Annotated in this window: 54 protein-coding genes (1 of these 54 only partly in view); 24 read left to right on the top strand and 30 right to left on the bottom strand. The window is 70.4% G+C overall.

The window, feature by feature from the left end:
• A protein-coding gene (locus tag ACWPOB_RS08430) for an oxygenase MpaB family protein (RefSeq protein WP_006947466.1) crosses the window boundary here: on the top strand, positions 1–397 show its 3' end. The gene continues 614 nt to the left of window position 1, outside the view; the window shows 397 of its 1011 coding nt (coding positions 615–1011); the start codon falls outside the window, past its left edge; the stop codon is at positions 395–397.
• Between the two features lie 61 nt (positions 398–458).
• On the opposite strand, the gene ACWPOB_RS08425 is transcribed toward ACWPOB_RS08430, so the two are convergent.
• The 4 genes from ACWPOB_RS08425 to ACWPOB_RS08410 all read right to left on the bottom strand — a co-directional run bounded on the left by ACWPOB_RS08425 (position 459) and on the right by ACWPOB_RS08410 (position 3550).
• Positions 459–1955, bottom strand: a complete 1497-nt coding sequence (locus tag ACWPOB_RS08425; RefSeq protein WP_455400531.1) for an MFS transporter — start codon at positions 1953–1955, stop codon at positions 459–461.
• 99 nt (positions 1956–2054) lie between these two features.
• Positions 2055–2612, bottom strand: coding sequence for a TetR/AcrR family transcriptional regulator (locus ACWPOB_RS08420; RefSeq protein ID WP_006947463.1), 558 nt, complete (start codon positions 2610–2612; stop codon positions 2055–2057).
• Positions 2609–3217 carry a recombination mediator RecR gene (recR, locus tag ACWPOB_RS08415; RefSeq protein WP_100056836.1) on the bottom strand — a complete coding sequence of 203 codons (609 nt, stop codon included), beginning with the start codon at positions 3215–3217 and terminating at the stop codon, positions 2609–2611. Before recR ends, ACWPOB_RS08420 begins: the two co-directional genes overlap by 4 nt.
• A gap of 9 nt (positions 3218–3226) precedes the next feature.
• Positions 3227–3550: a YbaB/EbfC family nucleoid-associated protein gene (locus tag ACWPOB_RS08410; protein ID WP_050034469.1), complete on the bottom strand. Its 324-nt coding sequence runs from the start codon at positions 3548–3550 to the stop codon at positions 3227–3229.
• A gap of 89 nt (positions 3551–3639) precedes the next feature.
• Between ACWPOB_RS08410 and ACWPOB_RS08405 the strand changes: the two genes are divergently transcribed.
• On the top strand, positions 3640–4398 hold the full coding sequence (locus ACWPOB_RS08405; RefSeq protein WP_100056837.1) for an Rv3717 family N-acetylmuramoyl-L-alanine amidase: 759 nt from the start codon (positions 3640–3642) through the stop codon (positions 4396–4398).
• Here ACWPOB_RS08405 and ACWPOB_RS08400 read toward each other — a convergent pair.
• Positions 4395–4829 (bottom strand): SRPBCC family protein, encoded by a 435-nt coding sequence (locus ACWPOB_RS08400; protein WP_029547133.1) that lies wholly within the window; start codon positions 4827–4829, stop codon positions 4395–4397. The genes ACWPOB_RS08405 and ACWPOB_RS08400 overlap by 4 nt on opposite strands.
• 137 nt (positions 4830–4966) lie before the next feature.
• On the opposite strand from ACWPOB_RS08400, the gene ACWPOB_RS08395 reads away from it, so the two are divergent.
• Positions 4967–6400: an FAD-binding oxidoreductase gene (locus tag ACWPOB_RS08395; protein WP_100056838.1), complete on the top strand. Its 1434-nt coding sequence runs from the start codon at positions 4967–4969 to the stop codon at positions 6398–6400.
• Positions 6397–7698, top strand: coding sequence for a class I SAM-dependent methyltransferase (locus ACWPOB_RS08390; RefSeq protein ID WP_100056839.1), 1302 nt, complete (start codon positions 6397–6399; stop codon positions 7696–7698). The genes ACWPOB_RS08395 and ACWPOB_RS08390 overlap by 4 nt, the downstream gene beginning before the upstream one ends.
• A gap of 32 nt (positions 7699–7730) precedes the next feature.
• Here ACWPOB_RS08390 and ACWPOB_RS08385 read toward each other — a convergent pair whose 3' ends face one another.
• The 7 genes from ACWPOB_RS08385 to ACWPOB_RS08355 form a co-directional block, all read right to left on the bottom strand.
• On the bottom strand, positions 7731–8768 hold the full coding sequence (locus ACWPOB_RS08385; protein WP_455400530.1) for a type IV toxin-antitoxin system AbiEi family antitoxin domain-containing protein: 1038 nt from the start codon (positions 8766–8768) through the stop codon (positions 7731–7733).
• Between the two features lie 145 nt (positions 8769–8913).
• Positions 8914–11064, bottom strand: coding sequence for a 3-hydroxyacyl-CoA dehydrogenase NAD-binding domain-containing protein (locus ACWPOB_RS08380; protein ID WP_455400529.1), 2151 nt, complete (start codon positions 11062–11064; stop codon positions 8914–8916).
• Between the two features lie 28 nt (positions 11065–11092).
• A complete protein-coding gene (locus tag ACWPOB_RS08375) occupies positions 11093–12307 on the bottom strand; it encodes an acetyl-CoA C-acetyltransferase (protein WP_100056842.1) in 1215 nt (404 codons plus the stop codon).
• Between the two features lie 148 nt (positions 12308–12455).
• Positions 12456–13118: a response regulator transcription factor gene (locus ACWPOB_RS08370; RefSeq protein WP_065923126.1), complete on the bottom strand. Its 663-nt coding sequence runs from the start codon at positions 13116–13118 to the stop codon at positions 12456–12458.
• Entirely contained in the window at positions 13103–15037 is a 1935-nt protein-coding gene (locus ACWPOB_RS08365; protein WP_455400528.1) for a sensor histidine kinase, read from the bottom strand. The genes ACWPOB_RS08370 and ACWPOB_RS08365 overlap by 16 nt, the downstream gene beginning before the upstream one ends.
• Before the next feature lie 44 nt (positions 15038–15081).
• Entirely contained in the window at positions 15082–15768 is a 687-nt protein-coding gene (locus ACWPOB_RS08360; RefSeq protein ID WP_455400527.1) for a hypothetical protein, read from the bottom strand.
• Between the two features lie 218 nt (positions 15769–15986).
• Positions 15987–17546 carry a hypothetical protein gene (locus tag ACWPOB_RS08355; RefSeq protein WP_455400526.1) on the bottom strand — a complete coding sequence of 520 codons (1560 nt, stop codon included), beginning with the start codon at positions 17544–17546 and terminating at the stop codon, positions 15987–15989.
• 352 nt (positions 17547–17898) lie between these two features.
• On the opposite strand from ACWPOB_RS08355, the gene ACWPOB_RS08350 reads away from it, so the two are divergent.
• Positions 17899–19275 (top strand): MFS transporter, encoded by a 1377-nt coding sequence (locus tag ACWPOB_RS08350; RefSeq protein ID WP_455400525.1) that lies wholly within the window; start codon positions 17899–17901, stop codon positions 19273–19275.
• Positions 19276–19282: 7 nt separating this feature from the next.
• Here the strand turns inward: ACWPOB_RS08350 and ACWPOB_RS08345 are convergent, their stop codons facing one another.
• On the bottom strand, positions 19283–20956 hold the full coding sequence (locus tag ACWPOB_RS08345; protein ID WP_455400524.1) for a PucR family transcriptional regulator: 1674 nt from the start codon (positions 20954–20956) through the stop codon (positions 19283–19285).
• Between the two features lie 257 nt (positions 20957–21213).
• Between ACWPOB_RS08345 and ACWPOB_RS08340 the strand changes: the two genes are divergently transcribed.
• The 8 genes from ACWPOB_RS08340 to ACWPOB_RS08305 all read left to right on the top strand — a co-directional run bounded on the left by ACWPOB_RS08340 (position 21214) and on the right by ACWPOB_RS08305 (position 28168).
• On the top strand, positions 21214–21663 hold the full coding sequence (locus tag ACWPOB_RS08340; protein ID WP_006943161.1) for a GlcG/HbpS family heme-binding protein: 450 nt from the start codon (positions 21214–21216) through the stop codon (positions 21661–21663).
• A gap of 185 nt (positions 21664–21848) precedes the next feature.
• Entirely contained in the window at positions 21849–22568 is a 720-nt protein-coding gene (locus ACWPOB_RS08335; RefSeq protein ID WP_100057568.1) for a TenA family transcriptional regulator, read from the top strand.
• Positions 22569–22651: 83 nt separating this feature from the next.
• Positions 22652–23035 carry a Rieske (2Fe-2S) protein gene (locus tag ACWPOB_RS08330; RefSeq protein ID WP_006943159.1) on the top strand — a complete coding sequence of 128 codons (384 nt, stop codon included), beginning with the start codon at positions 22652–22654 and terminating at the stop codon, positions 23033–23035.
• A complete protein-coding gene (locus ACWPOB_RS08325) occupies positions 23032–24255 on the top strand; it encodes an NAD(P)/FAD-dependent oxidoreductase (RefSeq protein ID WP_455400523.1) in 1224 nt (407 codons plus the stop codon). Before ACWPOB_RS08330 ends, ACWPOB_RS08325 begins: the two co-directional genes overlap by 4 nt.
• Position 24256: 1 nt before the next feature.
• A complete protein-coding gene (locus ACWPOB_RS08320; protein WP_455400522.1) occupies positions 24257–25711 on the top strand; it encodes an aldehyde dehydrogenase family protein in 1455 nt (484 codons plus the stop codon).
• Positions 25712–25753: 42 nt separating this feature from the next.
• On the top strand, positions 25754–26110 hold the full coding sequence (locus ACWPOB_RS08315) for a Rieske (2Fe-2S) protein (protein ID WP_072634041.1): 357 nt from the start codon (positions 25754–25756) through the stop codon (positions 26108–26110).
• Positions 26107–27705, top strand: a complete 1599-nt coding sequence (locus tag ACWPOB_RS08310) for a gamma-glutamyltransferase family protein (RefSeq protein ID WP_072634040.1) — start codon at positions 26107–26109, stop codon at positions 27703–27705. Before ACWPOB_RS08315 ends, ACWPOB_RS08310 begins: the two co-directional genes overlap by 4 nt.
• A 7-nt stretch (positions 27706–27712) precedes the next feature.
• Positions 27713–28168, top strand: a complete 456-nt coding sequence (locus ACWPOB_RS08305; protein WP_455400521.1) for a RidA family protein — start codon at positions 27713–27715, stop codon at positions 28166–28168.
• 10 nt (positions 28169–28178) lie between these two features.
• Here ACWPOB_RS08305 and ACWPOB_RS08300 read toward each other — a convergent pair whose 3' ends face one another.
• The 8 genes from ACWPOB_RS08300 to ACWPOB_RS08265 form a co-directional block, all read right to left on the bottom strand.
• Positions 28179–28316 carry a hypothetical protein gene (locus tag ACWPOB_RS08300; RefSeq protein WP_006943148.1) on the bottom strand — a complete coding sequence of 46 codons (138 nt, stop codon included), beginning with the start codon at positions 28314–28316 and terminating at the stop codon, positions 28179–28181.
• A 136-nt stretch (positions 28317–28452) separates the two neighbouring features.
• Entirely contained in the window at positions 28453–29670 is a 1218-nt protein-coding gene (locus tag ACWPOB_RS08295; RefSeq protein ID WP_455400520.1) for a M50 family metallopeptidase, read from the bottom strand.
• The gene (locus ACWPOB_RS08290) at positions 29667–30353 is read right to left on the bottom strand and encodes a cutinase family protein (protein WP_455400519.1); all 687 of its coding nucleotides are present in this window, start codon (positions 30351–30353) and stop codon (positions 29667–29669) included. The genes ACWPOB_RS08295 and ACWPOB_RS08290 overlap by 4 nt, the downstream gene beginning before the upstream one ends.
• Positions 30354–30470: 117 nt before the next feature.
• Complete coding sequence (locus ACWPOB_RS08285) at positions 30471–31343, bottom strand: polysaccharide deacetylase family protein (RefSeq protein WP_455400518.1); 873 nt, start codon at positions 31341–31343, stop codon at positions 30471–30473.
• Positions 31340–31825, bottom strand: coding sequence for a hypothetical protein (locus ACWPOB_RS08280; protein ID WP_100056601.1), 486 nt, complete (start codon positions 31823–31825; stop codon positions 31340–31342). Before ACWPOB_RS08280 ends, ACWPOB_RS08285 begins: the two co-directional genes overlap by 4 nt.
• Positions 31826–31830: 5 nt before the next feature.
• Positions 31831–33777 (bottom strand): primary-amine oxidase, encoded by a 1947-nt coding sequence (locus ACWPOB_RS08275; protein WP_455400517.1) that lies wholly within the window; start codon positions 33775–33777, stop codon positions 31831–31833.
• Positions 33774–35255 (bottom strand): APC family permease, encoded by a 1482-nt coding sequence (locus ACWPOB_RS08270; RefSeq protein WP_455400516.1) that lies wholly within the window; start codon positions 35253–35255, stop codon positions 33774–33776. The genes ACWPOB_RS08275 and ACWPOB_RS08270 overlap by 4 nt, the downstream gene beginning before the upstream one ends.
• Before the next feature lie 209 nt (positions 35256–35464).
• Entirely contained in the window at positions 35465–36970 is a 1506-nt protein-coding gene (locus ACWPOB_RS08265; protein WP_455400515.1) for an aldehyde dehydrogenase family protein, read from the bottom strand.
• Between the two features lie 446 nt (positions 36971–37416).
• Between ACWPOB_RS08265 and ACWPOB_RS08260 the strand changes: the two genes are divergently transcribed.
• Positions 37417–38838 (top strand): APC family permease, encoded by a 1422-nt coding sequence (locus ACWPOB_RS08260; protein ID WP_455400514.1) that lies wholly within the window; start codon positions 37417–37419, stop codon positions 38836–38838.
• On the top strand, positions 38835–39590 hold the full coding sequence (locus ACWPOB_RS08255; protein WP_455400513.1) for an IclR family transcriptional regulator: 756 nt from the start codon (positions 38835–38837) through the stop codon (positions 39588–39590). The genes ACWPOB_RS08260 and ACWPOB_RS08255 overlap by 4 nt, the downstream gene beginning before the upstream one ends.
• 46 nt (positions 39591–39636) lie before the next feature.
• On the opposite strand, the gene ACWPOB_RS08250 is transcribed toward ACWPOB_RS08255, so the two are convergent.
• The 3 genes from ACWPOB_RS08250 to ACWPOB_RS08240 all read right to left on the bottom strand — a co-directional run bounded on the left by ACWPOB_RS08250 (position 39637) and on the right by ACWPOB_RS08240 (position 44167).
• Positions 39637–40350, bottom strand: a complete 714-nt coding sequence (locus ACWPOB_RS08250; RefSeq protein WP_455400512.1) for a helix-turn-helix domain-containing protein — start codon at positions 40348–40350, stop codon at positions 39637–39639.
• 92 nt (positions 40351–40442) lie between these two features.
• The gene (locus ACWPOB_RS08245) at positions 40443–41858 is read right to left on the bottom strand and encodes an amidase (RefSeq protein WP_455400511.1); all 1416 of its coding nucleotides are present in this window, start codon (positions 41856–41858) and stop codon (positions 40443–40445) included.
• 98 nt (positions 41859–41956) lie between these two features.
• Positions 41957–44167 (bottom strand): DNA polymerase III subunit gamma and tau, encoded by a 2211-nt coding sequence (locus ACWPOB_RS08240; RefSeq protein ID WP_455400510.1) that lies wholly within the window; start codon positions 44165–44167, stop codon positions 41957–41959.
• Between the two features lie 73 nt (positions 44168–44240).
• On the opposite strand from ACWPOB_RS08240, the gene ACWPOB_RS08235 reads away from it, so the two are divergent.
• Entirely contained in the window at positions 44241–45035 is a 795-nt protein-coding gene (locus tag ACWPOB_RS08235) for an SDR family NAD(P)-dependent oxidoreductase (protein ID WP_455400509.1), read from the top strand.
• A 14-nt stretch (positions 45036–45049) separates the two neighbouring features.
• Here ACWPOB_RS08235 and ACWPOB_RS08230 read toward each other — a convergent pair whose 3' ends face one another.
• Positions 45050–45379 carry a hypothetical protein gene (locus ACWPOB_RS08230; RefSeq protein WP_455400508.1) on the bottom strand — a complete coding sequence of 110 codons (330 nt, stop codon included), beginning with the start codon at positions 45377–45379 and terminating at the stop codon, positions 45050–45052.
• Positions 45380–45673: 294 nt separating this feature from the next.
• Between ACWPOB_RS08230 and ACWPOB_RS08225 the strand changes: the two genes are divergently transcribed.
• The 5 genes from ACWPOB_RS08225 (at position 45674) to ACWPOB_RS08205 (ending at position 49696) form a co-directional block, all read left to right on the top strand.
• Positions 45674–46819, top strand: a complete 1146-nt coding sequence (locus ACWPOB_RS08225) for a beta-mannosidase (RefSeq protein ID WP_455400507.1) — start codon at positions 45674–45676, stop codon at positions 46817–46819.
• 222 nt (positions 46820–47041) lie between these two features.
• The gene (locus ACWPOB_RS08220; RefSeq protein WP_455400506.1) at positions 47042–47317 is read left to right on the top strand and encodes a DUF4193 family protein; all 276 of its coding nucleotides are present in this window, start codon (positions 47042–47044) and stop codon (positions 47315–47317) included.
• 151 nt (positions 47318–47468) lie between these two features.
• Complete coding sequence (locus ACWPOB_RS08215) at positions 47469–47747, top strand: GlsB/YeaQ/YmgE family stress response membrane protein (RefSeq protein WP_006943117.1); 279 nt, start codon at positions 47469–47471, stop codon at positions 47745–47747.
• 218 nt (positions 47748–47965) lie between these two features.
• Positions 47966–48148, top strand: coding sequence for a hypothetical protein (locus ACWPOB_RS08210; protein WP_455400505.1), 183 nt, complete (start codon positions 47966–47968; stop codon positions 48146–48148).
• Between the two features lie 222 nt (positions 48149–48370).
• Positions 48371–49696: an ammonium transporter gene (locus ACWPOB_RS08205; RefSeq protein ID WP_455400504.1), complete on the top strand. Its 1326-nt coding sequence runs from the start codon at positions 48371–48373 to the stop codon at positions 49694–49696.
• A 6-nt stretch (positions 49697–49702) separates the two neighbouring features.
• On the opposite strand, the gene ACWPOB_RS08200 is transcribed toward ACWPOB_RS08205, so the two are convergent.
• On the bottom strand, positions 49703–50278 hold the full coding sequence (locus tag ACWPOB_RS08200; protein ID WP_455400503.1) for an HhH-GPD-type base excision DNA repair protein: 576 nt from the start codon (positions 50276–50278) through the stop codon (positions 49703–49705).
• Between the two features lie 193 nt (positions 50279–50471).
• Here ACWPOB_RS08200 and ACWPOB_RS08195 point away from each other — a divergent pair, with 193 nt between their 5' ends.
• The gene (locus tag ACWPOB_RS08195) at positions 50472–51698 is read left to right on the top strand and encodes a hypothetical protein (protein WP_455400502.1); all 1227 of its coding nucleotides are present in this window, start codon (positions 50472–50474) and stop codon (positions 51696–51698) included.
• Positions 51699–51866: 168 nt separating this feature from the next.
• Here the strand turns inward: ACWPOB_RS08195 and ACWPOB_RS08190 are convergent, their stop codons facing one another.
• The 3 genes from ACWPOB_RS08190 to ACWPOB_RS08180 form a co-directional block, all read right to left on the bottom strand.
• On the bottom strand, positions 51867–52556 hold the full coding sequence (locus tag ACWPOB_RS08190; RefSeq protein WP_006943098.1) for a ZIP family metal transporter: 690 nt from the start codon (positions 52554–52556) through the stop codon (positions 51867–51869).
• Positions 52557–52764: 208 nt separating this feature from the next.
• Positions 52765–53514 carry a hypothetical protein gene (locus tag ACWPOB_RS08185; protein WP_100057223.1) on the bottom strand — a complete coding sequence of 250 codons (750 nt, stop codon included), beginning with the start codon at positions 53512–53514 and terminating at the stop codon, positions 52765–52767.
• Positions 53515–53731: 217 nt separating this feature from the next.
• The gene (locus tag ACWPOB_RS08180; RefSeq protein WP_455400501.1) at positions 53732–54223 is read right to left on the bottom strand and encodes a hypothetical protein; all 492 of its coding nucleotides are present in this window, start codon (positions 54221–54223) and stop codon (positions 53732–53734) included.
• An 81-nt stretch (positions 54224–54304) separates the two neighbouring features.
• On the opposite strand from ACWPOB_RS08180, the gene ACWPOB_RS08175 reads away from it, so the two are divergent.
• Both ACWPOB_RS08175 and ACWPOB_RS08170 read left to right on the top strand, forming a co-directional pair.
• On the top strand, positions 54305–54697 hold the full coding sequence (locus tag ACWPOB_RS08175) for a BlaI/MecI/CopY family transcriptional regulator (protein ID WP_100057224.1): 393 nt from the start codon (positions 54305–54307) through the stop codon (positions 54695–54697).
• A gap of 2 nt (positions 54698–54699) precedes the next feature.
• Positions 54700–55578 (top strand): M56 family metallopeptidase, encoded by an 879-nt coding sequence (locus ACWPOB_RS08170; RefSeq protein ID WP_455400623.1) that lies wholly within the window; start codon positions 54700–54702, stop codon positions 55576–55578.
• Positions 55579–55623: 45 nt separating this feature from the next.
• Here ACWPOB_RS08170 and ACWPOB_RS08165 read toward each other — a convergent pair whose 3' ends face one another.
• On the bottom strand, positions 55624–56079 hold the full coding sequence (locus tag ACWPOB_RS08165; RefSeq protein WP_455400500.1) for a DUF6098 family protein: 456 nt from the start codon (positions 56077–56079) through the stop codon (positions 55624–55626).
• Positions 56080–56448 lie beyond the last annotated feature (369 nt).

The raw sequence follows: 56448 nt of genomic DNA, 5'->3' as shown, positions 1-56448 counted from the left end.
CCGGATGGGCATCAAGGACATTCCGGAGTCCTACCAGGAGTTCCAGCGGTTCAAGCTGGACTACGAGGACGAGCACTTCACGTACAGCGACGACAACCACCGCATCGGCACCTACACCCTGCGGCTGTTCCAGTCGTGGTATCCGAAAGCGCTCGCACCCGCCGTCGCCACCGCGGTGTACGCGCTGATCGACGAGCGGATGGCCGCGGCGTTCGGGTTCCCGCAGGGCTCTGCGCGGGTCCGGGCGGTCGCGGAGGCCGCGCTGCGCGCCCGGTCCGCGGTGGTGCGCCGGCTGCCCAAGCGACGGCTCTCGCGGGCGGCGAGCAACCCCAACAACCGCACCTATCCGGGGTATCCGGAGGGCTACCGCCCCCGGGATCTCGGCGTGGGGTACTGATCCGGGGGGGAGGGGAGGGCGCCGGCCCGCCCGCCCGGGAGGGGCGGCGGGCCGGCGTGCGTCACCCGGCGGGCACCTCGGCGACGTGCTCGACAGGACGCCGGTTCGCCGCCGGCAGGGCGAGCGCGGCGACGAACACCACCACCGCGCACGCGGCGCACACCAGGTAGGCGATCGAGAATCCCGCCGTGGTGATGCCCCCGTTCGACAGATGCGCCGCGAGAACGGTCGCGACCACCGCGCTGCACACGGTGCTGCCCGTGGTGCGCAGCAGCACGTTGACACCGTTCGCCGCGGCGGTCTGCTCCAGCGGGACCGCACCCATGATGAGCACCGGCAGCGTGCAGTACACGAGGGTGGTGCCGATGGCGGCGACGCCGAGCGCCACCACCACCGACCACAGCGGCTTGTCCGGCACCGCATGCAGCGAGTATCCGCACAGCAGGAACAGTGCGCCGGCCAGCATGGGGACCTTCGTTCCCCACCGGTCGGACAGCCGCGCCGCGACGAGGGAGAACGACATCATCGCGAAGCTCGCCGGCAGCTGGCACAGGGCCGCGAGCAGGATCGGCAGCCCGTAACCGGCGCCGCGGTCCGGGTCGGCCTGCAGCAGCTGCGTGGTGATGAGGGTGTTGCCGTAGAACGCGAACCCGACCAGCAGGGCGGCCAGGTGCGGCATCAGGACGGTGCGCCGCGCCGAGACCCGCAGATCCACGAGCGGGTTGCGGTTGCGCAACTGCTGCAAGCCCCACAGTCCGAACAGGACCACGGCGGCGGCGAACATCGACAGCACGGCCGGGCTGGTCCAGCCCCAGGTGCTGCCCTGTGTGATCGGGACGAGCAGGCTCACCAGCGCGGCGGTCAGGCCGACCGCGCCGACGCCGTCGAACCGGCCGCCGGTGCGGGTGCGGGACTCCCTGATGAACACCGCGGCCGCGGTCATCACCGCCGCTCCGATCGCGGTGGTGACCCAGAACAGCACGTGCCAGTCCGCGAACTGGACGATGGCCGCGGCGAACGGGATGCCCAGGGCGGTGCCCAGCCCGAGCGTGGAGCTGAGCAGGGCGATTGCCCGTCCGATCCGTTCCCTGGGCAGTTCCTCGCGCAGGATCGACATGCCGATCGGGATGATCGCGGCGCCCGCGCCCTGCAGGCCGCGGGCGGTGATGAGCACCGCGATGTTCGAACTGATCGCGCACAGCAGCGACCCGACGGTCATCAGGACCAGGGCGACGAGCAGCATGCGCTTCTTGCCGATCATGTCGGCGAGCCGCCCGAAGATCGGGGTCATCACGGCCCCGACGAGCAGCGTGGTCGTCACCAGCCACGACACGGCCGTGGTGTCGGCACCCGTCAGGGCCGGCATGCTCGGCAGCAGCGGCACCATGACCGTCTGCATGATGGCCTGGAAGATCGCCCCGACCGCGAGGATCGGGAAGACGAAACGCGACGGCCGGGGCGCGACGGCCGTTCCCGACCCGCCGGCGGACGCCGCGGCGAGGGGCCGGGCCGGGCGGGACCCGCGCAGCCGGAGGGGGTGGGTGGACACGTACGCCATCGGTCCTCCTCCGCGTGGGGTGAATAATTGTTTACTAGGCTAAGTGAATAGCCGTTTACCCCGCAACAGAGGTGACCCGCGTCTCACCCCGACCGTCTGTCACTCCGCCCCGTCGAGCAGCTCCTGCACCAGCGGCGCGTACCGCGCCACCACGTCCGGCACCGAACCGGTGGCCCGCTCCCCCAGCATCCGGCGCCGCATGATCGCCAGCCCCATCACCATCGACATCGCCAGCTCCGCGCGCAGCCGCGCGTCCGGACCGGGCAACCGCGCGGCGAGCGCGTCGATCATCTGCTTGGAGTAGTTCTCCCGGAGCGTGCGGTTGCTCTCCTCGCTCGCCCCGCTCATGAACAGGATGTTCATCGAGAGCGGCTTGTACGGCTCGAGCGGCCGGGCCAGCATCGAGACCATCCGCTCCCCCAGCTCCCCGAGCGGGCCGTCGAACAGCACCCGCGCCGCCTCCTGGAAGTCGACCAGGGCGTCGAACAGCTGCTCCTTGGAGCCGAAGTACTTGATGATCAGCGGCGCGCTGACCCCGGCGTCCTCGGCGATGTCCTTGAGGGTGATCTCGCGGTACGGGCGCGTCGCGAACGCCATGCCCGCCGCGTCGAGGATCCGGCGGCGCGTCTGCTCCCCGGTGCGCCTCGGCGCCGTCACAGTGTGCGTCGACCCGAGAGCGCCCGGCCGAGGGTCAGCTCGTCGGCGAACTCGAGGTCGCCGCCCATGGGCAGACCGGACGCCAGCCGCGTCACCGTCAGGCCGGGGAAGTCCCGCAGCATCCGCACGAGGTACGTCGCGGTGGCCTCGCCCTCCGTGTTGGGGTCCGTCGCGATGATCACCTCGGTGACGTCGACGCCGTCCTCCTGGTTGCCGATGCGGGTGAGCAGCTCGCGGATCCGCAGCTGGTCCGGCCCGATGCCGCTGAGCGGATCGAGCGCGCCGCCGAGCACGTGGTAGCGGCCCCGGAACTCGCGGGTGCGCTCGATGGCCTGCACGTCCTTCGGCTCCTCGACCACACAGATCTGGGTGCGGTCCCGGCGCGGATCGGAACAGATCCGGCAACGCTCCTGATCCGACACCGTGCCGCACATCTCGCAGAACCGGACGCCGTCGCGCACCTGCTGCAGGGCCGCCTGCAGCCGGTCGATCTCCGGCGGCTCGAGCGACAACAGGTGGAACGCGATGCGCTGGGCGCTCTTCGGACCGATGCCCGGCAGCTTGCCGAGCTCGTCGATCAGGTCCTGGACCGGTCCCTCGTACACGTGACTCCTCTAGAAGCCGGGCAGGCCGGGGATGCCGCCGCCCAGCCCGCCGGCCAGTGGGCCGAGCTTCTCGGAGGCGATCTCCTGCGCCTTCGCCGACGCGTCGGCGATCGCGCCGATCACCAGGTCCTGCAGCGTCTCCACGTCCTCGGGATCCACGACCTTCGGGTCGATGTGCAGGCCGACGACCTCGCCGGTCCCCTTCACCGTCGCCGTCACCAGGCCGCCACCGGCCTGGCCGGTCACCTCCGCCTGCGCCATCTCCGCCTGGGCGGCCATCAGCTGCTGCTGCATCTGCTGCGCCTGTGCCAGGAGCTGCTGCATGTCGGGCATTCCACCGGGTTCCAAGGCATGTCCTTTCGCGGGATTTCGCAACCGGGATTTCGCAACTCAGGGTAGTCCGTCCCCGGTACCGTGACGGCATGCGCGTGCGTGGACTGTCCCGCCGGATCACCGTCGCCGCCACCTGCGTGCTGGCCCTGTCCCTGCCGGGACTGCCCGCGACCGCGAACCAGGACCTGCCGCTGGCCGGGCGCACCGTCTTCCTCGATCCCGGCCACAACGGCGCCAACGACGCGAGCATCGCCACCCAGGTGCCCACCGGCCGCGGCGGCACCAAGACCTGCCAGACCACCGGCACCAGCACCGACTCCGGCTACGCGGAGCACACCTTCAACTGGGACGTGGCCACGCTCGTGCGCGCCGAACTCGAGCGGCTCGGCGCGCACGTGCTGCTCAGCCGGCCCGACGACACGTCCGTCGCCGCCTGCGTGGACCGTCGCGCCGAGGAGGCCAACGCCTCCGGCGCGGACGTCGTGGTCAGCCTGCACGCCGACGGCGGGCCGGCCGACGGCCACGGCTTCCACGTCAACTACTCGGCGCCCCCGCTCAACGAGGTGCAGGCCGGCCCGTCCGTCGCCCTCGCCACCGCCGTGCGCGACGCCCTCGTCGACGCGGGCCTGACCCCGTCCACCTACCTCGGCACCGACGGCCTGCTCGGCCGCGACGATCTGACCGGGCTCAACCTGGCCCGACGGCCGTCCGTGCTGGTCGAGTTCGGCAACATGCGCAACGCGGCGGACGCCGCGACGATGACCGGCCCCGAAGGGCGGCAGCGCTACGCCACCGCCGTCGTCGCCGGGATCGTCGCGTTCGCCGGCGAACCGGCCGAGGCTCTCTAGTCCAGCTCGCGCTTCAGGTTCGCCAGCACCTGCTCCTGGATCTTGCGCAGCCCGAGCGGCGCGAAGGTCTTCTCGAAGAAGCCGCCGATGCCACCCGCGCCCTTCCACTCCGTCAACGTCACCACGGTCGAACCGGTGCCGTTGGGCACCACGCTCCACGTGGTCACCAGGGACGAGTTCGCGTCCCGCTCGGTGATCGTGCTACCCGACACCGCCACTCGCGCCTCGACGTCGCGGGCCCGCTTCTTCGTCGCCTGCAGGATCCAGTGCACGACCGTGCCGTCGCCGCGGCCACCCGAGAGCACCCGGTAGTCGCGGTACTGCTCGGTGAGGATGCGCGGACGCACCGACTCGTAGTCCGCGAGGGCCTCGAGCACCCGCTCCGGCGCTGCGGCGAGCTGAATCGAACTGCTGGCGCTTACCTGTCCCACTGTTCCTCCTGCGTCTCGTGGGCCGCTCACGTCGCGGCCGTCACCGAGTCCCATCCTGCCTGCTGCATCGTCGCGCCCGGCCGGGCCCGCGGGGCTATTGTGAAGATCGCCACCGGCGCGTCGCCCCAGGGAGTCGTATGCAGAAGCCGAAGTCAGTCGTAGCCCCGAGCGGAGAATCCGCCCACCGGGCCGGTGTCGAGCGCCTGTTGCGCTCCTACCGCGCCATCCCAGCCGACGCCCCTGTGCGCCTGGCGAAGAAGACCTCCAACCTGTTCCGGGCCCGGGCCCGGGTGAACGCGCCGGGCCTAGACGTGTCCGGCCTCGGCGGGGTCGTCTCCGTCGACCCCGCCGCGCGCACCGCCGACGTCGCCGGCATGTGCACCTACGAGGATCTGGTCGACGCGACGCTGCCCCACGGCCTCGCGCCCCTCGTGGTGCCGCAGCTGAAGACGATCACCCTCGGCGGGGCGGTCACCGGGCTCGGCATCGAGTCGACCTCCTTCCGCAACGGCCTGCCGCACGAGTCGGTCCTCGAGATGGACATTCTCACCGGGGCCGGCGAGATCGTCACCGCCACTCCCGACGGCGAGCACGCGGACCTGTTCCACGGCTTCCCCAACTCCTACGGCACCCTCGGATACGCGACGCGCCTGCGCATCGAGCTCGAGCCGGTGAAACCATACGTGGCGCTTCGGCACCTGCGGTTCGACTCGCTCGACGAGATGCAGTCCGCCCTCGACCGCATCGCCACCGAACGGGTGCACGCCGGGGTGCCGGTCGACTATCTCGACGGGGTGATGTTCTCCGCGACCGAGTCCTACCTGACCGTCGGCACGCAGACCGACGCACCCGGCCCGGTCAGCGACTACACCGGCGAACACATCTACTACCGCTCCATCCAGCACGCGTCCGTCAACCATCCCAGGACCGACCGTCTCACCATCCGGGACTACCTGTGGCGGTGGGACACCGACTGGTTCTGGTGCTCGCGCGCCTTCGGCGCCCAGAACCCCCGGATCCGGCGGCTGTGGCCGAAGCACCTGCTCCGCAGCAGCTTCTACTGGAAGCTGATCGCCCTCGACCACCGCTACGGCATCGCCGACCGCATCGAGCAGCGCAAGGGCAACCTGCCGCGCGAACGCGTCGTGCAGGACATCGAGGTGCCGATCGAGCGAACCGCGGAGTTCCTGCGCTGGTTCCTCGACGAGATACCGATCGATCCGGTATGGTTGTGCCCCTTGCGGTTACGCGAGAACGGCCCCGCAGCGGGCGATGTCCAGCGCCCGTGGCCCCTGTACCCGCTCGAGCCGAAGCGCACCTACGTCAACATCGGCTTCTGGTCGTCGGTCCCGACCGTTCCCGGCGAGATCGAAGGCGCGGCGAACCGTCGCATCGAACACAAGGTAGCCGAGCTCGACGGACACAAATCGCTGTACTCCGACTCGTACTATTCGCGCGCGGAGTTCGAGCAGCTCTACTACGGCGGCGGGGACTATCCCGCCCTGAAGAAGCGGTACGATCCCGAATCCCGTTTGCTGGACCTCTTCTCGAAGGCGGTGCACAACAGATGACCACGTTGCGAGAACCACGCACGAACGACGGCCGGCTCACCCTCGCCCAGATCCTCGAGACCGTGACCGGCGGCGAGCTGCCGGTGCGGTTCACCGCGTACGACGGCTCCAGCGCCGGCCCCACGGACGCCCCGTACGGCCTGCGGTTGACCTCGACGCGCGGCACGACCTACCTGGCGACGGCCCCCGGCGACCTCGGGATGGCACGCGCCTACGTCTCCGGCGACCTCGAGGCCGAGGGCGTCCACCCCGGCAACCCGTACGAGCTCCTGAAGGCCCTGGGCGACCTGCACTTCCAGCGCCCGCCGGCGATGACGCTCGCTCAGATCGCGCGCTCGCTGGGCTTGGAGACACTCAAGCCCATCGCGCCGCCCCCGCAGGAGCACCTGCCACGCTGGCGCCGGTTCGCCGAGGGCCTGCGGCACTCGCGCAGCCGCGACGCCGAGGTGATCCACCACCACTACGACGTCTCCAACGCGTTCTACGAGCGCGTCCTCGGGCCCTCCATGACGTACACGTGTGCCCTGTTCGACTCGGAGACGCAGAGCCTCGAGGACGCGCAGGAGAACAAGTACCGCCTCGTCTTCGAGAAGCTGCGGCTGCAGCCCGGGGACCGGCTTCTCGACATCGGCTGCGGCTGGGGCGGGATGGTCCGGTACGCGGCGCGGCACGGGGTCAAGGCGCTCGGCGTCACCCTGTCGCGTGAGCAGGCCGAGTGGGCGCAGAAGGCCATCGTCGAGGAGGGGCTCACCGACCTCGCCGAGGTCCGCTTCTCCGACTACCGCGACGTGCCCGAGACCGGCTTCGACGCGATCTCGTCGATCGGACTGACCGAGCACATCGGCGTGCAGAACTACCCGGCGTACTTCCGGCGGCTGCACGACAAGCTGCGCGAGGGTGGGCTGCTGCTCAACCACTGCATCACCCGCCCGGCCAACCGCGGTCCCGTGAAGGCCGGGGGCTTCATCGACCGGTACGTCTTCCCCGACGGCGAGCTCACCGGCTCGGGCCGCATCATCACCGAGGTCCAGGACGTGGGCTTCGAGGTGCTGCACGAGGAGAATCTGCGCCAGCACTACGCGCTGACCCTGAAGGGCTGGTGCGAGAACCTCGTCGCCGACTGGGACGCCTGCGTCGCCGAGGTCGGCGAGGGCACCGCCCGCGTCTGGGGCCTGTACATGGCCGGCTCCCGCCTCGGCTTCGAACGCAACGTCGTTCAGCTGCACCACGTCCTGGCCGTCAAGCTGGGACCGGACCAGGAGCCGAACGTCCCGCTGCGCCCCTGGTGGGTGGCCTAGGCGGCTCCGCCGCCGTGGTGTCCTTTCGGATCTCAGGCGGTCCGAAAGGACACCACGCAGCTCGGGCATCTCGGTGCTTTCGTCCGCACCCACCCCATCCGCTCCAGCACGGTCGCGATCTCCGCCGCAACCTCGCACGGCGTGCGGTCGACCTCCTGGAATCCGTATACGAGCCGGGCCCTCCCGGCGAGTTCCGCCGCGTTGTCACGACGACGATCCCGGAACGCGACCTCCCGCATCGCGTGCACCCGCCGGCCGTCCAGTCGGACGATCAACTGCCGGCCTGCGACGTCGTACACGCAGTCCTCGTACAGCGTTCGACCGTCGACCGATACCGGACCCTGCCGGTGCGCGCTCGGCAGGGCGTGCGCGACCTCCACGTCGTCGGCGAAGGCGGCCTCGAGCACCGACTGGACACCGTCGGCGAGCAGTGTCACCGCCGAGTCCAACGCCTTGACGTAGCGGTAGGGCCGCCGTTGTTGCATCCGCTTTCGGATCTCCGACAGACGAATGCCACCGTTCGTGACGGTGGCGATCAACGAGGCGTAGCCGTCGGCTGCGGTGGGCGCCGCGGTTGCGAGATCCAGAGCCGTATCGGCCCGCGAGGTACGCGGCGGGTTGGTGTCGACGCCGATGTACGCATGCGCCTTGGACCGATGCACGATCACGCCCGGGTGCAACGGGGCGCCGTGGTTCGGCACGGGTACCGTGCCGGATCGGACCCTGGTGGGCGCTTGCCCTTTCGTGGACAGGCCCCGCGGAACCGTGATGTGCACGGGCCGGATCGGATCGAGCGGAATCATGCCCCACTCCTCGGCGGCGGTGTGATGGCTGAGGATCGTCGCGCCGCCCCCGAACAACACGGCCGCCATGAGAATCATGTCGCGGCTCAACGGCCCGTTCGTGACGGCGTACACGCCCCGGAGTACCCACTGCCACCTCCCCGCCTCGAGATGGCGACGGATCCGTGAACGTGGGTACCCGTGCGGGGTGAGCTGCGCCTGCGTGACCAGGCCGAACTGACGATCGAGAAGCGCCTGGAACTCGGCGGGCAGAGGCGGCGTGACCATGCCCGTAATCTTCGGACACCGGAACGACCACAGCCTGCGGCGAAAGATGTATTCGGCGCAGGCTGTGGATAAATCGTGAGGGTGGGGACAAACCTTCGTGGTGTCCTTTCGGACCGCGTCAGGTCCGAAAGGACACCACGGCGCGTCAGCGCAGGGACGCCGGCGGGGTGAAGCGCTCGCCGTACTTGGCGGCGAGTTCCTCGGCGCGCTTGACGAAGCCCTCCTTACCACCCGGGTAGCCGGCGATGTACTGGGCGACGCCACCGGTCCAGGCCGGGAAGCCGATGCCGAGGATCGAGCCGATGTTGGCGTCGGCGGTGGTACGGAGCACGCCCTCGTCGAAGCACTTCTGGGTCTCGATGGCCTCGATGAACAGCATCCGCTCGATCAGATCCTGGATCGGGATGTCGGTGGGTGCGCTGCTGAACTTCTCGCGCAGGCCCGGCCAGATGCGGGTGCGCTTGCCGTCGGCGTACTCGTAGAAGCCGCCGCCACCGGCGCGGCCAGGACGGCCCTCGTCGACGAGGAAGTCGACGACGGTGGTCGAATCATCCTGCGGCACCTTCAGACCCGACGCCTCGGCGGCAGCCTCGGTCTCCTTGCGGATCTTCTGCATCAGCGTCAGGTTCAGCTCGTCCGACAGCTGCAGCGGCGGAGCCGGGTAGCCGGCCTGCGAACCGGCCTGCTCGATCGTGGCCGGCTCGATGCCCTCGCCGACCATGCGGATCGCCTCGTTGACGAACGTGCCGATGACGCGGGAGGTGAAGAATCCCCGCGAGTCGTTGACGACGATCGGGGTCTTGCGGATCTGCTGGGCGAGATCGAACGCCTTGGCCAGCGTCGCGTCGGAGGTCTTCTCGCCGGCGATGATCTCGAGCAGCGGCATCTTGTCGACCGGCGAGAAGAAGTGCAGGCCGATGAAGTCCTCCTGCCGCTTCACTCCCTCGGCGAGGCCGGTGATCGGCAGGGTCGAGGTGTTCGACCCGAGCACCGCGTCCGGCGCGACGACGTCCTCGATCTCCTGGAACACCTTGTGCTTGAGCCCGGTGTTCTCGAACACGGCCTCGATGACCAGGTCCGCGCCGGCCAGGTCGGCGGCGTCGGCCGTCGGCGTGATGCGGGCGAGCAGCGCCGCGGACTTCTCCTCCGTGGTCTTGCCGCGGGCGAGCGCCTTGGCCTCGAGGCCCTCCGAGTAGGCCTTGCCCTTCTGCGCCGACTCGATCGCGACGTCCTTGAGGATCACGTCCATACCGGCCTTGGCGCACACGTAGGCGATGCCCGCGCCCATCATGCCGGCGCCGAGCACGGCGACCTTCCGGAAGGTGGTCTTCGGGAACGGCGTACCGTCGGCCTGCTTGGGGCGCGACGCCCCGGAGTTGATGGCCTGCATGTCGAAGAAGAACGCCTGGATCATGTTCTTCGCGACCTGGCCGGTGACCAGCTCGGTGAAGTAGCGGCCCTCGATCTTCGACGCGTTGTCGAAGTCGACCTGCGCGCCCTCGACGGCGGCGGCCATGATGGCCCGCGGGGCGGGCATCGGGGCGCCCTTGAGCTGCTTGCGCAGGTTCGCGGGGAACGCCGGCAGGTTCGCCGCGAACGACGGCGACGCGGGGGTGCCGCCGGGGATCTTGAAGCCCTTCTTGTCCCAGGGCTGCACGCCGCCTTCGGGATTGGCCTCGATCCATGCCTTCGCGGCGGGCACGAGCTCCTCGATCGAGCCGACGACCTCGTCGATCAGGCCGAGTTCCTTGGCCTTGACCGGGTTGTACTTGTTGCCCTGCAGCAGCACCTGCATCAGCGCGGTCTGGATGCCGAGCATGCGCACGGTGCGGGTGACGCCACCGCCGCCGGGCAGCAGGCCGAGGCTGGCCTCGGGCAGACCGATCTGCACGCCCTTGACGTCGGCCGCGATGCGGTGATGGGTGGCCAGGGCGATCTCGAGACCCCCGCCGAGGGCCGCGCCGTTGATCGCGGCGACGACGGGCTTGCCGAGGGTTTCGAGCCGGCGCAGGTCCGCCTTGATGCCCTCGACCTCGTCGAAGATCCGCTGCGCGTCCTCGGGGCCGACCTTGATCATGTTCTTCAGGTCGCCGCCGGCGAAGAAGGTCTTCTTCGCGGAGGTGATCACGACACCGGTGATGTCGTCCTTCTCGGCGACCAGGCGGTCGACGGTGGCCTTCATCGACGCCTTGTAGAGCTCGTTCATGGTGTTCGCGCCCTGGTTCGGGTCGTCGAGGGTCAGCACCACGATGCCGTCGGCGTCGCGCTCCCAGCCGATCATGTTGTTCTCAGTCACTGTGAATTCCCCAGTCCCTTCAGAAGTTTCAGACACGCTCGATGATCGTGGCCACGCCCATGCCGCCACCGATGCAGAGGGTGACGAGGGCGCGGCGGGCACCGCGGCGCTCGAGCTCGTCGACCATCGTTCCCGTGATCATGGCGCCGGTGGCGCCGAGCGGGTGCCCCATCGCGATGGCGCCGCCGTTGACGTTGAGCTTCTCGTCCGGGATCTTCAGGTCCTTCTGGAACTTGAGCACGACCGACGCGAACGCCTCGTTGATCTCGAACAGGTCGATGTCGTCCACGGTCAGGCCGGCAGCGGCGAGGGCCTTGTGCGCAGCCGGGGTGGGGCCGGTGAGCATGATCGTCGAGTCCGCACCCGAGGTGGCGGTAGCGACGATGCGGGCCCGCGGGGTCAGGCCCATGTCCTTGCCGGCCTGCTCGGAGCCGACGAGCACCAGCGCGGCGCCGTCGACGATGCCGGAGCTGTTGCCGCCGTGGTGGACGTGGTCGATCTTCTCGACGAAGTGGAACTTCTGCAGCGCGACGGCGTCGAAACCGCCCATCTCGCCGACCATCGCGAACGACGGCTGCAACCCGGCCAGGCCGGCGAGGGTGGTGTCGGGACGCATGTGTTCGTCGTGGTCGAGGACGGTCAGGCCGTTCTGGTCCTTGACCGGCACCACGGACTTGGCGAAGTACCCGCCGGACCACGCCGCCGCGGCCAGCTGCTGCGAACGCAGCGCGTACGCGTCGACGTCCTCGCGGCTGAAGCCTTCCATGGTGGCGATCAGGTCGGCGCTCACACCCTGCGGCACGAAGTAGGTGTCGTAGTTGGTGGCCGGGTCCAGGGCCCACGGGCCGCCGTCCGAGCCCATCGGCACCCGCGACATCGACTCGACGCCACCGGCGACGACGAGCTCGTCCCAGCCGGAGCGGACCTTCTGCGCGGCCATGTTCACGGCCTCGAGGCCGGAGGCGCAGAAACGGTTGATCTGCACGCCGCCCACGGTGTCGGGCATGCCCGCCGCGGTGACGGCGGTGCGGGCGATGTCGGCACCCTGGTCGCCCACCGGTCCGACGACGCCGAGGATCAGGTCCGAGATGCGGTTCTCGTCCAGGTCCGGGAACCGCACGCGCAGTTCGTCGATCAGGCCGGTGACCAGGGAAATCGGCTTGACCGAATGCAGCGACCCGGTCTTCTTGCCGCGGCCGCGCGGAGTTCGGATGGCTTCGTAGATGAATGCCTCGGAGGTCACAGTGCAGGGTTCCTTCCCGTGCTTTGCGGATGCGAGGGGCGGCGGCTCGTGACAGCCGTCACGCCCGACCTCGTTCACCCTAGGAGCCGGGGCGCCCCGGACTGAAGGACCGAACCGAGCGGAGTCCGTGACCGAACCGAGCGGACGTTCACGCCCCGAGGCCGGCCTCGCGGGCCCGCACGATCGCGGTCGACCGGTCGGCCGCGCCGAGCTTGCCGAGCACGTTCGACACGTGGTTGCGCACCGTTTTCGGACTCAGCACCAGCCGGCGGGCGATGGTCGCGTTGTCGTGCCCGCGCGCCATCAGGTCCAGCACCTCGCGTTCGCGATCGGTGAGTTCCGGGAACACCGCCGGCGCCAGGGTGCGGGAGGCGGCCATCGCCCCGATGGCCTTGGCGGCGACGGCGGCACCAACGATGACCTCGCCGTCCGCGACGGCCCGGATCGCCCGCTCGACACCCGACGGGTCGGCACCCTTGACGAGGTAGCCGCGCGCCCCGGCACGCACCGAGGCGACGAGCGACTCCTCGTCCTCGTGCATCGTCACCACCAGCACCCGCAGCTCGGGGAACCGCCCGAGCAGCTGCCGGGTCGCCTCGATGCCCGAGCCGTCCCCCAGTTCGAGGTCCATGAGCACGACGTCGACGTCCGCGGTGATCACCTCGAGCGCCTCGGCGACCGAACTGGCCTGGGCCACCACCTCGATGCCGTCGAGGGTGCCCAGCAGCGCGACGAGCCCGAGCCGGAACACCGGATGGTCGTCGACGACGGCGACGGCGATCGCCGCGGGGGCGTTCACGACGGCCCCCACGGGAGGTCCGCCGTGACGACGGTGCCGTGCGGCTGCGCCGCGGCGATCTCGACGGTGCCGCCGACGTCCTCGGCGCGTTCGCGCATGCTGTGCGTCCCCACTCCCCGTCGCGCGTTCCGGTCCAGCCCGCGTCCCGCGTCGCGTACCTCGAGGGTGAGCCGGTCCGCCGCCGCCCGCACGAGCACCCGGCACCCGTCGGCGCCGCTGTGCCGCCGCGCGTTGGCGACCGCCTCGGCGGCGATGCCGTACGCCGCCGCGACGACCGCACCGCCCCGGCCCGGTGGCACGTCGGCGTCCACGTCGACGCGGAATCCACTGCGCGAGTGGACCGCCGACATCTCCTCCAGCGCGGCGGCGAGACCCAGCTCGTCCAGGACGGGCGGCAGCAGCCCCCGGGAGAGCTCGCGCACGCCCTCGACCTGGTGGTCGAGTTCGCGCAGCAGCGAGTCGATCAGCGGAGCGGCGCCGGCGGAGTCGCTGTCGATGAGGTTGCGGGCACCCTGGAGCCCGAGCCGGATGCCGGCGAGGGACGGACCGAGCCCGTCGTGCAGTTCCCGGCGGATGGTGCGGCGCTCGGCGAGCCGGGCCTCGGTGAGCCGATCGCGCGCCGCGTCGAGTTCCTCCGAGGACCGCAGCACCACGAGGCCGGCCTCCACCACGGAGGCGAGTTCGCCGAGCGCGCGGAAGCTGCGGGGCCCCAGCGTCTCACCGGGCGGGGCGGTCACCTCGAGCCGGCCGTCGCGCAGGACGACCTGCTCGGTGGGCCCGGTGGGGGTGCCCCATCGGGCGAGCGCCTCGTCGCCGCGGCGCACCGTCACCGACTCGAGGCGCAGCGCCACACCGACTCCGGCGGCGAGGTCCTCGAGCAGCTGCCGCGGCGTCTGCGCCCCCGCGAAGTGCCGGCCGAGCCGGCGCACCGCGCTCGCCGGGTCGTCGCCCTCGCCGTAGACGAGGGTGTGCACGCGCCGGGTCAGCCAGGCCCGCACCGGTTGCACGGCCAGGGCCACCGCGACCGCGGCGATGGCCTGGGCGACGACGGATCCGTCCGTCGGCAGGATCAGGGCGACGGTGGCGGTCACGGCGAGGTAGCCGGTGGCGAGTACCGCGACGAGGCTGCCGGCGACGGCTGCGCGGCTGACCGCGAGGTCGAGCCCCCACAGCCGTTGCCGCAGCACCACCACGAGGATCGCGACCGGGTAGAACGCCTGCGTGGCCAGGTGCAGCAGCGGCGTGAGCATCCACGGCAGGCCGGGCACCGCCAGCGGGATGTAGGACACCGCCATCAGGGCGGTGCCGAGCGCGAGCCAGCCCAGGCCGATGCGATCGGAGACCGGGCCGCACCGCCACCGGTAGGTGATGTCCGCAGCGGCGAGCAGGCCGAGCGTGACGACGGGCAGCACGAGCCAGCCGACGGCGGTGCCGGTGAAGGTCCGGGCCCAGAAGAACCACGCGGTGACCACGGCACCGGCGAGCACGCCGAGGCGGGCGCGCCGGTCGAGCGGCGTGTCGCGGACCAGCCAGGGCACCACCAGGAACAGCGCCAGGGTGCCGGGGATCCACGCGGTGCTCTGCAGCGGCGCGAGGACCCCGGCGAACGGCAGTCCGGGCCGCACCTCCGCGAGCTTCGTCCAGGCGTAGCTCAGGGCCGAGAGCCCGACGCCGATCGAGGCGAGCGACAGCAGGATCGGCACCGGATGCACCCGGCGCGCCAGCACCACGCCGGCGACGGTGCCGTACACCGCGGCACCCACGGCGTCGACGAGGAAGAACAGCTGATCGGAGTCGAGGTCCGGGCGGGCGGTGGCGAAGACCACGAGGGCGGCGACGGCCAGGCTCCCCGAGAGCACGGCGACGACGGCGGCGGGCACCGGTGCGCCACCGGTGCCCGCCGCCGTCTCGGATGCGTCCGCAACAGCCATGGTGCGGTGAGTATGCCCCGCGGCCGGTTCCGTCGCGCGGCAGCCTATCGGCGCGCCCGGTCGGAGACGGCGAATCCGATGCCGGCGACGAGCACCCACACAGGACCGACGAAGCCGGCCATGTATTGCAGCGGGGAGATCCCGAGCAGCGCGGTGAGGCCGCCGAGCACCACGCTCGCCCAGCCCAGCCACCGCGGCGTCGCGCCGTGGCGCAGCGACGCGGCCGCCACCGCCAGGCCGCTGACCCCCGCGCCGACCCACAGCCACGGGATCGTGCCGACCCAGTGCGCGCCGACGACGGCGAACTCGGCGACCATCTGTCCCGGCTCGCTCAGCCCGAACAGCAGCTCGGTGTCCAGGCCGGCGCCGAGCAGTCCGGCGGTCGCCGTGAGCAGCAGACCGAACGCCGCGACCGACGGCAGCAGGCTGTCCTCGGGCAGGGCGATCCGCAGGCGGCGCTGCAGGCCGGCGGCGAAGATCAGCAGCAGCACCGTCGACACCATGAGCGACAGGTGCATCACGAGCAGTGGGGTTCGTTCGTCCGCGAACGCCTCGGCGATCGCGGGCGCGTTGCCGGCCGTGGATTCGTCGTAGGCGGCGCCCATACCCATGCTCGCCTGGATGGCGACGACCCCGGCGAGGCCGGCGACGGCCCCCGACCATGCCCAGGCGCTCGACGACGCGCGCCGTGCGGCCGTGCGTCCGTCCTCCGTCACGCTCACTGTGCTCATCGGTTCGGTGTCCCTCCCGTCGTACCGGCGCGCTCTGCGCCTGACGGAGAGGCTGCTGCGCCCGGCGTCCCGATCGCCAGGGACACCCGTCCCGTCCCGGTGGGAATTCTGCCGGCGGGATGCCGGACCGGTCCTCGCGCGCGTCGGTGCTTGTCGCGCGCGTGAGGACGCGCGCGACAAGCACCAGACCGCGCGAGAGCGACTGCACCGCAGGGGAATCAGTAGACGAGGACGGCGAACAGCGTGCTGAGCACGAGCCCCGCCATCACCGGCAGGAAGCACTTGCGGGCCAGGTCGAGGACGGGGACACGGGCGAATCCCGCCACGGCGACGAGCGACGACCATGCGACGATCACCCCGCCGCCCGACCAGATGTTGCCCATCTGTCCGATCGCGGCGAGGGTCGACGGATCCATCCCGACCGCCGGGCCCAGCGCGCCGGACAGCGAACCGGTCAGCGGCAGACCGCTGAAGCCGGACCCGTCCAGGCCGGCCACCACGCCGATGAGCAGGATGCCGAACGACGTGACGAACGGGTTCTGCGGCAGGTGCGACTGTGCCGCGTTGACGAGATCGAACAGGATTCCCGGACCCGTCTCGCCGTCCGCGTAGCCGAGGATGGCACCGGAGAAGTCGGGGTTGCCGATGAGGAAGAAGCCGGCGATCGGCAGCACGACGCCCATCGCCTTGAAGGCGAACACCAGACCGTCGACGAGGTGCTCGGAGGTGGTCTCGAGGAAGCCGCCCCTGTCGTTGGACGCGGCGGCCGCGAACAGGATGAGCGCCGCGATTCCGCCCACGATGGCCGCGGCGTCCCCACCCTGCAGGGGCGGTACCACCTGGGTGAACTTGCCCAGCAGCAGATACACGATGAAGGCGAGGTAGGCGAGCGGAACGAGCATCGCGAACGCCTTCGCGGTGCCCCTGCTCTCGGCGAGTTCGTAGCTGCCGGGGTCGCGCTCGGCGACGATCACGGCCGTCGCCGCGCTCGCGGCACCGTCGGGGCCACCGGCGGGGCCGCCGCCCACGGGCTCGGGCTGCACCGGCTGCCGGCTCGGGGCGGATCCACCGCCGGCCGGGCCGTCGACGCCGCGGTCGGCCTCGGCCTCCCACTCGACGAGCAGGTCCGGCGACGGCGCCCGCCACGTCCGGCGCTGCGCGACGAACGTGATCGCCAGCGCGGTCACGCCGACGACGAGCGACAGCACGAGCGACTTGTCCGCCACGGCATCGACGTCGGCACCGGCCGCCGTGGCGGAGATGCCCGGTGCGACCTTGATGATGTAGTCCGACGACAGGGCCATGCCCTGGCCACAGATGGCGATGACCATGCCGACCGACAGCGGCGACAGGCCGGCCCGGATGGCGACGGGGATCAGCACGGCACCGACGAGCGGGACGGCCGGGGTGGGCCAGAAGAACAGGGAGATCACGTACGTCACGACGGCCAGCACGACGAAGCTGCTGGTGCCGGTGCGCATGACCCTGCGGAACGGCGCGACCATCAGCCGGTCGGCGCCGAGTTGCCGCAGCGCGCCGAGCATCGCGGTCACCAGCGCGATGATCAGGAAGATGTTGAACAGCTCCTTCGCGGCCACGAGGCTGGCGTTGAAGATCGAGGACAGTCCGGTGACGATGCTGCCGGAGAACACGAAGGCGGTCAGGAACGTTCCGATGACTGCGGGAACCACGATGTTCTTCCGCAGGGCCATGGTGGCCAGAATGACGACGATGCCGGCCACGTAGACCCAGTGGGCGGCTGTGAGTTGTACGTCCAATTCGAGTCCTAAGTCAGGAGCAGAACGAGTGAGGGGCTGTGTTCGTGGAACTTTCCGCGCTCGTTCATGCCTGGTCAACGCAAACCTTGCACAGTGCCCCGAACTGTAGATGTGCAGTGTGTTCCTGTTTTGCGTTTCCGTGTCCTCCGGTAGCGCGATCGTGAACAATTGCTACGAACTTGTGTCTTCCGCCGTTTCCGCCGGGCGAACCCCGAATCCTTGGGCAGGGTGCACACTCCGGGCGCGTCCGCCTGTGCTGTTTACGAATTCGACGCCGATGCGGCGGCACCGGGCGCGGTGAGACAGTGAGGCCACGGCCCCCGCCGTATCGCTCGCGAGCCACAGGAGACAGATGACCACCCGTACTGCCGCGCCGATTCCGGCCCCGGCACACGCCGATTCCGGAACCCCGCTCGCGCTGTCCGCCCTGCTGGCAGGAACCCTGGTCGGCACGATCAGCAACAACGTCGTGAATGTCCCGTTGGCGGAGATCCTGTCGGATTTCGGCACATCGCTGGAGAGCGGGGTGCTCGTCGTCGCCGGTTTCCTGTTGACGTTCGCGGCGTCGATGCCGCTGGCCGGCTGGATCGGTGATCGCTTCGGCCGACGGCGCGTGTACTGCGGCGCGCTCCTGGCGACGGCGGTGTGCTCGGCCGGCGCCGCGACGGCCCCCAACCTGGCGGTGCTCGTCGCGTGGCGCTCGCTGGGCGGTGTCGCCGCCGCCGCGTTCGCGCCCGCCGTGATGGGCCTGATCGCGTGGTTGTTCGGGCCCGAGCGGCGGGCGCGGGCCGTCGGGGCCTGGGCGGCGGTCAACGGTGCCGGTCAGGCCCTCGGACCCTCGATGGGCGGCCTGATCGCCGACCACTGGGGGTGGCGCTGGGTGTTCGTCCCGCTCGTGCCGGTGGCGCTGATCGGCTTCGCGGGGACCCTGCGCTGGATTCCCGCGTTCGAGGGCCGGCGCATGCGCCTCGACGGCCCGGGCGCGGCCGCGTTGACGCTCGGCGCCGCGGTGCTGGTGCTCGGGCTGACGCTGGTCCCGCAGCCCGGCGTGGCGCTGCCCGTCGCCCTCGCGCTGATCGGGGGCGCGGCCGTCGTGCTCGTGTGGTTCGTGCTGCACTGCCTGCGCACGCAGGTGCCGTTCGTGGACGTCCGCCTCGTGGCCGAACCGCGGTTCGCCCGCAGCGCGATCGCGGCGTTCGGTCAGATGTTCTGCCTCGGTGCGACCCTGCTCGCGGTGCCGCTGTACCTGACCGGCGGGGGGGTGTCCACAGCCCTGGCGGGGACGATCCTGTTCGCGCTGCCCGCCGTGATGGTCGTCCTGGCCCCGATCGTGGGCCGCACGACCGACAGGCTGGGCGCCCGGAGGGTGCTGCGGGCGGGACTGGCGGTGCTGATCGTCGCCCAGTCGGCTCTGGCCGCCGTCCTGACGACCGCGGCGACGAACCACTGGGCCGTCGTCGCGGTGCTCGCGGTCACCGGGGTGGGCATCGCGCTCGTACAGACCCCGGCCGCGGCCGGGTCGACGCGCTCGCCCGCCGGAGCCCAGGGCACCGGGTTGGGGTTGTTCAACCTGATCCGTTTCGGCGGATCGGCGGTCGGCGCCGCGTGGGTGGCCATCGCGGTGGAATCGTGGTCGTACCCCGTGCTGTTCGTCGTGTGCGCCGTCGTCGTCGCGGCCGGCCTGGCCGCATCCTTCCTCGGCCGCGATCCCGAACTGGCAGGCGCGTGAACGTTGTTCAGCGGTAGTTGATCTCGCGGTCCACGGCGGTGTGGACCTGGTCCAGCAGCTCGAGGCGGATCGCGAGCCACGCCGTGAACTGGTTCTCCGGCAGGCGCACGTCCATCGACAGCGCACGGGAGATGCGATCGAGCTTGGACAGCATCGTGTTCCGGTGCACGTTGAGCTCCCGCGCCGCCGCGTTGACGTTGCCACCCGCACTCAGATACGCGACGAGCGTGTCGTGCAGGTCGGTTCCGGCGCGGATCGGGCCGAGCACGTCGCGGACCAGGCGGCGGCTGCGGTCGGTCTCGGCGACGAGTTCGAGCACGCCGTAGCCGCGCAGGTCGCGGTAGGAGACGGCGCCGGACAAGCCCAACCGCTGCCCGATTCCCAGGGCGACCCGGGCCTGACGATAGCTCTCCCGGATCTCGTCCGCGCCGACGGCGGGCGCGCCGTGCGCGACCGGCACCGGCCGGCCGCGCCGGTCCTCCAGGTCCAGGGCCATGGCCTCGGCATACTTCTCGATCTCCGCCTCGACGTCGCGCCGGTCGTGCGACCGGAGCGAACGGACGACGACGAGGACGTCCCCGATCACGGTGACGTAGGACCGCACCGCCGGGTGCGGCAGCACGCTCGCCGCGTACCGCGCGAGCCGCAGCAGGCTCCCCGAGCCCTCGACGCCCGCACCACCGGCGTCCGGGGCGTGCCCGGCCGCGACGAACACCGCGAACGTCGAGGTCAGATCGATGTCGTGATACCCGGCCCGCGCCTGCATGTCGTGCTGGCTGGTGAAGCTGCCGTGCACGAGCGCCTGCACGAAGTCCCCGCGGGCGCGTTCCTCCGCTTCGTCGACACTGCGCTGCCGCAACATCTCCGAGCCGATGATCGCCGTCGCCTGTTCGGTGACGACCGCGTGCTGAGCCAGTTCGTGCGGCCCCGGGCCGGGACCGGCGGCGAGCACCGCGACCCAGCCCTCGAACCGCTTGCCCAGGCGGATGGGGCTGGCGGTGCACGTCCAGCGCCCCGAATCGCCGGACAGTTCCACCACCTGCGTGTCGTGGCCGTGCCCGGATCCGCTCGTGGTCTCCGCGTCCTGCCGTTGGGTCAGCGCCCGCGGAAGCCGGTCGGAGACGAGATCCGTGGTCGCGGAGTCCAGGCCGTGGACCGCGACGACGTGCCCGCGCGCGTCGAGCGCGACGGCGGGATGGTGCGCCAGGGCCGAGACCTCGCGGATGAGCAGGGTCATGCCCGCGCCCCGGTGCAGCAGCCCCGCCAGGGTGGTGTGGACGTGCGACGAGTAGCGCATCACGTGCACCTCCTGCGTCAGGGCACGCTCGGCCAGGAGGCGGTTGAGCGCCGCGAAGCCGATCGGGAAGCTCAGCTCGAGGACGACGAGTCCCGCGGGCAGCGGCGACTCCGCGGTCGTCACGGGCAGCGAGCCGTCCACGACGAGGGCGGCGGCGCCGCGCGCGGCCAACGCCGCGACGGCGTGCACGTTGCCGGCGAGCGCCTCCGGACGGGCGTACACGGCGACGGCATCGAGGTCGTCGAATCGGCCCATGACCTCGCTGAACGGCAGCGCCCAGGTGAGGGCGCGGTCGAGGGCGGTGTGCCCGGACGCGATGCGCGCCCCGGTCATCAGCGACTCGTCGAGCAGACCCCGGACGGTCAGGCGCGGGCTCGGTTCCATGTCGACCTGCTTTCTGCGAGCGGGACGCCGGCGCGAGGGCCGACATGCACCTTTTTCATCAAGTACCAGAGTCGAAGGTCCGCAGGCGATGTGCAACTTGTACACGAATTGTGTCGGGTACGGGTGATTCTGACCGTCCCTCCGTGGCCGCATCCCTGTTAGAAATAGCCCACTGGCGAAAACGCATCCCCACCGGCCGGACCCCTCGCTTCCCGCTCCGCCAGGCCGGTACTCCCGCAGACCGAAAGTGGAGACCCATGCATCGAATTCATCGCATCACCCTCGACGACGCGCTCCCCCTCCTCGCCGCCGGCCGCGCGAAGGCGGAGGAGATCGGCGTCAAGCAGACCCTGTGCGTCTGCGACGAGAGCGCCAACGTCATCGCCCTGCACCGCCTCCCCGGTGCGCGGCTGACGGGTGTCGAGATCGCGATGGCCAAGGCGTTCACCGCGGCGGGCCACGAACGCGCCACGCACCTGTTCAACGAACCGCCCAACGGGCCGGCCCTGCCCGGCAACGAGGCCTTCGGCATCAGCCACATGCTGCCGGGCAAGTTCGCGATCTTCGTCGGCGGCTTCCCGCTGGTGTTCGACGGCCAGATCGTCGGGGCCGTCGGCATCAGCGGCGGAAACGGCGAGCAGGACAAGGCCGTCGGCGCGGCGATGCTCGCGGAGTTCGAGGCGATCACCGCGTCGGTGGCGCACTGACTGTGCACTTCGACCCCCGCCGGCGCCGCATTCCGGTCAGTGTGGCCGTGGCCGCACCCCGACGCCGGCACTAGTTTCGAAACCGACCGGAACAGGCTTTCACTCAGCCGATTTCGATCGTTCTCCGCAACGTCGCGGATCAACCCCAGCCCGACCGCACGACACAGCGTGAAAGGGAAACCACCATGACCGAACTGCTCGGACGCGACGAGTTCCGCGCCGCACTCGAGAACGCGATCAAGGGCCGCGAGGCCAAGGACGCCTCGTTCAGCAAGGCCTGGGCCGAGGGCAAGCTCGAGAAGCACCACTTCGCCCGGTGGGCCGAGAACCACTACCACTACGTGGGCCCGTTCGCGGACTACCTCGCGAACATCTACGCCAACACGCCCGACACGTTCACCGACGCCAAGGACTTCACCCTGCAGAACATGTACGAGGAGGAGCTGGCCGACATCCGGCACACCGACCTGCTCATCAAGTTCGCCGAGGCGTGCGGCACCACCCGCGAGCGCGTCGAGGACCCGAACAACATGAACGCCGTCACCCGCGGCCTGCAGGCGTGGTGCTACGCGGTCTCGCAGCGGGAGCACTTCGTGGTCGCCACCGCGGCCCTGGTCGTCGGTCTCGAGTCGCAGGTGCCGAGCATCTACAAGAAGCAGATCGTGCCGCTGCGCGAGGTGTACGGGTTCACCGAGGACGAGATCGAGTTCTTCGACCTGCACATCACCTCGGACGTCGTCCACGGCGAACGCGGGTACCAGATCGTGCTGGACTGCGCCGACACCCCGCAGTTGCAGCAGCGCTGCCTGCAGCTCGTGCGCTGGGGCGCGGAGATGCGCTTCTCGTACACCAAGGGCCTGTACGACACGTACGTCGCTCCCGACCTCGAGCTGGCTTCGGCCTGACCGACGTGACCGGACCGCGGGAGGGTCCACCGCACGGCCCTCCCGCACCGGTCCCGGCGGCCATCCCCGATCGAAGGAGAATCATGTCCACCGACGCCGCGTCGGCCCCGCCCGGGTCGACTCGCGACAGGGTCGCCGTCGCCACCGTCAAGGAGCTGACCCGCCGGCGCAAGCTGCGCGTCGAGGTCGACGGCGTCGGCATCGCGTTGTTCCACGCGAACGACCGGGTGTACGCGTTCGCCGACCTGTGCATCCACCAGGACCGCTCGCTCGCCAAGGGCACCCTGTTGCACGGGCGGGTCATCTGCCCCGGCCACCAGTGGCGGTTCGACCTCGAAACCGGCTACGAGGAGGACCAGGATCTCTGCCAGCCGACCTATCCCGTGACCGTCGAGGGCGACACCGTCTATCTCGATCCGGCCCCGCGCCGTGTCGTTCCCGGCTCGCAAGAGGAGAGTTCGTCATGACCGTACGCACCGTTGTCACCGTCGGCGCCGGCCAGGTCGCCGCGGTCGCCGCACGCACGTTGCGCCGCCGCGGATTCGACGGCCGCATCGTCCTGCTCGGCGACGAACCGCACGCGCCCTATCAGCGGCCGCCACTGTCGAAGGAGTTCCTCGCCGGCCGGGAACCCGTCGGCTCTCTGACCCTGATCACACCGAAGTTGCTGGCCGACAACGATATCGACATCCGAACCGGGGTCACGGTACGGCGCGTCGACACCGCCTCGCGCAGCGTGGAATTCGACGGTGGGTCCGTCGCCGCCGACGCGGTGATCCTCGCGACCGGGGGGCGCCCGCGCACGATCCCCACGTCCGGGACGCGCCCCGATCTCGTGCACTACCTGCGGACGCTCGACGACGCCGTCGCCCTCGCTCCGCGGCTCACCCCCGGTGCGCGCCTGGTCGTCGTCGGCGGCGGATTCGTCGGTCTCGAGATCGCCGCAACGGCACGCGGTCTCGGTGTCGACGTGGTCGTCCTCGAATACGCCGACGCCCTGCTGGGTTCCGTCCTGGGCGCCACAGTCGGCGGGTTCTGCGCCGATCTGCACCGCCGCAACGGCGTCGATCTGCGCACCGGCGTCGGCGTGGACTCCGTCGCGACCTCCGAGGCCGGGGTGCGGGTCCGCACCACGACCGGCGACACGATCGAGGCCGACGTGGTCGTGGTCGGCATCGGCATCACGCCGAACGTCGACGTGGCCGCCGCGAGCGGACTCCACACCGACAACGGCATCGTCGTCGACGCCGTGGGCCGCACCGCCGTACCCGGAATCCACGCCGCCGGCGACGTCGCGAACCGCTTCTCCGACCGCGCCGGCCGCCACGTCCGGGTGGAGCACTTCGACAACGCCAACCGGCAGGCCGCGGTCGTCGCGGACACGATCGTCGGTCGCACCTCGCTCGCCGACGACGCACACTGGTTCTGGTCGGACCAGTACGACACGAACATCCAGTTCACCGGAACACCCTCCGGGACGACGGAACTCGTCGTTCGCGGCGACGCCCACTCGGGGGAGTTCACTGTCTTCTATCTCGCCGGCGACATGCTCACCGCAGCGTTCGCCATGGACCGCGGCGAGGACATCATGGCCGCCCGCGAACTCGTCGGCCGGACGGTCGGCGCGCACCAGCTCGCCGACGCGGACGTGGACCTGTGGGAACTGGGCGAACAGGTGGTGAGCTGAGGTGGCCGTGACAGGACTGAACTTCATCGACGGTGCGTGGGTGCCGGCCGTCTCCGGCGCCACCTTCGAACGACGCAACCCCGCCGATTCCGCCGACCTGATCGGAACATTCCCCGATTCCGACGCCACCGACGTGCGCATCGCCGTCGACGCACTCGACAAGGCGGCCCCCGAATGGGCCGCCACCCCACCGGAGCGCCGTGCCGCTGTCCTGGAGGCCGCCGCCCGGCACCTCGAGGAGCGACGGGAATCGCTCGTCGGGGAACTGGTCCGCGAGGAGGGCAAGACGCGCGCTGAGGCCACCGTCGAGGTGAGCCGCACCCCCATGAACCTGCGCTTCTACGCGGGCGAGGCGCTGCGCGCGACCGGCGCGACGTACCCGGCCGCCGGCCGCACCATGATCTACACCGTCCGCGAACCCATCGGCATCGTCGGGGCCATCACCCCCTGGAACTTTCCGCTGAACATCCCGTCCCGCAAGCTCGGGCCGGCGATCGCCGCGGGAGATCCGATGCTGTTCAAGCCGTCCGAGATCACCCCGCTCATGGGGCAGCGACTGGTCGAGGCGCTGCTCGCCGGCGGACTGCCCCCGGCGGCGATCGCGCTGGTGCAGGGCGGCGGGCGGGCCGGAGCCGCGGTGGTCGCCGACGAACGCGTCGCGGCCGTCACCTTCACCGGATCGACGAAGGTGGGCCGGGCCATCCATCGTGGCGTCGGCCCGGACCGGCGGGTACAGCTCGAGATGGGCGGCAAGAACCCCGTCGTCGTCCTCACCGACGCCGACCTCGACGCCGCCGCCGCGTTGATCGTCAAGGGCGCTTTCGGGCTCTCCGGGCAGGCCTGCACCGGCACCAGCCGGGTCGTCGCGATCGACGACGTCCACGACGCCCTGCTCGAGCGGGTCGTCGCCCGCGCCGAGGCCCTCACCGTCGGACCGGGCCTGCAGGCGGGGGCGTCGATGGGTCCGCTCGCCAGCCGCGGCCAGCTGGACAAGTTCCTCGAGTACGTCGCCGTCGGACAGGACGAAGGGGCCCGTCTGGTGTGCGGCGGAACCCGCTGCGACGACACCGGATTCGGAGACGGGTTCTTCGTGCGCCCGACGGTGTTCGCCGACACCGCGCCGGGCATGCGCATTCTGACCGAGGAGATCTTCGGTCCGGTGCTGGCGTTCCAGCGGGCGTCGTCGTTCGACGAGGCCGTCACGCTGGCCAACGACACGGCGTTCGGCCTGAGCGCGGCGATCGTCACGCGCGATCTCGATCGGGCCGGGCAGTTCGTCGCCCGTTCCCGCACCGGCCTGGTCAAGGTGAACCAGCCGACGAACGGCATGGCGATGAACGCTCCGTTCGGTGGGTACAAGGCGTCGAGCACCCAGACGTTCAAGGAACAGGCCGGGCCGACGCTGATGCAGTTCTACCAATCCGAGAAGACCGTCTACATCGACCCCGTCGCCTGACCGCCCGCGGTCGGAACAGACCCCAATGCCTGGAGGATGACCATGGAGTTCAAGAGAGTGGCCCGTTCCGGGCAGGTACCGGAGGGCATCGTGCGCCGCTTCTACGCCGGCGACTACGAGTTCGCGATCTCGCGGCTGGACGGGAAGGCCTACGCGACATCCAACTACTGCTCACACCTGGACTGCCTGCTCTCGTCCGGCAAGCTCGTGCAGGATGGCATCGGATGCTCCTGCCACGGAAGCGCTTTCGATCTCGCAACCGGTGAACCCATCTGCCCTCCCGCCACGGAGCCGATCAAGACCTATCCCGTCGAGGAGCGGGACGGCGAGATCTTCGTCGGCATCGATCCCGCCGAGCCGCCGGAGGGCCCGCGCCGGCGCCGGCTCCGGCAGGCATGACAGCGCGGCGGGTCCGTCCGGCGACGTTGTCGACCGGCGGCATGGTGTCCTCGAGCCACCCGCTGGCCGGCCAGGCCGGGGCGCGGGTGCTCGCCGACGGCGGCAACGCGGTCGACGCCGCGCTGGCGATGGCCGCGACCACGTGGCTGACCCTGCCCGGCCAGTGCGGCCTCGGTGGGGACGCATTCGCCGTGGTGCGGGAACCGGACGGCACAGTCTGGACGGTCGGCGGGAGCGGTTACGGCCCCGACGGCGGCACACCCGGCTTCTACCGGGACCGCGGGCTGACCGCGATCCCGCTGGACGGCGCCCTCGCGGTGGCCGTGCCCGGCGCTCCGGCCGCGCTCGCGGCACTGCACCGGCGCGGCGCCACCCGCAGCCTTGCCGAGCTGTGGGAACCGGCCGCGCGCCTCGCCGAGAATGGGTTGCCCTGCTCGGCCAAGACCCGCGACGACGTGCGGTCGGCGCTGGACGCCGTCCGGAGCGATCCCGGGCTGGCCTCCGTGTACGTCGACGGCGGCCTCGTCCCGCTCGTCGGTGACCGGCTGCCGCAACCCGACCTGGCGCGGACCATCCGCGAGCTCGCGCACGACCCGGCGTCGTTCTACACCGGGTCGCTCGCCGAGCGGTGCGTCGCCGCGCTGCGCGACGCGGGCGCCCCGTTCTCGGGAGACGAATGGGTCGCAACCGGGACGGTGACGCCCGAGGCGGCGCTGTCCGGCCGGTACGCCGGCGCGGTGATCCATCAGACCCCGCTGCCCACCCCCGGGTGGATGGTGTTGCACCAGGCGGCGCTGTGCGACGGCGTCGTCGGGTTCTCCCCGCTCCTGAGCGCGGCGGCGATCGACCGCATGGCCCGGGCCGCGCGGACGGCGTTCGAGGACCGGCTGCGCTGGTGCGGCGCCGACAACGACGGTGCCGCCCGCATCCTCGATCCCGGCCACATCCGCGCCGGCCGCGACCGGCTGTCGGCGACCGCGCCTGCCGGAGCGTTCACGGTGGCCGGCGGAGACACCACCTCGCTGGTGACGGTCGACCGGGACGGACGCGCGGTGAGCTTCATCCATTCGCTGGCGTTCACCTTCGGGGCCAAGTTCACCGTGCCCGGCACGGGGATCGTCCTGAACAACCGGCTGGGGCGGGGCGCGTACCTGATCGACGGGCATCCGAACGAGGTGCGGCCCCGCCGCAAGCCGCTGCACACCCTCAATGCCTGGATCGTCACGGACGAGGCGGGAGCGCTGCTCCACGTGGGCAACACCCCCGGCGGGGACGGGCAGGTGCAGTGGAACATGCAGCTGCTCTCGCACCTCCTCGACCACGGGCTCGATCCGCAGGAGGCGGTGTCGGCGCCCCGGTTCACGGTGTTCCCCGGCTCCGACGCGAACGTGCTCGGCGACCCCGCCGAGCTGCGCATCGAGGCCGACGTCCCGCCCGAGGTCCGCACCGCCCTGTCCGAGATGGGGCACGACGTGCGCACCCTCGAACCGCTCGGCGCCGAGGGCAGCGCCCAGATCATCTCTCTCGATCCCCGCGGCGTGCTCAGCGGCGGCAGCGATCCCCGTCAGGAAGGAGTGGCTCTCGGTGTCGAATGATCTCTCGGTGTCGAATGAACACGCGATCGGCGAGCAGCCGCCGCGGCCGCGCGGCCGCTACGTACCCGCGGTGCTGTCCGGCTCGACCGTCCACACGGCGGGGATGACCCCGCGCCGCGACGGCCGGCTGACCGTCACCGGCCGCGTCGGCGGCGAAGTGGACCCGGCCCTCGCCCGGGAGGCGGCGGGCCTCGCGGCCGGCAATGCCCTGGCCGCGGTCCGGTCGGTGCTGCCGCCGGGCGCGAGGTTCCGGTGCGTCGAGATGGTGGTGTACATCGCGTGTGCCGACGGCTTCACCGAGCTCTCGGCGGTCGCCGACGGCGCATCGGAGGTCGTCGAACGCGCGCTGGGCCCGGCGTCACTGCCCGCCCGCAGCGCGATCGGGGTCTATCTGCTTCCCGGCAACGCGCCGGTCGAGGTGGCCGTCACCGCGCACGTCGGAGACGGAGCGGGCGCGCGCTGACGACCGCGGATCAGACCAGCGCCGGCCCGATCACGGCCAGCGCGACGAGCGCGATCAGCGCGGACAGGCCCGCTATGGTCGCGCCTCCGACCGGCGACTCGACGTCTCCGAACAACGGTTCGTCCTCGTCCCAACACCACCGCGGCATCACTCCATGGAAGCGGTTCGCCCCCGCATGCGCAACGGGGCGAGCGGGATTCGGTCGAATTGCGGCAAGTTCCACGAGGTTTGCCCGGTTCCACCGGACTCCTCCGGTGGCGAGGAGGGCGGTCCGGGGGCCGGGATCAGGCCGGACGAACGGGGGCGACGATGTCCGCCGCGAGGGTGAGCAGCATGAAGGCCCCACCGACGACGACGAACGCGTACGTCACCGGCAGCAGCTTCACGAAGTCGACCGGCGCTCCGCCGGGCCGGCCCAGCCGGGCGCGCACCCGGTTCCGCAGACCCTCGTAGATCGCCACGGCCATGTGCCCGCCGTCGAGAGGCAGCAGCGGCAGCAGATTGAACAGGCCGACGAAGAGGTTCAGGCTCACCAGCAGCAGCACGAACGACTCCCAGGCGCCCCGCTCGACGGCCCGGCCCCCGAGCAATCCGGCCCCCACCACGCTGATCGGGGTGTCCGCGTCGCGTTCGCCGCCGGTCACCGACCGCCACAGCGACGCCACCTTCGTCGGCATGTCCACCACCGTGCGCGCCGTGAGCACGGCGAGGTCGCCGGTGAACGCGAGGGCGGCGGGCACCGCGGTCACGACGTCGTACCGCACGGGACCGGCGGGCGGGTGCGCGGACACCCCGATCGCACCGACGGCCGTCGAGCGCTCGGCCCCCGTCCGAGGGTCGACCACCCATCGCTGCACCTGCTCGGTCGCGACGGGCAGCACCAGCCGGCGGCCGTGCCGTTCGATCGTCAGTTCGACGACTCCTGCGCTGTCCCAGATCTTTCCGACCAGATCGCCGAACCGGGTGACGCCCTCACCGTCGACGGCAAGGATCGCGTCGCCGGGGAGTATCCCCGCGGCCCCGGCCGGTCCCGGGCCGTCGCACGCGGCGAGGCCGTATCCCGGGCCGGGCCGCTGCGACGACGGGACGCATCCGACGGACTCGACGACCACCTTCGGATGCAGCTCCGGCAGCCCCCACCCGACGGCGAGGACGAGGACGAGGACCCCGGCGAGCAGGAAGTTCATGCCGATGCCGCCGGACATTACGACCAGCCGCTTCCAGGTCTTCTGCCGGTACAGGGCGCGGTCGTACTCGTCGGGGGTCAGTTCGTCGAGCGCGGTCGTGCCGGCGATCTCGCAGAACCCGCCCACCGGGATCAGTCCCAGCCCGTAGTCGGTCTCACCGCGCCGGACGGAGAAGAGCATCGGGCCACGTCCGAGGGAGAATCGGCGCACCTTCATCCCGAGACGTCGCGCCGCCCACAGGTGCCCCGCCTCGTGCAGGGCGACGGACACCGCGACCCCCAGCGCGAAGAGCACGACGCCCAGCGCGAACGTCACGGGTGATACGTCGCGTGCTCGCGGATGTACCCGGTGACGTTGCCCTCCGGGTCGCAGACCATGTCGCCCTCGAGGCACTCGGTGGTGACCGGGATGTGCCGCAACTCGCCCGCCGGCTGGGGAAGGGTGATGCCCGGGACGAGCGGCCCGGCGTACTGGGCGGGCCGGCCCTGCGCCGGATCGGCGATCAGGTGCACCCGCACCCGGTCCTGCAGGTCGGTGCCGTCGTCGTGCACGGGCGCCGCCGCATCGATCTCCATCGCAACCCTGCGCACGACGATCGCTCCCTGCGAGTAGCCGTACAGCTCGTAGCGCGTGCGTGGCCCGCAGGCGGCCTCGGTCCGGCCGATCTCCGCCCAGAGATTCTGCACACCGATCTGCACTGACTGGTCCATGAACGTGTCCCAGCCGAACACCCCGGCGACCATGCCCGCCGGATACCGCACGTGCCGCACCGCGAAGTCGGGACTGTTGCGGTACTGATCGGTGTAGGAGTTGAGCGGGCTCTCGGGATCGATCGAGTCCGGCGTTTCGGGACCCTTCGTGCCGTCGACGGCGAGCACCACGGTCGGCGCACAGTACGAGGCCGGGGACGGGTCGGCATGGGCGATCGACACGGCACCGAACATCGAACCGATGGTCAGCGCGCCGACGATCGCCACCCGGACAGCGGAAAGGATCATCGAAACCGTCCTTCAGCCCATGGGATCCACCCCAACGATTCCCGACCGCGTTCATAAGTAAGCACAGTGATCGTGAAGTCCGCAAATCGAACACGCGGGTGCGGTGCACTCGGGGGCTCAGCGGACGACATCGGCCAGATCCACGAAACCGTAACCCCGCGTCCGCAGACCGTCGATGATCGCCGGCAGCGCATCGGCGTCCAGGGTCGTGCCGTCGTCGGGGTTCGCACCCACGTGCATCAGAACGATCTGCCCGGGCGCGGCCGCGGCGAGGACCCGCTCGGTCACCGCCGCGGCGTCGAGACCACCGCTCGTGCCCTTCCAGCCGAGCGAATCCACGGTCCAGCGCACGGGCACGTAACCGGCACCGTTGACGACGCGGATGTCGGCGTCGGTGCGAGCACCGAAGGGAAACCGGAACCACGGCACGGCCGGGCGACCCGTCAGTGCCGTGATCGCGCTCTCGGCCGCGGAGAGGTCGGCCCGGATCTGCTCGTCGGTCAGATCCGGGTAGGAACGGTGGGTGTTGCTGTGGTTTCCCACCGCGTGCCCGGCGGCGGCGACGGCGCGGACCCGGTCCGGATACGTCCGCGCGAAATCACCGGTGACGAAGAACGTCGCCGGCACGTCGTAGCGGGCGAGCGTGGCGAGGATACGGGAGACGGCCGTGTCGGAGGCTCCACCGTCGAAGGTCAACGCCACCACCTTCTCCTCGGTGGGAATCCGCTCGAGATCGATGCCGCGCAGGGCGGCAGGTACACCGGCCGGAGGCACCGGCGTCGGCTCCGGACCGGACGGCGGAACGGGGACGGTCGCGGAGGGCCCCGGCACCGGTGACGGGGGCCCGGGCAGCGTGGTCGCCGGTTCCGACGTCGGACTGCTCGTCGCGGTGGCTTCGGGCCGCTCGTCGGGCGGGCCGGAACCACAGGCCGTCACGACCAGGATCGACGCCGCGACGACGAGCGATCCGCGCCGGAACCGGATGTTCATGTGGACAGTGTGCCGCTCCACCTCGGCGGCGCCGCTGCGTTCGCCGGGTCGCTCCCCCGGGTGCGGTGGAACACGACGCTCACGGCAAGGAGGACCTCCGCGGCCGCGGCCGCCAGCGCAGCGGCCATGAGAGGGGGAATCGAGGCGTCAACCGCTGCACCGGCGACGGGAGGCACAGCGTGCCCGTGGTGGCCGCCTGCGGCCCGGCCCGGGCTCATGGTGGTCAGGTGCACCATGATCATCGCGATGTTCATGACGGTGACCAGGATCCAGTCCCGCTGGTCTCCGCGCATCCACAGGTGACGGGCGCAGTAGAGGCATCCGGCGACCATGACGAGGGTCAGGGCCGCCGAACCGGGCGACGGGGTGTGCTCCCCGAGCGAGCCGGCATGCAGGACGGCCGCCGACACGGCGAGGGCGGCGGCCGCCCGGCCGCACCACGTGGTGGTGCGGCGGGCGGCTTCCGGAACTGTGGTGGACATGTCCGTCAGTCCGTGCAGCAGTGCTTCGACGTGCCGGCCGGAACGTCGAGGGCCGGGTTCCGGTCGAAGAAACCGACCGGCTTCAGCGTGAACCCGGCGTAATCGACGGGCATCACGGGCCAGTCCTCCGGGCGCGGGAAGTGGGTGAGCCCGAAGGTGTGCCACAGCACCAGGTCCTCGCCCTCGATGTTCCGGTTGCCGGCGACGAACGTCGGCAGTCCCGCCTGTCCCGGATGCTGGTTGACGAAGTCGCCGGCCGGGTACCGCTGCGCCGGGTCGTACCGTGTCACCCACAGGTGCTTGGTGGCGAACGCGGCGCGGGCGGCGATGGAACTCGACGGATCTGCCAGCAGCACGGGCTGACCTTCGGGGTGAAGTGCGTACCCGACATTCCGGCCGAGCCGGTTCTGCTTGGTCGGGTTGGTGATGTGCCAGACCCGGGCCTTGGTGTTGTCGGCCAGCCTCTGCCCGTCGGCCTCCGTGGTGAGGGTGGTCTTGCGGCAGCGGAACGCGTTACCCCACGGGTTGTCCGGCCCCATCGGTTCCGGCACGGCGTCGACCTCCTCGACCGTGTTGACGTTGCCGTCGACCGCCATGTCCAGGCGGGCGGAGAAGAGGTGCTGGTGGAACGGCGCACCGAGCCCGGGCGCCATCTCGGTGGCGAACCCGTCCTCGCCGCGGTAGGCGGAGGTGAAGACGATGCCGGTGGCCTTGGCTTCGAGTTCGATGGTGCCGTCCAGGTAGAGGTACCAATAGAAGCCGTAGTCGTAGTTGCCGATGGTGAGGAAGAAGGAGATCACGAGCCGGCGCGACCGGCGCGTCTCGGTCATGCCGTTGAACATGTCGGTGTGCTTCCAGAGGACGCCGTAGTCCTCCTCGTGGAGGCAGATCGCGTTCTTCATCACCCGGGGGTCGCCCTTCTCGTCGGCGATGGTGACGTCGAAGTACCGGATCTCACCGAGGCAGTCGCACCCGAGTTCCAGCGAGTTGGTGTAGCGGCCGAACAGGTACTCGCCCTGGTCGAAGTAGTTCTGCCAGTACCGCACCGGCGACGGGTCGGCGTAGGGCACGACCATCTCGGCGATGGAGGCGCGGTAGATCACCGGCCGCTGCACGCCGTCGTCGGAGAACGACAGCTGGTGCAGGGTCAGGCCCTCGCGTACGTCGAACCCGAACCGGAACGTCCAGTCCGCCCAGGTGATCCGGTTGCCGTCGACCGAGAAGCTCGGCCCCTCGGGCTGGGTGATCTCGATCGGCTTGAGGTCGGTGCGGGCCGGTTTCGCGTGCGGAGCGGCGTCCCATTCGCCGCGTTCGGCCGGCACGGGCAGCTGCATTTCGTCGACGACCTTCACCACCCGCTGCTCGGTGAGGTCGACGTAGGCGACGACCCCGTCGATCGGATGTGCCCAGGGCAGGTCGGCCCCGTCCTCCTGGTGGAACGCGAGCACGCGGACGATCCGGTGCCCCACCTCGTCCTCGTGCCCGAACACACCGGCCGACAGCGGAACCGCGCGCACCTTCTCCGGATCGATACCGCGCGCAGCCATCGCCGCAATCCAGTCGAAGCTGGACAGGAGGAACGTTTCGATGTCCTCGAACTCCTCGTCGAGGATCGGGACATGCCCCTCGGTGGCGGAGTCGACGGCGACGGTGCTGAGGATCCTGCGTTCGGTGACGGACACGACGTGATCGGAGCCCACCCCGGTCGCGCGGTCGAGGAGAAGGACGCGGGCACGGCGCTCGATGTGCTCCCCCGGCCTGAACGCCAGGACCGTCGACTTGTGCGGTTCCTCGAGCCCGACGTAGACGAACCGGACGTGCTCGGTTACCAGCCCCTCCGCCGATACCGTTTCCTTGACGGCGATGATCTCGTCGGCGGTCAGGGGGGTGAGCGGGTGGTCCGGTGCGGGCGTCGATGCCGCGTCGGTGAACTTCGTGGTGGCAGTGCTCATCGTGCGATCTCCTTGTCGATATCGGTTTCGGTCGTGGCGGCGGGCGCGATGCCGCCGGAATGGTGGTGATGTCGTGCAGCGTCGGGGCGGAGAACAGCCACGGCCGTTCCGCCCGCGAACGTCCCGGCGAGAAGAACGCCGACGACGGCGGCGAGGGTGCCGGATCCGCCCACGAGCAGCGGCAGGTTCGCGATCGTCATCGCGAGCAGAGCGCTCAGCCCCGCGAGACCCAGCACCGGCGCGATCAGCGTGGGCCACGGCCGGGCGTCGGCCCGGGATCGCCGGAAGAAGACGAGGACGGCGATCGACGTCAGCGCCATCAGGGCCAGCACGCCGACGGACGCGACACCGGCGAACCAGGCGAAGACCTCGGTGACGGGATCGAGCCCGCCGACGGCCGAGGCCACGACGAGAACCAGGGCCGAGACCGTCTGCACGATCGAGGCCACGTAGGGCGAGGCATGGCGTACGTGCGAGCGGCCGCATCGCGCCGGCAGTGCCGCGCTGTTGCCGAGCGAGAAGATGTAACGCGAGAGCACGTTGTGGAAGGACAGCAGGGCCGCGAAGAGACTGGTGACGAGGAGCACCTGCACGACATCCCCCGCCGCCGCTCCCACGTAGCGGGTCGCGGTCTCGATGATCATGCCCTCGGGGTTCTCGGTGGCCAGGACGACGGCACCCTCGTCACCCCACGCGCTGACCAGCGCCCAGCTCGACAGCGCATAGAAGCCACCGATGACCACCAGGGCGAGATAGGTGGCCCGCGGAATGGTCCGGGCCGGATCGCGCACCTCGTCGCGGAAGACCGCGGTCGCCTCGAAGCCGATGTAGCCGGCGACAGCGAAGATCAGGGCGATTCCCGGTGCGCCCGAGAAGAACTCGAAGGGGCGTAGCGCGGCGGTGGAAAGACCCTCCGCTCCGCCACGGGCGATCACCGCCGCATCGATCACCAGCACGATGCCGACCTCGCAGAGCAGCAGGACCCCGAGGACCTTCCCGGACAGGTCGATGTGGCGGTAGCCGAGAATCGCGACCGCCGCCAGAACGATCAGAGCCCAGAGATACCAGGGCAACTCGGGACCGCCGTGCGAGGTCACGAAGTCGCCGAGGGCGGCGCCGATGTATCCGTAGACGGCCCCCTGCACCGCCGTGTAGGACAACAGCGCCAGGAACGCGGAACCCAGTCCGACGTGCCGGCCGAGTCCGTGGGTGACGAAGGTGTAGAACGCCCCCGCCCCGGGCACGTGCTTCGCCATCGCGGTGAAGCCGACGGCGAAGAAGAGCAGGACCACCGTGCAGACGACGTACGAGGCGGGGTACGCGGCCCCGTTTCCGGCGGAGATACCGAGTGGGACCGTGCCGGCGATCACGGTCAGCGGGGCCGCGGCCGCGACCACCATGAAGACGACGGCGCCGGGGCCGAGGCTGCCGGACAACCGGTGGGTGGGGGGTTCGTGTGCGCGAGCGTTGAGGGTCATCGGTGCTTCGACTTTCGGGAGAGGGAGTGCGCCGGCGATTTCGGTGCCGACCGCCGGAAGAAGAGTGCGCCCGGACGTTGTCGGTGCGGTCACCGCGGCATCACGGTTCGTCGACGGCAAACGAGAAGGGCGGGGTGCCGGGTTCTCGTTCGACCCGGCAGGGGTACGGACGGCGGTGCCCACGCAGTGCCGGGCACCGCCCCGACCGGTCAGAGTGCGATGTTGACCGACTTGGTCTGGGTGTACTCCGCCAGGGCTCCCTCACCGAGTTCCCGCCCCCAACCCGACTGCTTGTATCCCCCGAAGGGCAGTGCGGTGTCGAACGCGTTGTGGCAGTTGATCCAGACCGTGCCCGCCTTGATCTCGGCGGCGACCTCGTGGGCCCGGGACACGTCCCGCGTCCAGACGCTCGCCGCGAGCCCGTAGGGGGTGTCGTTGGCGGCGGCGCGAACTCCCTCCTCCCGGTTGAAGGGCACCGCGACGGCGACCGGGCCGAAGATCTCCTCCCGGTACACGCCGAAGTCGCTGCGCACGTCGACGAGGAGCGTCGGCTCGACGTAGAAGCCGCTGTCACCGTGGCGCTTTCCTCCGGTCAGGGCACGAGCCCCGTCCTCGAGTCCGGCGCGGAGGTAACCGGACACCTTGCCGAGTTGCTCCTCGGAGATCAGCGGGCCGATATCGCTGGTGGGATCGAGTCCTGGACCGATCTTCTGCGACCGGGCGAATTCCGCTACGCCCTGGGTGAATTCGTCGAAGATTCGATCCTCCACCAGCAACCGCGTCCCGGCGGTGCACGCCTGGCCGTGGTTGAACAGGAATCCGCCGGCGACACCGGGGATCGCGGCCTCGAGGTCGGCGTCCGCGAAGACGACCTGGGGGCTCTTGCCGCCGAGTTCGAGAGAGACCTTCTTCAGGTTCCCGGCGGCGGCGCCCACGATCTTCTTGCCGACCTCGGTCGAGCCGGTGAAGGCGACCTTGTCGACGTCGTGATGGGCCGACAGGGCCGCACCCGCGTCCCCGAAGCCCGTGACCACGTTGACGACGCCGTCGGGTACCCCGGCCTCGGCGGCGACTTCGGCGAGCAGCAGTGCGGTGAGCGGGGTCTGCTCCGCAGGCTTGAGCACCAGTGTGTTCGCGCACGCCAGCGCAGGGGCCAGCTTGAAGGCGGCCATCACCAGCGGAAAGTTCCACGGCACGATCTGGGCGCACACTCCCACCGGCTCGCGAGTGGTGAACGCGTGGAAGCGAGCGCCCGGAGCCCACGGAACCGACACCGGGACGGTGCGGCCCTCGATCTTGGTCGCCCAACCGGCGTAGTAGAAGAAGATCTCGGCCGCCCAGGTGACGTCGACCGCCTTCGCGACGACCACCGACTTGCCGTTGTCCAGGGACTCGAGCTGGGCGAACTGGTCCGCCCGGGCCAGGATGCCCTCGCCGATCCGCCACAGGATGCGCTGGCGCTCGGCCGGGGTCAGGCGCCGCCACGGCCCCTCTTCGAACGCCCGGCGGGCAGCGGCGACGGCCCGGTCGACGTCCTCGGCGCCGCCGTGCGGCACCGTGGTCAGCACCTGCCCGGTGGCGGGGTCGACCGTGTCGAACCGCCGACCCGAGGCCGACTCGACCCACCGGCCGCCGATCAGCATCTGCTTCGGCGACGAGAGGAAGTCGACCACCTCCGGAAGCAGACCGGTGGCGGATTGCGCAACTGCAGTCATGATGTCTCCGACTCGTGAGAGATAGTGAAAAAGACTCGGGTACAGTCGTTTCGACGCAGAACCGCCGGTTTCCGTCGCTGTGACCCGAACCCACGATAACCACACGATGTGTCGGGAGTCACCCCCGATTCCGGATGGAAATTGCGCGGTGTCCGATTCTCATTCGACTGCGGCCCAGACCGTTTCCCGATTCTCGTTCGACTTCTCGACCGCACCCCAGGTGACGGCCGCACGAGCACCGCCGGCCCCTCTCGATCGGGCGCCGAACGGCCCGTCGTTCTCATTCGAGTGACCGAAAATTGATGTGCGATCGGTGCAGCGCACTGCGTGCCTGCGCTACCGTGCACCCCACGGGATCGTCCGGCGGCAGACGCTCGACGTCCCCTGGCGAGTGTGGAAGCAGGTGCAAGGTGTCCGGTACACCACAGATCCGAAGTAGTTCGCCGGTGGCCGGCCTCGAGCGCGGACGCCTCACGTTCTTCGAGGTGCTCGCACAGTCCGTCTCGGCCGTCGCCCCCTCGGCGGTGATGGTCACCCTGCCGGCTCTCGTCATCCCCGAAGCCGGGCGGGCGGCGATCCCGGTGTTCGTCGCGGCGGCCGTCCTGATGGCTGCCGTCGGATACTGCATCGGGCAGTTCGCCACCCGCATGGTCGCGGTCAGCGGCTTGTACAGCTACACGGTGAAGGGGCTCGGCCCCCGCCTCGGCTTCGCCGGGGGATGGTCGCTGCTGATCGGCTACGCGGCCGCCGCCATGGCCAGCACGGTGGGGGCAGCGAGCTATCTGGCGTCGCTGCTCGAACGGATCGGGTTGCCGGCCGGATCGGCGACGAGCGCAGTGCTCATCGGCGTCGTCGGCGCCGTCGCGCTGCTGCTGATGGTCCGCGGCGTCCAGCTCTCCGCCCGCATCATGCTGGGCGTCGAGGCGTTCGCCATCGTCGCCGCATCGGTCGTCCTGGTGATCGCGTTCGCCGTGTCCGTCCGGGACGGCGGCACGCCCTCGGCGCCGACCGGAACCGGTTCGGAATCCGCGATCGGCTTCGCGCTCCTGCTGGCGATCACCTCGTTCGTCGGCTTCGAGAGCGCCGGAACGGTGGCACGTGAAGCCCACAGCCCGCTGATCAGCGTGCCGCGCGCGATCAGGTGGACGCCGGTCGTGCTCGCGGCGCTCTACGTGTTCGCCGCGGCGATGCAGCTGCCGGAGTCCGCGAGGGAAGGAGTCGATTCGCTCCGGATCGTGCTCACCCTCCCGGACACCGCCGGGAGCGGCTCGGCGGTGCTGGCGGTCCTGATGGAACTCGGAATCGCCGCGTCGTGGTTCGCGTGCGTCATGGGCTCCACCACCGCGCTGTCGCGCACCCTGTTCGCGATGGGCCGTGAGGGCGTCGCCCCGGCGATCGTCGGCCGTGCCCACGCCCGGTTCCACACGCCGCACGTCGCCCTGGCCGTCGCGATGCCTGTCGTCGTTGTCGTGCCCGTCGTCTTTCTGGCGGCGACCGGCTCGAACCGCGACGTCCTGATCGGGCTGCTGGCTCTCTCGGCGCACGGGTACGTCCTCGCCTACATCCTCCTCTGCGTCGCTACGCCCGCGTTCCTGCGCCGGATCGGTGAGCTGACCCGTCTGCCGCTGGTCATCGGCGCGCTCACCGCCACGTGCCTGGTGGCGCTGATCGTGTGGGCGGCTGCGTCGGGGGTCTACGTGGCGGGCGCAATGACCGCCGTGTACGCGGTCCTGATGCTCCTCGGGGGCGTGCTGCTCGCGGTCCGGGTGCGGCGCGCCCCGGACGTCGCGGACCGAATAGGCGTCTACGACGAGACCGTCGCCGGCGATCTGCTCGGCCGGCACCGCCCTTGGCAGGTGCGGCGGTGAGCCCCGCGGACGGAACCCTGTCGGGGCGGCAGCCGAAAGCGGTGATCAGTGCCCTGCGTGTCCTCGAGGAAGTCGCCCGGGCCGGGGCCGGGGTCACCGCCAAGGACATCGCCGCACACCTCTCCCTGCCGCCGGCGACCACCTATCGGCTCCTGAACCTGCTCGCCGGAGAAGGCTACGTCGTCCGGCTACCCGATCTGTCCGGCTTCGCACTCGGGCGCAAGATCGGCATACTGGTCGACGCGGCCGTCGTCCCCACCGTCTGCACAGCCGCACGTAACCTTCTCACCGAACTTCGGCTGACCGTCCGCTTCGGCGTCCACCTGTTCTACTACACCGACACGGCGCTCCGCCTTGCCGACGCCGACCCCGAATATCCACCCCGCGCCGACGAGGCTCTCCTCAATCGGCATCTCCAGGCGAGCGCCGTCGGCAAGCTGCTGCTCGCCGAGAAGAACGACCTCGACACCGTCCTCCCCCGGTGGGAACCCCATGCCCTCACCGGCCGCACGATCGTCGTGCGCAGCGACCTGCTCCGTCACCTCGGGGAGATCCGCGACCGGGGCTTCGCCACCCAGTTCGGCGAACTGCGCGACGACTCCGCGTGCCTCGCCGTTCCCGTCCGCTCCGCCACCGGCACCCTCGTCGCGGGCCTGGTCCTGTCCGGCAGCATCGACCATCAGCACCTGCTGCTGCGCCACCTCGACTCACTCCGAGAGCACGCGCAACAACTCGTGCCCCTGCTGACCTGAACGGGACGTCCACGTCGGGATCCCTCCGCCGGCCCGGAGCGGGCTGCTACGTGGGCTGCGCCCACGGATCCCGATTCGACACCAGACCGAGCCGAACCGCGCGCACCACCGCACCGACCCGGTTGGGGGCCTTCAATTTGCGCAGCAGATGCTCGACATGCGTGTTGACCGTGCTGCGCGACAGCTGCATTCGCTGCGCGATCTCGCGGTTGGACAGGCCAGCGATCACCAGTTCGAGAACTTCGTGTTCTCGTGGGGTGAGGGCCACCTCTTCCTGCCGCGTGAGCGTGTCCACCGACCAGGCGGCGTACCCCCGAGCATCGCTCAGCGTCGTCTTCACCCCGTGGGGGACCGAATCGTGCGCCACACTGACGTGCAGAGCCCCCACCGCGACGCCGGTGGGGGACGTCAGAACGACGGAGGTGCCTTCGGAGAATCCGGCAGGGACGAACACTTCGCGCACCGAGTAGGTCTGACGATACGACGGAATGTCCCGCCAGGTCAGTATCGCGGAGGGCTCGGCCCGAACCGCCTGCATGCCCGGATCCTGGTCGACGAAATCGGTGACGAGGTAGTCCAGGGTTCGGTCGTCGTAGCCATGGCTGGCCACCACCGCGTGCCGACCGCCCGCCACGCGTGTCACGGCAGCCGCCGCGCAGTCGAGCTGATCGGTCATGTACCGGGTGAGTCCGGCCATGCGATCGACGGCGTTCTCTCCCAGCAACACCGAAACCAGTCCACTGAACACGGGTACGACCATTGCTCGACGATAGTCGAACCCCGTGTCCAGTGGAGTCGAATCCTGTTACCGGGCAGATATATTCCCTCTTGTGTGCCCGTTTCCCCGCCCGGTCACAGTTCCGGGATGCGGTCCGCCCAGGGGCGAGCGCGTTCGAAGTTCGCCGCTGCGCGCAGTACCGCAGCGTCGGCGTGGAGCCGTCCCGCGATCTGCAGTCCGACCGGACGCCCGTCCGACGTGAATCCGGCAGGGACGGTGACGGCCGGGGTCGTCAGCATGTTGTACGGATAGGTCATCAGCCAGCCGAGCAGCTGGGAGCGCAGAGACGCGCCCGCCAGCCGGCCGGGAGCGAACTGTCCCAGCGGATGGGCCGCTTCACACAGCGTGGGCGAGACCAGCAGGTCATAGCCCTGCATGAACGACGAGAACGTATCCCACATCCGGCCACGGAACAGGTCCGCCCGCCCGACATCGACACCTGTGAGACGCTCTCCTTCACGCATCAGTTCGACGAGATTGTCGTCGACCTGGCCCTGCCACTCGTCCCAGTCGATCATGTCGTGTTCGGCCGCGAAACCGGGAACCCAGATACCGTGCCACATCGCTTCTTCCGGGTCTCCCCAGCCGGGCGTCGCCTCCTCGACCCGGGCACCGAGGTCCTCGAACGCCCGAACGGCCTGCGCGCAGATCGCCGCCACCTCCGGATCCACCTCTGCGAAGCCCAGATCCGGCGACCACGCGATACGCCACCCGGCGATGTCCTTCTTCGTCTCGGCGACGTAGTCGGTGTCCGAGGCCGGCAGACTGAGCGGATCGGATTCGTCGGGTCCGGCGACGACACCGAGCATGAGGGCATTGTCTTCGACCGTGCGGGTGATCGGACCGTGGTAGGCCCAATGGTAGAAGCGACCACCCAGAATGGTCTGCGGCACCCGCCCGGTCGAGGGCTTGAGCCCGACCACGCCACAGAGCGACGCAGGTATGCGCACCGACCCCGCTCCGTCGCTGCCTTCGGCCAGCGGGCCGAGACCGGCCGCGACGGCGGCGGCAGCTCCGCCGCTGGAACCTCCCGCGCTGTATCCGCGCTTCCACGGATTGTGGGTGGGACCGAACAGGTGGTTGTCCGTGCCGCCGTAGTACCCGCTCTCCGGTGTGTTGGTCTTGCCCAGGTAGAGACCGCCTGCGGCCTTCAGCCGCCGAACGATCACCGCGTCGTGCTCGGCGATGTTGTCCTTCATCGGCACCATGCCGAACGTCAGGGGCCGGCCCGCCACGGCCGTCAGATCCTTGATCGTGAAGGGCACTCCGTGCAGAGGTCCGACGGACTCGCCGCCGACCAGTTTCGCATCTAGTGCGCGCGCGTCCGACAGGACCTGTTCGCGATCGAAGTCGACGATCGCGTTGATCGCCGGGTTGACGTTGTCCACGCGCCGCACGAAGTGCGCCGCGACTTCGCTCGCGCTGATCTGTCCTCGGCGAACGTCGGTCGCGAGTTCGGCTGCGCTGAGCCAGGAAAGGGTATCGGTCATGGTTGTCTCCGTGAATCGCGGGGTTCCGGTTGAGGTGGCTCGACCATAGGAACCCGGCGATCACGCCGACAATCGGTCAACTTACCGATCTTTCGTGATCACTCGCTGATCTTCTTCGCTCCCAGGATGTCCTGCAGCAACTCGATCGCCACTTCCTCCGGTTCGCGCCGCGTCGACGGGTCGCCCGGAGTGGCGGCCTCGGCGAACATCTCTTCCTCGTCCTCGGGGGTGACGTCGGCGGGGCTGATCCGCGGTGGCTCGTAGTCCGGCTCGGGACCGGGGTCGTCCGGGTAGTCCGGCGCCTCGGGCGGCGGGATGTCGTCGACCTCGGGACGCGACGGAACGGGGGGCGCGCCGGGGGACGTCACGGGCGGTTGCGGAGCGGGCTGGGCCTGCCGGGCCTGGCTGGGCCGGGAGAACCGCGGCTGACCGGACGGGCGCGACCCCGCCTGCGCCGTGGCCGGTTTCGCAGCGGTGGGGGGTGTCGCAGCACCCTGCACGCAGGTCACCTCGAAGTCCACCCCGAACACCGCCCGCAGTGCGTCGGCGATCACCGCGGCGTTGCGCGGTTCGACGAGCCTCTTGACCAGGGGGGCCGAATCGTGACCGAGCACGATGCGGCCCGCTTCGACGCTGCGGACCGTGGCGCCGGACAGCATGACCTCGACGGTGCGGCTGCGCTCGCGGACCTTGGTACGGACCTCGGACCACACCGCGCGGACGGCGGCGGCGTCGGGCCCGGCGGCGGGGGCGGGCGCCGGCTCCGGTGCGGACGCCGACTCCGGTGCGGGCGCCGGCTCCGGCTGGGGTTCCGGCGCGGGTCGCGGTGCGGGCGGCTCCGGTTCCTGCACGACGGGGCGCGGCGCAGGCTCCGGTTCGCGCGCCGGTGGCACGGGCGTCGGCGGTGGCACGGGCGTCGGCGGTGGCACGGGCGTCGGCGGTGGCACGGGCGTCGGCGCCGCGGCGGCCGATCGTGACTCCGCCGGTGGAACGGGGGCCGGCTCCGTCGCAGGCTCGGGGGCGGGCGCGACCGAGGACGGTGCGGCTCGTCGCTGCGAGGGTCGCTGGAAACGGGCGGCCGGCTCGTCAGGGGCGATCGGCGGCCTGGGCGCGGCCGGCGCCGGAGCGACGGCCCGCGGGGCGGCGCCCTGCGGGACCGCGATCCCGCTTTCGAGGCGCTCGAGGCGTTGCAGCACAGCCGATTCCGAACCCGAGGCGGCGGGCAGCAGCATCCGTGCGCACATCACCTCGAGGAGCAGGCGCGGGGCCGTGGCACCGCGCATCTCTCCCAAACCGGAGTGCACGATCTCCGCGTACCGGGTCAGGGTGGCGGGACCGATCCGGTCGGCTTCCTCCCGGATCCGTTCCAGCACGTCGCCCGGGGCGTCGACGAGACCGCGATCGGCGGCGTCGGGCACCGATCGCATCAGGATGAGATCACGGAGCCGCTCGAGCAGGTCGACCGCGAACCGTCGCGGGTCGTGGCCGGCATCCATCACCTTCTCGACGGTCCCGAACAGACCCGCACCGTCGCCGGCGGCGAGGGCATCCACGGCCTCGTCGATGAGGGCGACGTCGGTGACGCCGAGCAGCGAGAGTGCACGGCTGTAGGTCACGCCCTCCTCGCCGGCGCCGGCGAGGAGCTGGTCCATCACCGACAGCGAGTCGCGCGGCGAACCGCCGCCCGCACGGATCACCAGCGGGTAGACGGCGTCCTCGACCGCCACGTTCTCCTGCGTGCAGATCTTCTCGAGCAGCCCGCGCATGACGGGGGGCGGCAGCAACCGGAACGGGTAGTGGTGGGTGCGCGAGCGGATCGTCGGCAGCACCTTCTCCGGTTCGGTGGTGGCGAACACGAAGATCAGGTGCTCCGGCGGCTCCTCGACGATCTTGAGCAGGGCGTTGAAGCCCTGCGTGGTGACCATGTGGGCCTCGTCGACGATGAAGATGCGGTACCGCGACTCGGCCGGCGCGTAGAAGGCGCGGTCGCGTAGTTCGCGGGTGTCGTCGACGCCGCCGTGGCTGGCGGCGTCGAGCTCGATGACGTCGAGGTTGCCGCCACCGCCGGGTCCGAGCGCCACGCAGGACCGGCACGTCCCGCACGGGGCCGACGTGGGGCCCTCCGCGCAGTTCAGCGAGCGGGCCAGGATCCGGGCCGAGGAGGTCTTGCCACAGCCGCGCGGGCCCGAGAACAGATACGCGTGATTGATGCGGCCTGCGTCGAGGGCGATGCTCAGGGGCTCGGTGACGTGCTCCTGACCCACCACCTCGGCAAAGGTCGCCGGTCGGTACTTACGGTAGAGGGCCACGCGCCGAGACTACCGGCGCCGACCGACAGCCCGGCCGCGTGGTTGCGGCGGAGTGATGCGGGTATCCGGGGCCATGACCGAAACACGACCGTTGGCCCTGGTGACCGGAGCGTCGAGCGGAATCGGCCTGGAACTCGCCCGACTGTTCGGCCGGGACGGATACGACCTCGTCCTGGTGGCCCGCTCCGATGCCCTCGACGACGCCACCCGCGCTCTCGCCGCCACCGGCGCCGCCGTGATTCCGGTGCGCGCCGACCTCCGGACGGCGACGGGCGTGGAGGAGGTGTGCACCGCCGTGACGGCGACCGGCCGGCCGCTGGCCGCCGCGGCGCTCAACGCCGGCACCGGGCAGGGTGGCCTGTTCGTGGACACCGGCCTCGACGACCAGCTCGAGGTGGTGGACGTCAACGTGCGCTCGACCGTGCATCTGGCCAAGTACGTCCTCGACGGCATGGCTGGGCGCGGCACCGGGCGCGTGCTGATCACGTCGTCGGTGGTCTCGGAGATGCCCGGGCCGTACCAGGTCGTCTACAACGCCTCCAAGTCGTTCCTGCAGTCGTTCTCCGAGGGGCTGCACGAGGAGCTGCGCGGGACCGGGGTCACCGTCACCGCGCTGATGCCCGGCGCGACCGACACCCCGTTCTTCCGCAAGGCCGGGATGGCGGACGCGCCGATTGCCCGCGGCCCCAAGGACGACCCCGCGAAGGTCGCCCACAAGGGCTACGGGGCGATGCTGAAGGGCAAACGGAAGGTGGTGGCCAGCTCCCCCGCGTCCAAGGCGATGGCGGCGGCGTCGACGGTGACGCCGGATTCGGTGAAGGCCTTCCTCCACCGCTTCATGGCCGCGCCGGCGTCCGCGCCTCGCTAGCCGTGGCAGGTGCCTCAGAGATTGGGCAGCGCCCAGCTGAGGAACACCACGCCCGCAAGGATGCCGAACATGCCGGTGAGCATGCCGACGAGGGCGTCGAGGGACTTCGCCTCGTCGGTGAACACGGCGGGCCGGCGGGTGGCGGCGATGCCGGTCCCGATGGCGGCCGCACCGAGCAGAATGCCGAAGCCGAACGTCCAGAAGGTCACGATCGACAGGGCGCCGAGCATCAGCGCCAGATCGGCCCCTTTGTCCTCGACCGCCTCACGCAGCGTCGACAGCGCGGGGAGGTCGAGGCGGGAATGGTGCGGTCCGGAGTGGAAGGGAGTCTGCAGGACGGACATGGTCTTTCGGATCCTCGTCGGCGATGGCGGAACGGTGCGCAGCATCCGGTGGCGGGGTCGTACGGAACCTTCTGCAGGACAAGAATTCCGGGGTGGATGAACGGTCCGGCGACCACCGCTCGATGCGACCGGGAACAGATACGGGACACGGCATCTACTCCTGGATCAACCTCACTCGTCGGCCCGGCTGCTACGCAGCACAGATTAGCACTCACCGAACCCGAGTGCTAACGCGACGGTGCCGTGTGGTTCGCACGCGCAGCCGATCCGGCTCCGCGCCAGTACAGTTCCTCCATGGGATCGGGGAGCACGGTAAAGACGTGGGTGGTGGGTCTCTCGATCGTCGCCGCGACGATCGGCACGGCCGGCACCGCCGCCGCCGATCCGGATCCGGGCGCGCGGGTCACCACCGACGGCACGGCGCTGCGGCTCGACGGGCAGCCCTGGTGGCCGACCGGCTTCAACGCCTACCAGCTGGGCACGAACTGGGCGGTGAATTGGGGCTGCGGCGCCATGGTCGATCTGGATGCGTACTTCGGCGCGCTGCCACCGCATTCGCTCACCCGCTTCAACGCCTTCCAGGCCCTGGCCGTCGACCGGTTCACCGGCGAACTCGACTTCGGCCCGCTCGACGCCGTGTTCGCCGCGGCGGAGGCCCACGGTCAACTCGTGATCCCGGTACTCGCCGCCCAGGACGGCGCGTGCGAGGACGAGGCGTTCAAGGACCGGCAGTGGTATCTCGACGGATGGACGGAGCCGGTCGATCACGAGCGTGCCGTGCTGAGCTTCCGGGACTGGGTGACGACGGCGGTGACGCGGTGGAAGGACTCCCCGGCGCTGGCTGCATGGGAACTCGTCGGCGAACCCGAGACCAGCATGTGCACCGACGCGGCGTGCTCGTGGTGGCTGCGGCAGTGCCCGCCGGACGCGGCCGCCGTCCTGCGCGGGTTCTTCGACACGGCGGGGGCGCAGGTCCGCGCGATCGATCCCCGCACCCTGATCACCGCGGGGCTCACCGGCGGCGGGCAGTGCGGCACGCAGGGCGACGAGTACGCGCTGGTCGGGTCGTCGCCGTGGGTGGACGTCGTCCAGTACCACGACTACGGCGCCGACGGGATCCCGTTGCCCGGCGACCAGTGGAACGGCCTGGCGCGCCGTATCGCCCAGGCCCAGCAGATCGACAAGCCGCTGCTGGTGGCCGAGATCGGCGAGCCGGCGGGCTGGTGCGGCGCCACGGCCGACCGCGCCGAGCACATCGCGACGAAAATCGAGGGACAGAAGGCGGCCGGCACCGCCGGGGCGCTCATCTGGGCCTTCGTCCCCGATCCCCGGCCGGACTCCTGCACCTACGACGTCGGCCCCGACGACGAATTGTGGGACGTGATCGAGGAATTCGGAACCTCGGGCGCATCCGTCGGGCCCATCCCGAACACCGGATAGCCGGGGCCCGCGCGCGGCGAGACCACCCGTCCGGTCGGACGGCCGGCCTGGATCGCCCACCGGTTCCGGCGCAGTGGTTTGGTATCTCCCCGGTCCGGGTACAGGAGGGCGATCACGGCCCGGCGTCGCCCTCACCGGCACCCGCCGGAAGGTGACACGAAGAAGACATCGCACCGCGCGGCTGGTGCCGTCGCCGGGCGGCGACCAGGACTGAGGAGGGTCATGACACTCGACTACGACACCCGTAAAGAGCTCGACTCGGACGAGCTGACCGCCCCGACGCTTCCGGCGGTGAGCGAGACCGTGGAGCCGGACGACGGCGACATCGCCGAGTTTTTCGAACTCCCCGGCGCCGACCTGTCCGGGGAGGAGCTCACCGCCCCGGTCGTCCCCCGGCGGAACGACGAGTTCGTCTGCGACAGCTGTTTCCTGGTCCACCACCACAGCAGGCTCGCGCCGTCCGACGACGGCACGACGCGCTGCCGGGACTGCAGCTGACTGACCTCGGCGGAAGGCGCAGAACGAGAACAATTTTCCGCCGAGGTGTAGTCGCTCGCCCTACGGGGTAACCGAAGTCGTGACCACGCCGGCGACGGCGGGTGAAGACCGGAGGGGATCGACGAGATTCCCGAACGAAGGGAAGTGGAGCGTGCTCGGACTCGGAATCATCGGGTGGATCATCATCGGCGGCCTCGCCGGCTGGATCGGTAGCAAGATCATGAAGACCGACGAGCAACAGGGCATCCTGCTGAACATCGTCGTGGGTGTCATCGGCGGTCTGCTCGGCGGCTTCCTGCTCAAGCTCTTCGGTGTCGATGTGGCGGGCGGCGGCCTGATCTTCAGCTTCCTCACCTGCCTCCTCGGTGCGGTGATCCTGCTGTTCCTGGTCAAGGCTGTCACCGGCCGCCGCACGGTCCACCACCGGTAACCTCGCGGGCCAGTCACCACACGCGCAGCGGCCTCCCGTCGCCCCGTTCCGGGGCACGGGAGGCCGCTGCGCTGCACGGGGCCGGATCCGCGCCGGGCGTGTCGGCCGTCATCCGCTGCGAAAACGGGACCTTTCCGGCATGCTGGCCGGGTGGATGGCGCGTGCGGTGAGCGTGGCGGTCATCCGGGGAACGCCGCCGAGCGACGAGAGGGACACCGATGGACGACACCGCAACAACGAGGGCACGCTCCGCCACCGCGGGCCGCACCCCGCAGGAGACCCCCGAGCTGTCCTCGGAGGATCTCGCCGCCGTCGTGGAGGCGCTGACCGGCCGTCCGGCAGACATCCCGGAGTCCGAGCCGGCCCCGAAACGACGCCGATCGCCCCGCAAGAAGACCTGAGCCCCCGGCCGCCGACCTCGTCGGTCCCGTAGCGGGCGAACCTCGCGAACACCGCTCCGCGGCACCGCCCGTGCGCGGCTACCGAGACACCCTCGCGGCCACTTGTCCGAAATGACCGTTTCCGTAACTCGCTCGCAACACCCGCGCCGCGTGGCAGAAACCGGACCGGCACATCGTAGATACCCGGCGCACCGAGAACCGTGCGCGTGAGGAGAATCTGCCGTGTCACCCACGATCGACGCCGGGGCCACCGCGTGGCTGCTGGCGAGCACCGCCCTCGTCCTGCTGATGACCCCGGGTCTCGCCTTGTTCTACGGCGGGATGGTCCGCTCCACCGGCGTCCTCAACATGATCATGATGAGCTTCGTGTCGATCCCGCTCGTCACGGTCACGTGGCTCGTCGCGGGCTACACGCTCAGCTTCGACGACGATCTCGGCGGCGGAGTGCTCGGCGGAGTCGCACACCTGGGGATGAGCGGTATCGGGCCCGACACCGTCCACGGCCAGGTACCGGAACTCCTGTTCGCCACCTTCCAATTGACCTTCGCGATCATCACCGCCGCCCTCGTCAGCGGGGCGATCGCCGACCGGGCCAAGTTCTCCGCCTGGATGCTGTTCGTGCCGGCATGGGCACTGCTCGTGTACGTCCCTGTCGCCCACTGGGTCTGGGGACCCGACGGCTGGATCGCACGGCTCGGCGTGCTCGACTACGCGGGTGGACTCGTCGTCGAAACCGTCTCCGGAGCGTCCGGTCTGGCCCTGGCACTGGTGCTCGGCCCGCGGCTGGGATTCCGTTCCGAGTCCATGCGGCCGCACAACCTCCCGATCGTCCTGCTCGGTGTGGGCCTGCTGTGGTTCGGCTGGTTCGGATTCAACGCCGGCTCCGCCCTGGCCGCCGACGGCAAGGCCGCCGCGGTCTTCCTCAACACGCTCGTCGCCGGGTGCACCGGCATGCTCGGGTGGCTGTTCGTCGAACAGCGCCGCGACGGGCACCCCACCACGTTCGGCGCCGCCTCGGGTGTCGTCGCCGGGCTGGTGGCGATCACCCCCTCGTGCGGCACCGTCGATGTTCTCGGTGCGCTCGTCGTCGGCGCGGTGGCCGGCATCGTCTGTTCGTACGCCGTGGGCTGGAAGTTCCGCCTGGGCTATGACGATTCGCTCGACGTCGTCGGCGTGCACCTGATGGGCGGCATCGTCGGCACCGTTCTCGTCGGCTTGCTCGCGACCGCCGTGATGACCGACGGCCCGGAAGGATTGCTGTACGGCGGCGGCTTCGCCCAGCTCGGCAAGCAGGTCCTCGCGGTGCTGGTGGTGGGGCTCTACGCCTTCGGCGTGTCCTACGGCCTCGGCAAGCTGATCGACCGCACCTTCGGCTTCCGGGTCAGCAAGGAGGACGAGGCGTCCGGTATCGACCTGGCCCTGCACGCCGAATCCGCCTACGAACACGGCGTGCCCGGGCACGGGGCGATCGGCGGGGTCAATCCGCTGCACTCGGTCTTCCCGTCCCAGGCACGGGAAGAGGCCGTGCCCGGCGACGACGAGCGCTAGCGCGGCTCACTTCTTCTTCGCGGCCGCCTTCGACGCCTTCTTGAACTCCCGGACCTCCTGCAGGGTCTGGGCGTCGACGACGTCGGCAATGGACCGCCGCGACCCGTCCTCGCCGTACTCCCCCGCGGCCTCCCGCCATCCCTCCGGCCGCACCCCGATCTGCTTGCCCAGCAGGGCGAGGAAGATCCGGGCCTTCTGGTCGCCGTAGCCGGGCAGGGCCTTCAGGCGCTTCAGCACCTCCTTGCCGTCGGGGTCGCCGCTCGTCCACAGGGCCGCCGCGTCGCCGTCGTAGCGGTCCGTGATCTCGGCGCACAGCGCCTGGATCCGCTTGGCCATCGATCCGGGAAACCGGTGCACGGCCGGCGGCCGGGCGCAGATCGCGGCGAACTCGTCCGGATCGGCGTCGGCGATGCGGTGCACGTCCAGACCACCGAGGCGGTCGGCGAGCTTCTTCGGTCCCGCGAACGCGGTCTCCATCGGAACCTGCTGATCGAGGAGCATCCCGATGAGCAGGGCGAGCGGATCGGCGGCGAGCAACGCATCGGCGTCGGCATCGCCCACGAGGTTCAACGTCGGTGCCATGGCCACGATCATGGCATCCGCGGCGGGCATGGGGCCGAGGAGGCACTCCGCTCCGGTCGGTCATGTGAGTCAGGCCGCAGCCTGGGGAGGAGGGCGTGTTCGGCGGCGTAACGCCGGGCCGACGAACTCCTCGACCTTTGTCGACGTGCACGGACCTGGTACCGCGGTCGGTGTCGGCGGTACGATTCGCCTCGTGACGTCCTCGCCCGGGACAATCGCTCAGGCGCTGCACGGATCGTCCGTGGACATGGTGACCCTGCAACGCCGATACGGTGCGCAGTTTGCAATGGTCCGGAAGGTTCTCGGCGTAGCGCCGAATGCCGCCGCGTATTTGGAGATCTGGCCGATCGGGATGCGCACGTACAACGTGCTGGTACCCAACTTCCTCAACCTGCCCTTCCTGCTGTTCGGTTTCGGACCCCCCAAGGCGACGGTCGGCCTCGCCATGTACACGGCCAGCCGCGCAGCGGGGTGCGCATACTGCGCATCACACTGCTGCGCGTTCGCGCTCCGGCGTGGGGCCGACGAGGGTGATCTTGTGCGGATCGTGGACCGGGGGCCGGCGTCGGGTGGCTACAGCAGTGCCGAGCGGTCCGCGCTCGACGTCGCGGAGGGACTCGGACGCGTTCCCGGGTCGCTGACCCCGGCGCAGCGGGATGCGCTGCGAGATTCATTTTCTCCGGCGGACGCGGAGTGGTTGGTGCTCGCAGTCGCGGTGATGGGCTTCTTGAACAAATTCAATGACACTGTGGGTATTCCGCTCGAAGAGAGCATGCTGGCCCTTTCCGACGAGGTGATCGGTCCGACGGGCTGGACGGCCGGCAAACACCTGCCGATACCGGCAGCCACCGTAACCCCGACCAAGCCGCAACCGGACAGGTTTGTGGACCTGCTCGGCTTGTTGCCGGTCTTGCCGTCGGTGATCCGCGCCGACAAGCGCTGGACGTCCGGTGTGCCACACAGTTGGCCGGCAGTCGGGATTCATCTCCGCCAGCGAACGGGCCACGACTTCCCGGTCCTGGCGCACCTGTCACACGGCCGGGCGATTCGCGCACTCGCCGCCGTCCTCGGTGCCAATACCGACCCGAAGCAGAGCCGGCTCGGGTTGCGCGCGAAGCACCTGGCCGGTCTCGTGTACGCGAACGCAGTCGAAGACGAGGCACTCGCGAAATCGGCGCGCAATCTGGCCGAGTATGCCGGCGCAACCACTTCACAGCTCGCCGGGAGCCGCGACGGGCTCGACAAGCGCACCGACACGGCCCTCGCCTACGCCGAGGCCGCGTCGAGCAGCCCCGCGCAGATCACCCCGGAGGTCATCGCCGCTGCCACGAAGGAACTTGCGCCGCCGGAGATTATCGAACTGACGGTGTGGATTTCCGTGATGCAGCTCCTGCACCGGCTGCACGCCTTCTACGAGTGAGTTCTTCCACTTCCGCGCCGCGGCTCAGCGCACGCTCTCGTGTTCGGCGTCGAGGTAGTCGAGCATCGGGGTCAGGGCGGGCAGCGTGCGGCGGCAGCCGGTGAGCCCGGCGACCGGCGCCCCGCCCGCCGCCGGTGAAACGGACGGGTTCGGATGCCGGCGACGACGTCACCCGCCCAGAGCGGACGCGACGAGGAATCCGAGGGCGGTGGATATTCCCACCCACCAGCCACCTTCCCGGTATGCCTCCGGCATCAGGGAATCGGCGAGGACCGCGATCGTCGCGCCACCGGCGAAGGCCTGGATGAGCGAGATCCCCGCGGGTGGCAGCGAGTCGGCATACGCCGTCGCGACGACCACCACGACCACCAGCAGCGCCGCCGTGATGCCCCAGATGAGCACGGCCTTCCGCCGGTCGAAGTTCGAGCGCATCGACGCGGCACCGGCGACCGCCTCGGGCACGTTGCCGACGGCGATGGCGACCAGCAGTACCAACCCGCCGGCACCGGCACCGCCGAGTGTCACCCCGAGGGCGGCGTTCTCCGGGATCCCGTCGAGCAACGCCCCGAGCATCAGCGCCCACCCCAGTGCAGCGGCGCCGAGCCGGCGCTCGATCAACCGGTCGGCGACGACGTACACCACGGCACCGAGCAGCAGCGCGCCGCCTGCGGACCACAGGCCTTGGTCCGCGAAGGCAGGCGCGAACAATTCGGTGGACACCGCGGAGACCATGGCTCCGGCACCGAACGCCATCAGGGCCGCAAGCAGCGGACGGGGCAGGTCGTACCGGAGCCCCATCAGGGCACCGGCGAACAGCGGCACCGCGGTACCCAGGCCGTACCAGAAAGCTGTCAGCACCGTGCCACTCTACGGCAGAACGTGGCGCCCGCCCGGCCGGCGCCGAACGGGCACGTCCGGCACGAAAACTGTTCAACGCCAACGGTTACGTACCATTTCGCTGGAAACCCGACTGCGACGCGCCTTCCGCCGCGGAGCCCGTATCGGAGGGCCCGGCAGCGTCCCGGTGCCCCGCCGACATCAGTCACACCCCCTGTGAGGGTGACGGCTACGTTTCCTCGGCGCCGGGGCGCATTCCTCCCACCGCATCACATGCGCCCTGCTCATCCCGCCGGTGGATCCGGTCTCGAGTCGCGACCGGCACGGCCATGCCGGCGCTTGCCCCCGGCAGGCCGAGCGGACGGGCCACCGACCGTGCGAGCACGACCAGGCCCAGGCCGAGGACGATCCCGTGGGCCATACGTACCTCCGGCGGCATGAAGAACTGCGGGAGGTAGGTCGCCAAGCCCAGTCCGGCGAGCAGGCCGCCGACACGCGTAGCGCCGCCCGCTGCCCACGTGCCGTGTGCGAGGCGCCCGCCGACGAGCATCAGCAGCAGGAGCCCGACGGTGAACGTCGCGACTTCGAACGGCGCGTAGCGGAAGGACTCCGCCACCGTGAGGACGTCGGTGTCCCCGTCGAGCGCGTAGCGACCGACGGCGCTCAGGCCGTAGGCCTCGGCGCCGTAGTACGGAAGCAGCAGTGCGAGTGCGAGCCACATCCGGGTCTCGACCTCCCGCAAGGGTCGGCCGCCCCAGCGCCACGGCGTACCGGTCGCGACAAGGGACCGCAGGGCAAGGGCGAGAGCCGTGAAGCCGATCATCCCGAGGGTGTGGGCTGCCAGCCACGCGGTGGACGCAAGATCGGCCGCGAACGCGGTGCCGGACTCGGGGCCGTAGGGGCGCAGGAGTGGGTAGGCGGCGAACGCAACACCCGAGACGACCAGGCCGGCGGCAGCGGGGCGGGACGCGACGTGCATGGCGGGATTCCCTTCGGAGAGAGAGCGGTGCTCTCATGCGAAAGTCAGTGTGCCATCGCTTCGCGCGGAATACAAGATCGCTGCTCACTTTTGTGATCGACGCTCTGCCACCTGGCGTCTCGGTGCGCGACCGAGGGACCCCACACCACGCCGGCCGGTGGGCTCAGGCGATACCGGCTAGGGCGGCACCGTGTCCGGCGGCGAGCCGCCGGACAGGTCACGGCGCCTCCCCCGCGGCGACGCCCACCCGGTCCTGCCAGGTGGCCTGCGCACCGGAGTCGCCCACCCGATACACCTGGACCGTCGCGCCGACCCCGACGAGGACCGCGACGAGGGCGGTGACCACGGTCAGGAGCCGCACTCGTGCGGCCGGCATCGACCTACGCGAACCCAGCACGTGCAGGGCCCCGACCAGCATCGCCGCGGCGAACAGCCCAGCGGCGACGAACGGCATGGTGTCACCGAGCTCGGTATGGGTGTGCAGCAGTGCGGTGCGGTCGACCTGATGCTCCAGCGACTCACCGGCCTCGGTGGTCAGCGGGGTCAGGACGAGCAGTGCGGTGGCCAGCGCCGCAGTGGGCCACACGAGCCGCACCCGGGCGGCGGGCCAGAGGGCCGAAAGGACGACTCCGACCGCCACGAGCGGCACCAACACTACGATGGCGTGCACGAACAGTATGTGCGCCGGGAGTCCATTGATCTGGGACATGCTGCTCCTCGGGAGAGGGATGACCGGACATCTACTACTTTCTCGATAGTAGTAAGCCGTCCTGAGAGGAGCCTGAAACCGATGGCGCGGCGCCTACGCGGCACCCTGGAGCAGGAGATCGTCGACGTCCTTGCCGGCGCGGAAGAGCCGCTCACCGTGGCAAGGGTGAACGATTTGCTGCCAGGAGCACTCGCCCACACCACCGTGATGACGACGCTGGCCCGCATGCACGGCAAGGGAATTCTCGACCGGACGCCGTCCGGTCGTGGTTACGCGTATCGGCTCGCGGCACCGATCGAGACTCTCCCGGCTGCGCAGGCCGCCCGGGACATGCATCGGCTTCTCGACAAGTACGGCCGCCGCGCGGACGTGCTGGCCCGGTTCGTCGCGGAATTGACACCCGACGACGAGCGGATGCTGCTGAGGCTGCTCGGGCGCGAGGACGGCGAGCCGGACGAAGGGAGAGAGCCGTGATAATGCCTGCTGTCCTCGCTCCACTCGCGGTGGGAGCAGCGCTCGGTATCGGAGCCGAGCGCATCGCGGTACAGGCCCGGCCGGCGACAACGGTCCGGCTCCTACCTGTTCTCTCCGCTCTCTGCGCCCTGACATTGCTCTCGTCGGCGACTGCCGTGGCCCTCACGCTCATCCACCACCGGCCCGGCACGACATCCGTCGCAGTCGCGGCGATCCTCCTCACCGCCGCTCTGTGTGCCACAGCCGGGGGTCTGCGGCACCTCGGGCACGTCCGGCAGAACCTTTGCGCAGCAACTCGATTCTGCCGAAACCTCCCCCGGACGGAGGGCTACCTCCTCGCCCGGAGCCCGGTCGCCGACGCCTACTCCGTCCCCGGGCGCAGGGGCGGGATCGTCGTGACGACCGCCATGAAGTCGGCTCTCACCGAGGGCGAACTGACCGTATTGCTCGCCCACGAGTACGCCCACCTGCGGCACCATCATTCCCGGTGGATCCAGATCGCCGAGACGGCGGCCGCACTCCATCCGCTGCTGCGGCCGGTTCCCGACGTCGTTCGCAGGGCCGCGGAGCGGTGGGCCGACGAGGAAGCCGCCGCCGGTGGCCGTCGCGCGGCCGCCCAAGCCGTCGCCGCCGCAGCCGTCGCGAGAAGCCGCTCCCTCGAGGCTCATTCGTCGACCACCCTCTCGGTGGCGGGCGGTGACGTCGTCGAACGCGTGCGCGCGCTGGTCGATCCGCCTCGGCTTCCGTGGGCTCGCACGGTCGCCGCGACGCTGATCGTGGCGATTGCGCTGGTGTCGTTCTCGGCTCTGCGGACAACGGACATGGTCCAGGACGTGCTTCTTCCGGAACACGAGACGCCCCACCTCGTCCTGCAGCGGTGAAGCCGGGCGGACGACGCCGGCCGTCCGCCTCACCGCCTTGTGGACTCACCGCCCTGCGGATTCCGTCTGCACGTCGAACCGCTCGTGATACCGCTGCTCCGCCTCCCATAGCACCCTGGGACTCAGCCGCGCGTGCGGCTGGATGTCGATCACCAACGGTTCCTGGTCGGGTCCGCGGCCGACCATCGTTCCCTTGAGCAACCAGAGGAAGCATCCGTCGGACGCGTCCCGCGTGGCGTACCGGTGGACCCGCCGTGCCACCCAGTCCTCGACGGGCCGGCGCCACCACGGTTCCGGCGCGACCGGCAGGACAGACCAACCGGGCAGGGTGACATTGCCTTCGACATCCCGCGTGGGGCCGTCCGCGGCGTCCGCGGCCGGTCCCGGTGAACAGCGCAGATAGATGAGCGGATCCCCCGCGACGAGAGCGGCCAGCTGATCGAGGCTCGCGATGACCTGCATGTCGTCGGGCTCCGGATACATCTCCTCACGTGGCGCCATCGAGGTCCTCGGTTCGTCAGGTGACCGCAGGATTCGCCTGCGAGGAGCCGGCGATCTGCGCGAGATAGTCGTGCCGGCACTTCGCGCGTTCCGAGTCCTGCGACCGAGCGATGGTGGCTCCCTCCGTCGACGGGTCCTTCACGGACGCTGTCCGGGTACCCACTACCCGGCGCGCTACTCCCGGTCCGCGACGGGACGCGGCGTCCGGCTGAATGTCACACGCGTTCGATGTGACCGAAGCAATGATGCTCCTATGTTCCGTCAAGGGGTTTTGGGGTTCCGGTGGTGGTGAGCAGGCGGAAGACTTCGCGGGCAACGGCACGTTTGAGGCAGCGGATGATCTCGCGGGTGCTTTTGCCTTCCGCGGTG

The sequence above is a fragment of the Rhodococcus sp. 2H158 genome, assembly GCF_053764755.1.
Note: the sequence above shows the minus strand (reverse complement) of the source record. Positions and strands in the feature narration are given on the sequence as shown.

Excerpts from the sequence above, each read along its gene's own strand:
- ACWPOB_RS08425 (WP_455400531.1), bottom strand. The coding sequence starts at position 1,955 with ATGGCGTACGTGTCCACCCACCCCCTCCGGCTGCGCGGGTCCCGCCCG.
- ACWPOB_RS08410 (WP_050034469.1), bottom strand. The coding sequence starts at position 3,550 with ATGCCCGACATGCAGCAGCTCCTGGCACAGGCGCAGCAGATGCAGCAG.
- ACWPOB_RS08405 (WP_100056837.1), top strand. The coding sequence starts at position 3,640 with ATGCGCGTGCGTGGACTGTCCCGCCGGATCACCGTCGCCGCCACCTGC.
- ACWPOB_RS08395 (WP_100056838.1), top strand. The coding sequence starts at position 4,967 with ATGCAGAAGCCGAAGTCAGTCGTAGCCCCGAGCGGAGAATCCGCCCAC.
- ACWPOB_RS08390 (WP_100056839.1), top strand. The coding sequence starts at position 6,397 with ATGACCACGTTGCGAGAACCACGCACGAACGACGGCCGGCTCACCCTC.
- ACWPOB_RS08385 (WP_455400530.1), bottom strand. The coding sequence starts at position 8,768 with ATGGTCACGCCGCCTCTGCCCGCCGAGTTCCAGGCGCTTCTCGATCGT.
- ACWPOB_RS08365 (WP_455400528.1), bottom strand. The coding sequence starts at position 15,037 with ATGGCTGTTGCGGACGCATCCGAGACGGCGGCGGGCACCGGTGGCGCA.
- ACWPOB_RS08360 (WP_455400527.1), bottom strand. The coding sequence starts at position 15,768 with ATGAGCACAGTGAGCGTGACGGAGGACGGACGCACGGCCGCACGGCGC.
- ACWPOB_RS08350 (WP_455400525.1), top strand. The coding sequence starts at position 17,899 with ATGACCACCCGTACTGCCGCGCCGATTCCGGCCCCGGCACACGCCGAT.
- ACWPOB_RS08345 (WP_455400524.1), bottom strand. The coding sequence starts at position 20,956 with ATGGAACCGAGCCCGCGCCTGACCGTCCGGGGTCTGCTCGACGAGTCG.
- ACWPOB_RS08340 (WP_006943161.1), top strand. The coding sequence starts at position 21,214 with ATGCATCGAATTCATCGCATCACCCTCGACGACGCGCTCCCCCTCCTC.
- ACWPOB_RS08335 (WP_100057568.1), top strand. The coding sequence starts at position 21,849 with ATGACCGAACTGCTCGGACGCGACGAGTTCCGCGCCGCACTCGAGAAC.
- ACWPOB_RS08330 (WP_006943159.1), top strand. The coding sequence starts at position 22,652 with ATGTCCACCGACGCCGCGTCGGCCCCGCCCGGGTCGACTCGCGACAGG.
- ACWPOB_RS08325 (WP_455400523.1), top strand. The coding sequence starts at position 23,032 with ATGACCGTACGCACCGTTGTCACCGTCGGCGCCGGCCAGGTCGCCGCG.
- ACWPOB_RS08315 (WP_072634041.1), top strand. The coding sequence starts at position 25,754 with ATGGAGTTCAAGAGAGTGGCCCGTTCCGGGCAGGTACCGGAGGGCATC.
- ACWPOB_RS08310 (WP_072634040.1), top strand. The coding sequence starts at position 26,107 with ATGACAGCGCGGCGGGTCCGTCCGGCGACGTTGTCGACCGGCGGCATG.
- ACWPOB_RS08300 (WP_006943148.1), bottom strand. The coding sequence starts at position 28,316 with ATGCCGCGGTGGTGTTGGGACGAGGACGAACCGTTGTTCGGAGACGTC.
- ACWPOB_RS08290 (WP_455400519.1), bottom strand. The coding sequence starts at position 30,353 with ATGATCCTTTCCGCTGTCCGGGTGGCGATCGTCGGCGCGCTGACCATC.
- ACWPOB_RS08285 (WP_455400518.1), bottom strand. The coding sequence starts at position 31,343 with ATGAACATCCGGTTCCGGCGCGGATCGCTCGTCGTCGCGGCGTCGATC.
- ACWPOB_RS08280 (WP_100056601.1), bottom strand. The coding sequence starts at position 31,825 with ATGTCCACCACAGTTCCGGAAGCCGCCCGCCGCACCACCACGTGGTGC.
- ACWPOB_RS08275 (WP_455400517.1), bottom strand. The coding sequence starts at position 33,777 with ATGAGCACTGCCACCACGAAGTTCACCGACGCGGCATCGACGCCCGCA.
- ACWPOB_RS08270 (WP_455400516.1), bottom strand. The coding sequence starts at position 35,255 with ATGACCCTCAACGCTCGCGCACACGAACCCCCCACCCACCGGTTGTCC.
- ACWPOB_RS08265 (WP_455400515.1), bottom strand. The coding sequence starts at position 36,970 with ATGACTGCAGTTGCGCAATCCGCCACCGGTCTGCTTCCGGAGGTGGTC.
- ACWPOB_RS08250 (WP_455400512.1), bottom strand. The coding sequence starts at position 40,350 with ATGGTCGTACCCGTGTTCAGTGGACTGGTTTCGGTGTTGCTGGGAGAG.
- ACWPOB_RS08245 (WP_455400511.1), bottom strand. The coding sequence starts at position 41,858 with ATGACCGATACCCTTTCCTGGCTCAGCGCAGCCGAACTCGCGACCGAC.
- ACWPOB_RS08235 (WP_455400509.1), top strand. The coding sequence starts at position 44,241 with ATGACCGAAACACGACCGTTGGCCCTGGTGACCGGAGCGTCGAGCGGA.
- ACWPOB_RS08230 (WP_455400508.1), bottom strand. The coding sequence starts at position 45,379 with ATGTCCGTCCTGCAGACTCCCTTCCACTCCGGACCGCACCATTCCCGC.
- ACWPOB_RS08225 (WP_455400507.1), top strand. The coding sequence starts at position 45,674 with ATGGGATCGGGGAGCACGGTAAAGACGTGGGTGGTGGGTCTCTCGATC.
- ACWPOB_RS08220 (WP_455400506.1), top strand. The coding sequence starts at position 47,042 with ATGACACTCGACTACGACACCCGTAAAGAGCTCGACTCGGACGAGCTG.
- ACWPOB_RS08210 (WP_455400505.1), top strand. The coding sequence starts at position 47,966 with ATGGACGACACCGCAACAACGAGGGCACGCTCCGCCACCGCGGGCCGC.
- ACWPOB_RS08200 (WP_455400503.1), bottom strand. The coding sequence starts at position 50,278 with ATGGCACCGACGTTGAACCTCGTGGGCGATGCCGACGCCGATGCGTTG.
- ACWPOB_RS08185 (WP_100057223.1), bottom strand. The coding sequence starts at position 53,514 with ATGCACGTCGCGTCCCGCCCCGCTGCCGCCGGCCTGGTCGTCTCGGGT.
- ACWPOB_RS08180 (WP_455400501.1), bottom strand. The coding sequence starts at position 54,223 with ATGTCCCAGATCAATGGACTCCCGGCGCACATACTGTTCGTGCACGCC.
- ACWPOB_RS08175 (WP_100057224.1), top strand. The coding sequence starts at position 54,305 with ATGGCGCGGCGCCTACGCGGCACCCTGGAGCAGGAGATCGTCGACGTC.
- ACWPOB_RS08170 (WP_455400623.1), top strand. The coding sequence starts at position 54,700 with ATGCCTGCTGTCCTCGCTCCACTCGCGGTGGGAGCAGCGCTCGGTATC.
- ACWPOB_RS08165 (WP_455400500.1), bottom strand. The coding sequence starts at position 56,079 with ATGGCGCCACGTGAGGAGATGTATCCGGAGCCCGACGACATGCAGGTC.